Origin of the sequence: Faecalibacterium faecis, assembly GCF_040096475.1 — a bacterium.
Taxonomy (GTDB): Bacteria; Bacillota; Clostridia; order Oscillospirales; family Ruminococcaceae; genus Faecalibacterium; species Faecalibacterium taiwanense.
This window is the reverse complement of record NZ_JBBMEP010000008.1, coordinates 57,672-114,048: the sequence shown is the minus strand read 5'-3', so window position 1 is coordinate 114,048 and position 56,377 is coordinate 57,672. Positions and strand designations below refer to the sequence as shown.

Genomic DNA, 56,377 nt, shown 5'->3' with positions numbered 1-56,377 from the left:
CTCACTGAGGGCATGTACCAGAAGTACAGTCTGAAACGGGTGTTCTACTCCGCCTACATCCCGGTAACCGAGGACACCCGCCTGCCTGCGCTGGACACCAAACCCCCGCTTTTGCGGGAGCACCGGCTGTATCAGGCTGACTGGCTGCTGCGGTTTTACCAGTTCAAGGCAGACGAAATTCTGGATGAAGCCAATCAGAGCTTCAACCCCTACCTCGACCCAAAATGCAACTGGGCCGTGCAGCACTACGGGCTTTTTCCGGTAGATGTGAACCGCGCGCCCTTTGAAATGTTGCTGCGTGTGCCGGGCATCGGCCCCAAAAGCGCCCGGCGCATCTGGCACGCGCGCAAGCTTTCCAGCCTTGGGTTGGACGAGCTGAAGCGCATGGGCGTGGTGCTCAAGCGGGCACAGTATTTCATCACCTGCAAGGGTTTTGCGGGTGCGCACCCGGGCCGTGGCACCGCCGGGCGGGAGCGCATCACGCAGGCGCTCATCGACCCCAACGTGTTCGGCGGCAGCTGCGAACAGCTCAGTCTGTTCACGCCGCCTGCGGTGGACGATCTGATCACGCAGGGCGTGGCACCGCGCGCAGCTATGCGTATGGTGCGGGAGGAGGCGGTGCAATGTCTGGCGAAGGCGCTGTAAATGTTCAAGTTCAGAAAGCCCGCAGGCTCCACGATGCGGATGTGGTGTACCTCTACGACAGCAGCTTTGAAGGCTTTCTGTGCTGCGTGTTCGAGAGCTTTGCCCAGCACGAGATCCCCTTTGCGGTGTGGACACCCCAGCAGGAAACTTCCACCCTGTACCCGGTCAAGGACATCCCCACCGACCACGCCAAGGCTCAGCGGGTGTTTGCCAGCTTTGGCAGAAAGCTTGGCCCCGAGACAGAGTATCTCGTCAGCCGGGATTTCCTCTCCGGGCGGGAGGACAAGGAGCTGCTGCTCATCCGCTTTCTGCATCTGGCCTTCGCCCTCGGCCCCGGCACCGTGAAGCGCACCGGCCACCCGGACGTGGCCCCGCTGTATGAGATGAAGAAAAGCCTTGACTGGGAAGTGGACAAGTTTCAGGGCTTTGTGCGGTTTGAGGAGCACGACGGGATGCTGGGCGCCGTCATCCACCCCAAAAACTACATCCTGCCGCTGCTGCGGCCTCACTTTTGCGGACGGTTCCCGGAAGAGAACTTTATGATCTACGATGCGGTGCATCAGGCTGTGCTGCTGCAGGAGGACCACAAGGCCCAGCTGCTGGAGCTGGCTGCACCGCTGGAGCTGCCGCCGCCCAGCGAGCGGGAGCAGCAGTTTCAGGCATTGTGGAAGCAGTTCTACCAGACGCTGGAGATCAAGGCCCGCCACAACGAAAAATGCCGCATGACCCACTGCCCCAAGCGCTTTTGGGCCGATATGGTGGAGATGAAAGATGAATTTTAACAAAAACGTTGCATCTGCGGCGTTGCAACCCCCAAAACCTATGGTATACTATAAGAGATATCCGGCAGGCCTTCTGCCGAACACTCCCGCACTGCTGCGGGGCAACACAAAAGGAGTATTGTAGCGTTATGGTTCGCATTACTATGGAAGACGGCGGCATCATCGATATCGAGCTGAACGAAGAAGCCGCTCCTATCACCTGTGAGAATTTCAAGAAGCTGGTCAGCGAGGGCTTTTACAACGGCCTGACCTTCCACCGCGTGATCCCCGGCTTTATGATCCAGGGCGGCTGCCCGCTGGGCAACGGCACCGGCGGCCCCGGCTGGAACATCAAGGGCGAGTTTGCTGCAAACGGCGTGAACAATCCGCTCAAGCACACCCGCGGCGTGATCAGCATGGCACGCGCCATGAACCCCAACAGCGCCGGCAGCCAGTTCTTCATCATGCATCAGGATGCACCTCATCTGGACGGCCAGTACGCTGCCTTTGGCAAGGTGGTTGCAGGCATGGATGTTGTGGATAAGATCGCAGCTGTCCGCACCGACTGGAACGATAAGCCCACCACCCCGGTCAAGATGAAGACCGTGGAGCTCATTGGGGGCTGATTTTTAAACCTAAAAAATCCCGACACCTTGCGGTGCCGGGATTTTTTGTTTTTGTTGATGCTTGTTTTTAGCAGCCTTCCTTTTCGGCCAGCTTGCGGCCCATGAGCACGCCCATGACCGAAGCCATCATCAGACCGCGGGTCCAGCCGGAGGAGTCGCCCAGACAGTGCAGGCCCTTGATGTTGGTGTCAAGGTTCTCGTCCATCTTCACCTTGTTGGAGTAGAACTTCAGCTCCGGGCTGTACAGCAGGGTCTCGTTAGCGGCAAAGCCGGGCACCACCATATCCAGCATCTTGATGAACTCAATGATGTTGGTCATGGCGCGGTAGGGCATGGCGGCGGTAATGTCGCCTGCCACGGCATCCTTCAGGGTGGGCTTCACGTTGGACTGGGCCAGCTCCTTCTGCCAGGTGCGCTTGCCGTCCAGAATGTCGCCGTAGCGCTGCACCATGATGTGGCCTGCGCCCAGCATGTTGGTCAGCTCGCCCACCTTCTGTGCGTAGGCAATGGGCTGGTTGAACGGCTCGGTAAAGTTGTGGGAGACCAGAATCGCAAGGTTGGTGTTCTCGCTCTTTTTCTCCTTGAAACTGTGGCCGTTGACCACGGCAAGGTCGTTGTCGTAGTTTTCCTGCGCCACAAAGCCGCCGGGGTTCTGGCAGAAGGTGCGCACCTTGTTCTTCCAGGGCTTGGGGTAGCCAATGAGCTTGGACTCATACAGCACCTTGTTCACCTTTTCCATGACCTCGTTGCGGCACTCCACGCGCACACCGATGTCCACGGTGCCGGGCTTATGGGCGATGTGGTGCTCGGCGCAGATCTTTTCCAGCCAGTCTGCGCCGCGGCGGCCGGTGCCAATGACCACGGTATCCGCATACACAGGCCGGACCTGATCGCCGTCCTTCAGCAGCACGCCCTTGCACTCCTCATTCTCAAGGATGATGTTCTCGCACTCAGTATTGAACAGCATCTCCACGCCGTTGTCGGCCAGATAGTTCTGGATGGCAAGGTACAGCTGCTGTGCCTTCTCTGTGCCCAGATGGCGGATCGGGCAGTCCACCAGCTTCAGGCCGGCATGGATGGCGTTCTTGCGGATCTCCTTGATCTCCTCGCCGGTGTAGATGCCCTCCACATGGGGGTCTGCGCCGAACTCAAGATAGATCTTGTCGGTGTAGTCGATAAGCTCCTGTGCAAACTCCTCTCCGATCAGGGCGGGCAGGTCGCCGCCCACCTCATAGGAGAGGCTCAGCTTGCCATCCGAGAAGGCACCTGCACCGGAAAAGCCGGTGGTGATGGCGCAGGTGGGGCGGCAGTTGACGCAGTGGCCCACTTCGGCTTTGGGGCAGTGGCGCTTTTCCACGGGCTTGCCCTTTTCCACCAGCAGCATCTTCTTTTTGCTGCCGTGGCGCAGCAGCTCCACAGCGGTAAAAATGCCAGCCGGGCCGGCACCGACAATAATCAGATCATACTTTTCCATTTCTCTTTTATCCTTTGCTGTTTTGATTGCGAACTCCTTCCGTCAAACCCTTCGGGTTTGCCAGCTCCCTCATTGAGGGAGCCTTTGGCATTCCGGCAAACTTCCGCGGAAACGGAAAATCTCCGGTTTGGCCAGAGGCCCCATCCCAGAGGGGGCTGTCTGCGAAGCAGACTGGAGGAGTTTCCTTATTTCTCGTTCTCCTGTTCCACAGTGGCGCTCTCATCTACCTCGTCCAGTTCCACGGCAGTGGCCTCGGCATCGGTGCGGGTCACATCCGGGGCGACCACGCCGTCACCGTTCAGGTCTTCACCGGTCAGGGACTCCAGCATGGACTGAGTCTCCGGGTGCAGCTTGGCAAAACGGCGCACGGCCAGCACCGTGTACAGGGCGCTGAGCAGGTTGATGGAACCCTCCACGATCAGGATGATGCCAATGGCCATGACCAGCGTTTCCATGGTGCCGAAGGGGTTCAGGATCATGATAACGCCCAGCACCACGCTGAGCACCGGCAGCAGCAGAAAGCTCTTCCAGCTGGAATAGCCGCAGCGGCGCAGGTCCAGTGCGTTCTGCACACGACTGATGCTGTCAAAGATCACGAACAGGCCGAACACGACGGGCAGGATACTCACCACGATGTCGCTGCGCAGGATCAGGAACGCACCCAATGCCAGACAGATGATGCCGGAGATCAGGGTGAGCTGGCTCTGGAACACACCGCGTTCCACCACAAAATAGCGGATGAGCTGCACCGCCGCGCAGGCCAGCACCACAGCGCCCAGCGCATAGCACACGATGTTCAGGGCCGTGGTGGGCTTCATGAGCAGAAAAACGCCCAGACCCAGATACAGCGCACTCATGAGCACCAGATTCCATTTGAGCTTTTTTACCATAGAGATCACGTTCCTTTCCTTTGCAGGGACAGTTTTTCACGCCCCTCATTCGGCAGGGGAATACATGGGGGCAATGATGTTTTTGTTGATGCGGGCGTAGAAGCCAAGGCTCAGCAGGACACTGACGATCTCAGCGATGAGGAAGGCCCACCAGACATTGTTGACATTGCCGGTCTGTGCCAGCAGCCATGCGGCCGGCAGCAGCACGAACAGCTGACGGCAGACCGAAACGATCAGGCTGAACACACCGTTGCCCAGTGCCTGAAACACCGAGCTGAGCACGATGCTGGCACCCGCCAGCAGGAAATGCAGGCAGATGATGCGCATGGCCGGGATGCCAATGGCCAGCATGGCATCACTGGCCGCAAAGATGCCCAGCACCTTATCCGGCGCGAACTGGAAGATGCAGAAACCAATGAGCATGATGCACTCGGCATAGCAGACTGCCAGCTTGATGGTTTTTTTCACGCGGTCCGGTCTGCGGGCACCGTAGTTGTAGCTGATGATGGGCACCATGCCGTTGTTCAAGCCAAAGATGGGCATGAACACGAAGCTCTGCAGCTTGAAGTACACACCGAACACCGCCACCGCCGTGGCCGAGAAGCTCATGAGGATCAGGTTCATGCCAAAGGTCATCAGGCTGCCCACGCACTGCATGGCAATGCTGGGCAGGCCCACCGTGTAGATGCGGCCAATGGCCTTGGCACTGGGGCGGAAGCCCTTGAAGCTGATCTGGATATCTGGGTTTTTGTTCAGGTTGAAGAACAGGGTCATGCCTGCGCCGCAGAACTGGCCGATGACCGTTGCCACAGCTGCGCCGGTGGTACCACTGAGGGCCTCACCGCAGTAGCCAAAGATGAAAATGGGGTCCAGAATGATGTTCACCACGGCACCCACCAGCTGACTGATCATGCTCAGGTAGGTGCGGCCGGTAGCGGCCAGCAGCTTTTCGCCCATGGTCTGGGTGAAAAGGCCCAGACTGAAGATGCAGCACACCGAAAGATACTGGATGCCCTGCTGCGCAATAGCCGCATCACTGGTCTGTGCATAAAAATAGGGCTTCATGCAGGTAAGGCCAATGACGAGGAACACCACGAAGCTGCACAGCGAAAGAAAGATGCCGTTTTTCGCCGTGGCATTGGCGCGGCTCTGGTTCTTTTCGCCCAGACTTTTGGACAGCATGGCGTTCACGCCTACGCCGGTGCCCACGCCCACAGCGATCATCACATTCTGCAGCGAGAAGGCGAGGGACACAGCGGTGAGGGCGCTTTCACTCACATGGGACACGAACACCGAGTCCACCACGTTGTAAAGCGCCTGCACCAGCATGGAGATCATCATGGGCACGCTCAGCTTGACCAGCAGAGGGTTGATCTCCATGGTGCCCATAATGTTTTCCCGCGTTTGGGCGGGAGAGGTTTGGGGTTGCTTTGTTTCCACGTTTGCTCCTTTTGATGTTGAGGTTACAGGGAATATGGCAAGGCCGCTGCCAAATAACTCCTTCCGTCATCGCTGCGCGATGCCACCGCTCCCCTTTTTGTCACTTGCGTGACATCTTCCCCCGGCCGGGGGAAGTCTTTCTCAATGAGGGAGGCATTGGCAAAATCAGGAACTCCATCATACTGCCAAAGGCTCCCTCTTCGAGGGAGCTGGCACGGCGGGAGCCGTGACTGAAGGAGTAAAACAGTCGCCGTTGCCCGAAACGTGGGCAGGGTGCAAAAGCACCCTACCCACGAATCATCGTTGTTTTATTTTGAAGTGCCCGGGCGGTCAGCCAAGGTTCTTCTCCTTGGCGGCGGCTGCGTCCAGGATCATCTTCACGCAGGTCTCGCGGCCCAGAGCAGCGTTGATGGCCAGATCATAGTTGTGGGCATCACCCCAGCGGTTCTGGGTGTAGTAGTTGTAGTAGGCAGAACGGTTGCGGTCGGTCTTTTCCACCTCGTCCTTGATGCCCTTTTCGTCCTTGGCCTTGACCAGAGGATTGGTCTTTGCGTATTCCAGCCGCCACTCCTTGGGGGCGTACACGAACACGCGCAGCACATCCTTGCGCTCACGCAGCACATAGTCGCCGCAGCGGCCCAGGATCACGCAGGGGCCTTCCTCGGCCAGCTGCTTGATGATGCGGCTCTGAAGAATGAACACCTGATCGCCCAGCGGCAGCTCATTGCCCATGGTGTACAGACTGTACAGCAGGCTGTGAGTATGCCGTTTTTCACTGGCGGCAACAGCTTCTTCCGAAAGACCGGAGTGCTTTGCTGCCATGGTAATCAGCTCTTTGTCGTAAAGCTTGATGCCCAGCGCATTTGCCACATCTTCAGCGATGTAGCGGCCGCCCGTGCAGTATTCACGTCCCAAAGTGATGATCGTCTTTGCCATAATGTGTTCCTCCTATGTCTTGATCTATAGCCCAAAGGCTTTGGGTCGGGCCGGTCATTCCGCCGGCTTTTCCTGTGCCTGGGAAACAGGTTGCTCCGGCGTGGGGCGCGGCTTTGGCAGCCGCACCTCCGCCACGCGCATGGCACCGGTCTGGTCCACTGCATACACGCTGCAGCGGCAGCCTGCGGCCACGATCTTTTCCGGGAAGCGGATGCCGCCCTCCGGCGTGCGCTCCATCCGGCAGAAGCTGCGGTGGGCGGTGGTGGCGTGGGCCACACCGTCGTGGCACGCACAGGCCACCCAGCCGGAAAAGCCTTCCGGCAGCGGGTCCTTCACGCCGCGCTGCTCAAAATAATAAACGTCTGCCGTCTCGCCGGGCACCAGCTCGCAGCGCATCCGCAGCGGACGGTTGGCGGCAACATCGCGGGGTTTTGCCCGCAGGGCGATGGCGCGCCCGGTAAAGTAACGCATAAAGTCCACCAGTGCCATGGTGCAGTTCACTGCGCCGTTGGAATCTGCGGTGGGGTCGTTCAGCAGCACATAATCTGCCATTACGGCATCGTCGTGGCCAAAGCCGCGCAGGCCCATCCAGACCCGCACCGGGTCCCGCTGGCCGCGGATGCGCCGCTCCACCTGCACTGCCACACAGCAGTCATCGTGGATCTGGGCACGCAGGTCGGCAAGGTCCATCCATGCCTGCCAGCAGGGGTAGCCGCAGCAGCCGGCGGCAGCAGCCGCAAAGGCCGCATTGGCGGTGGTGCTGTGGGCCATGTCCTCCATCACATAGGCCACTTCTTCGGGCAGGACATCCTCGCCCCAGCAGTTCATCAGTGCCGCCATGACCAGCGGCAGATCCATGGTGCGGCCAAAGCTGGGATCGTGGGCGGAAAGGCAGTATTCCGGCAGATAGAGCTGCCGGTTCAGCGGGTGGCCGTTGTGCTTTTCCCACGCCAGCGGCCGCACTGCCGCGGCCAGCAGGCGCACTGCGGGCGAGACCTTGTCATCGTTGGTGGAAAGGTTCACCTGCAGCTGCACGCCGGTGCCGCCGCCGGGCGTTGCCACGGTCACGGTATCGCCCATGAGGAAGATCATGCCGTCGTCACTCTGGGAATTGCAGCTGCAGCGGGGGTAGCCCGGCGCCCACTTGCCAAAGCTCATCCAGCCGGTCCAGTTTCCTCCGGCATATACCCGGCAGCGCACCTCCACCATGGTGTTGTGGGGCGCAAAGGCGTTCCAGCTGACATTCAGGTTGCAGAAGGCCGGCATGGCAAATTCCGGCGTGGTGTAGCTGCCGTATTGCAGGCAGCGGCCCGCCACGCTGTCCAGCACCAGTGCACCGCCGTCCAGTGCCACATTGTCCAGCTGCCCGCGGGAGAAGGTCTCGGTGCCCTGCAAAACCAGATTATTCCGTTGTTCCATGGAGCACCCCTCCTTTGCGGAAGTTCAAATTTACTCTTCGGTGTCGTCGGTTCTTTCGCCGTAATCCTCTTGGAGAGCGGCTTCCAGCTCGGCATCCTTCATTTTGCGGATGCTCTCCTCAATGTGGAACACCTTTTCAATATCGCCGTAGATGATCTGGCAGGATACTTCGGTCACGAACCAGAAGCCGAAGATCAGCATGAGCAGCAGGCCCAGCGGCATGCACAGGATCACCACGCCCCAGAACAGGATCTGCACGATGGCCGCCGCCAGTGCGTGGGGCAGGAACGCGATCATGCAGTTGATGCTGTTTTTCACGGTCAGGCTGAAGGGCTGATCCAGCAGCACCACCTGCGGCCACATGTAGGCGAACAGCATCTGGAAGATGAGCAGGTTCAGCACCGTGGCCACCCACAGCGGCACGCCCACATTGGTGCCCTTGCTCAGCATATTGAAGCAGAAATACACAAGGAAGATCTGCGCCGTGACCACCACACAGTAGAAGATGCCCGGCGCAATGCTGGCCTTGAAGTTGCGCTTGAAGGCACGGCGATAGGTCACCCACCAGTAACCGGCTTCGTCACGCAGGGCACGCAGCACGGTATCGTACATGCCGGCCAGCGCAGGCCCGGCCAGAATGCCGCCTACCACCGCGCTTGCCAGCATGACAGGCAGGCTGTTTGCCAGAAAGCCGATGTACACCAGACAGATCACCGGCAGAAAGCCGATGCAGGCCAGCAGGTTTGCAAGGAACATGCCGTTCATATCACGGCCCACAAGCTCAAAAAAACGGCCCACGCCGGTCTTGCGGGGAGCATCCTTTTCAACGCCCTTACCGGCCTTGAAGTCATTTGCGGAAGGAAATAAACCCATGTTCGTATGGTACCTCTCTCTTCATCCATTGGGCCGGCAGAAAGCATTTCGTGCAGAAAGTGCCATTGTGCTGGCTTTACAACTATAAATATACCCGCATTTTGTCAATTTTGCAAGACCGCAGATCCTCCGATTTGTAAAAAAAGTGTTATTTCTCCCCTTTTTACAAAAAGTGTGATACAATGACAATGGCATATTTTGCCGGAGGGAGGAAAACGCAATGAGCATTTTTCGCACGATTGCGATGTTTATTTACTTATTTGGTTATATGATCGTCCATTATGGCGTGCTGCGCCGGGCGGAACGCGCTCTGGCTGCAGGCGACATGCAGCTGGTGGAAGAGCTTGTCAACAAGCATATCCCGCACTGGAGCCGGGGCATTTTAAAGGTGACCGGCGTTTCCCTGAGCGTGGAGGGCCTTGAGAATATCCCCAAAGATACGGCCTGCGTGTTCGTGGGCAACCACCGCAGCTACTACGACATCCCGCTTTTGCTGGCCAGTCTGGATAAGCCCCACGGCATCCTTGCCAAGGAAGAACTGGAAAAGATCCCGCTGCTGAACCGCTGGATGAAGCTGCTGGGCTGCGTGTTCGTGCAGCGCGACGACCTGCGGGCATCCGTGCGCGCCCTGAACGATGCCACTGCCATTGTGGAGAGCGGCAAGAGCTTCGTCATTTTCCCGGAGGGCACCCGCTACAAGGGAGAAGAGGGCGGTGCCGGTGAGTTCAAGGCCGGTGCATTCCGCATTGCCGTCAAGACCGGCGCACCGGTGATTCCGGTGGCCATTACCGGTGCACGTGCCCTGTTTGAGAACAATGGCAACCTGTGCCATCCGGGCAGCGTGCATATCAAGGTGCTGCCGCCCATCCGGACTGCAGGCATGAGCAAGGCCGAGCAGAAGCAGCTGCCGGACGCTGTGCGTCAGGCCATTCTGGCACAGCTGTAAATCAGAACTTGGAGGGAACTGCCCCATGGCAAGCTACCGTTACGAACGCGATATCGACCCCAAAGACCTCCAGCCCCGCAAACAGCGCCAGTACACCCGCAAGGAACGCTGGGCCAACTGGTGGGATTATAACCTCAAGTGGGTCATCATCATCGGCATCATCGTGGTGTTTTTCGGCTACAACTTCATCGGGCAGTATTTCTTTACCGTCCATGCAGACTATAACGTGGCCGTGGTGGCCCCCCACTACCTGCCGGAAGCCACCCAGACCGCCCTGCAGGACGCCCTTGCCGCCTACGGCGAAGACCGGAACGGTGACGGCAAGGTGGTGGTAAAGCTGAACCTCTACACCATGGACTTTGGCAACGAGGACTCGGACGCCTACCTTGACATGGCAGGCACCACCAAGCTTTCCACCGACATTCAGGGCGCGCTGAGTTCCATCTTCATCCTGTACGACCCAGCCGGGTTCCAGCAGACCACCGGCACCCTGCGCTACCTCGACGGCAGCCTGCCGCAGTCCGACGCAGACAGTGACTGGTGGAACATGGTCTACCGCTGGACCGACTGCCCGGTGCTGGCGGGCCTTGATCTGGGCGATTACGCTTCTGATGCTGTGCAGAGCGAAAGCGGCTCCAGTCAGGAGCTGCTCAGCCGGTACTACATCGGCATCCGCGGTGCATGGAACAAAGATACCGCCGACCTGCTGGCTGGCGGTGAGGCGCTCTGGAGTGCCCTGACCGCCGGGGCTGTTTCCACCGCCGGGGCCGAGGGGTGAGCCATGCGGTTCCGGATAACGCGCGGCGGGCCCGCCGCACAGCTCCGCTTTGACCGGACGGCAAAACCGGTGGTAAAGCCACAGCCGGAAAATCCGGTCTCCCTTGCGGCGGCGCTGGACAATCCCTACGGGAGATATTACGGCAAAGCCCGCAGCAGGGAAGAACTGCTGAAAAACAGATAATATTCAAATAAAACTCCCCCAGTCGCCTTCGGCGACAGCCCCCTCGGGGATGGGGCCTTTGGCAGAACCGGAAACTTTTCCGCTTTGTCAAAGGCTCCCTCTTTGAGGGAGCTGGCAAACCCGCAAGGGTTTGACTGAGGGAGTTCGTTTTCTATTTTGTTCTTTTTACACATATCTGATTTGAAATATTCTCCCCTTTGAAACGCCGGAGGTTTTGTTGTTTCTCCGTCCCAGTTATGGTATACTTACTGGGTATCTATTATCTTGATGGTATTTATCATACATGCAAAAGGATGTGAACCCATGGACGCACTGGAACAGGCACGCGCCGAGATCGACACGGTGGATGCCCAGCTGGCTGCGCTGTTTGAGCGGCGGATGGCTGCTGTGCTGCAGGTGGCCGAATACAAAAGAGCCCATGGCCTGCCCGTTTACGATGCCGCCCGCGAGACGGCAGTGCTGGAAAAGGCTGCGGCCCGCATTCAGGACCCGGCCCTGCGGCCCTACTATAAAGACCACGTGCAGAACCTGATGGACGTGGCAAAGCAGTACGAAGCCGTGGTGCTGGGCCAAAACCGCGCCGCCTATCAGGGCGTGGAGGGCGCTTTTGCCCACATTGCCCTCCGGGCGCTGTTCCCCCACGCCGAGGCTGTGAGCTACCCCACCTGGGACGAGGTGTTTGACGCGGTGGAACGCGGCGATGCTGCCCGGGGCGTCGTTCCCTTTGAGAACAGCCATGCGGGCGATGTTTCCGCCGTGCTGGATCTGTGCTATAACCATCCGGCGCTGTGGGTGGTGGATGTGTACGATCTGCCCATCTCCCAGAATCTTCTGGTGCTGCCGGGCACAAAACTCGACCAGATCAAAAGCGTCTACAGCCACCAGCAGGCCATCGCCCAGAGCGAGACCTTTTTAAGGCAGTTCGGCCTGCCCGCCACCGCCATGGCCAACACCGCCATGGCCGCAAAGTTCGTGGCCGAAAGCGGCGACTCCTCCAAAGCGGCCATTGCAAGCGTGGAGACGGCGGCACTGTACGGGCTGGAGGTGCTGGTGCCCAGCATCAACACCGACGGCGACAACACCACCCGCTTTATCGTGCTCAGCCGCGAAAAGCCTACCGGCGGCAACCGGTTCTCGCTGCTGTTCACGGTGGACAACAAACCCGGCAAGCTGGGCGAGGTGATCCAGATCATCGGTGCCAGCGGCTTCAATATGGAGTCCATCAAGAGCCGGCCCATGCCTCATGTGCCGTTTGAATATTATTTTTACGTGGAGCTGGTGGGCGACCCCACCGCCGACGAGACCGCCGCGCTGCTGCGTGAGCTTGACCGCACCTGCCGTACCGTGCGGCTGTTAGGAGTGTATACCAAATGAGTGAATTTATCGGAACCAAGCTGACCATGAATCTGGGCGAGCGCAGCTATGACATCATCGTCAAGAGCGGCTCGCTGGAAAACCTGTACCAGTTCGCCCGGCTGGACCGCCGTGTGGCCGTTGTGACCGACAGCGGTGTGCCCGCACAGTACGCCCAGATGGTGGCCGACCAGTGCAAGGATGCCCACATCATCACGGTGCCGCAGGGCGAAGCCAGCAAGAGCTTTAAAATTCTGGAATCCGTCCTCAAGCAGATGCTGGAGTTCGGCATGGGCCGCGGCGATCTGGTGATCGCCGTGGGCGGCGGCGTGGTGGGCGATCTGGCCGGTTTTGCCGCTTCCATCTACATGCGGGGCATCGACTTCATCAACTGCCCCACCACCACCCTTTCCATGATTGATTCCTCCATCGGCGGCAAGACCGCCGTGGATCTGGGCGATACCAAAAACATCGTGGGCGCTTTCTGGCAGCCCAAGCTCGTCATCGTGGATCCGGACACCCTTGCCACCCTGCCCCGCCGCCACTTCATCAACGGTCTGGCAGAAGCCGTCAAGGCAAGCCTGCTGGCAGACCCCGAGCTGTTCGCGATCTTTGAAAATGGCGACGTGGATGCCCAGATCGGCGAGATTATCTGCCGCAGCCTGCGGTTCAAGAAGAACATCGTGGAGCAGGACGAGACTGAGCAGGGCATGCGCAAGGCGCTCAACTTCGGCCACACCATCGGCCACGGCATCGAGGCCGTCAAGGGCATCAAGGGCCGCCGCACCGTGGGCCTTTACCACGGCGAGTGCGTGGCGCTGGGCATGCTGCCCATGATCGAATCCAAGGCACTGCAGAAGCGGGTGCGCGCGGTGTACCGCCGCCTCGGCCTGCCCACCCGCACTACTTACGATAAGGAAAAGGTGCTGGCTGAAATGCTGCACGACAAAAAGGCACAGAGCGGCCAGATCACCATTATCAAGGTGCCGGGTCTGGGCTGCTGGCGCGCCGAGACCATCCCGGTGGAGGGCCTGCGTCCCCTGCTGGGCATTGAGGAGTAAGCCATGAAAAATACATTCGGCAGCGACCTTTCGCTGACCATTTTCGGCGAGAGCCACGGCCGCGCCATCGGCGCGGTGTTGGACGGCATGGCCGCAGGCCTGCCGGTGGACGAGGCATTTCTTGCCGCCTGCATGGACAAGCGCCGCGCCCGGGGCGACGGCCTGTCCACTCCCCGGGTGGAGGCAGATGCCGTGCAGCTGCTGTCCGGCGTGGTGAACGGCCGCACCACCGGCACCGCCATTGCTCTGATGATCGAAAATACCAACACCCGCAGCGGCGATTACGCCAAGACCGCAGACCTTCTGCGCCCCGGCCATGCAGACTACACCGCCTACGCCAAGTACCACGGCTTTCAGGATGCGCGCGGCGGCGGGCACTTCTCCGGCCGGGTGACGGCCGCCCTTGTGGCGGGCGGTGCCATTGTGCTGAGCGCACTGCGCCGTGCGGGCATCGACATCACCACCCATATCGCAGAGTGCGCTGGCATTGCGGACACCCGCTTTGCACAGGATGATGCCGCACAGCTGGCTGCGCAGGTGGAAGCCCTTGCCAGCAAGCCCGAGGGCTTTGCGGTGCTGGATGAAACCGTAGAAGAACCCATGAAAGCCGCCATCCGTGCCGCCGGTGCGGAGGGCGACAGCGTGGGCGGGATGCTGGAAACCGCCATCCTCGGCCTGCCGGCAGGCATCGGTGAGCCCTATTTTGACAGCGTGGAAAGCGAGATCGCACATCTGGCGTTCTCCGTCCCCGCCGTCAAGGGCATCGAGTTCGGCACCGGCTTCGGCTTTGCCGGAATGCGCGGCTCCGAAGCAAACGACGCCTTCCGCATGACACCGGAGGGTGCGGTGGTGACCGCCACCAACCACAATGCGGGCATCAACGGCGGCATCGCCAACGGGATGCCGGTGGTGTTCCGCACCGTGGTCAAACCCACACCCAGCATCTACAAGCAGCAGGATACAGTAGACTATCTTGCCAAAAAGGACGCACAGCTGTCCATTCAGGGCCGTCACGACCCCTGCATCGTGCCCAGAGCCGCCATCGTGCAGACCTGCGCCGCCGCACTGGCTGTGGGCGACCTGCTCACGGCACGCTACGGCGAGGCTTGGATGACCCACCCCACCAGCTTCCGGAAGGAGGACGAGTAAAATGGAATACGGACTCATCGGCGCAAAACTCGGCCACTCCTACTCCAAGATCATCCACGAGATGCTCTGCGGCTACCACTACGACCTGTGCCCTCTGCCCACCGAGGAAGAGGCCCGGGCCTTTCTGGCAAAGCGGCAGTTCAAGGCCATCAATGTGACCATCCCCTATAAAAAGCTGGTGATGGAATACTGCTCCTACATCGACCCGCGGGCCAAGTCCATCGGGGCGGTGAACACGGTGGTGAACAAAAACGGCCTGCTCTACGGCTATAACACCGATTATATGGGCTTTGCCCACCTGTGCGACGCCCACGGCGTGAGCTTTGCAGGCAAAACGGTGGTTATTCTGGGCACCGGCGGCACCCACAACACCACCAGCGCTGTGGCCCGGGACAAGGGCGCGGCAAAGGTGCTCACCGTCAGCCGCCATCCGGACCCGGAAAAGGGCGAACTGAGCTATGCAGAGGCCGTTTCCAGCGGGGCGCAGATCGTGATCAACACCACCCCGGCGGGCATGTACCCCAATGTAGGCGTGTGCAATCTGGACGTTGCCGCCATGCCGGACCTCGAGGCTGTAGTGGATGTGGTGTACAACCCCGACAAGACCGAGCTCATCCTCCGCGCCGAGGAAGCGGGCGTGCCGGTGGCTGTGGGCGGCCTTGAAATGCTGGTGGCGCAGGCGGTGTATGCCGCAGAATATTTTCTGGACCGCAAGTTTGAGGATGCGCCGGTTGAAATTCGGCGCATCACTGCCGCACTGCGCCGGGATATGCTGAACATTGCCCTGATCGGGATGCCCTCTTCCGGCAAGACCACCCTCGGCAGGATGCTGGCAAAGAGCCTTGGCCGTACCTTTGTGGATCTGGATGAGGAGATCGTAAAGACCGATGGCCGCAGCATCCCGGATATCTTTGCAGCCGAGGGCGAGGACGGCTTCCGCACAAAGGAAACTGCCGAAACACAGCGCTTTGGCAAAGAGGGCCGACAGCTCATTTCCTGCGGCGGCGGCATTGTAAAAAAGCCGGAGAATCTGCGTGCTCTGCACCAGAACGGCATCATTCTGTTCATCGACCGGCCGGTGGATGCGCTGGCCGTGGGCGGCGGCAGGCCGCTTTCTTCCAGCATGGACGCACTGCGCCAGATGGAAGCACAGCGCCGTCCGCTGTATCTGGCAGCGGCAGATGCCGTCATTCCCAACAACGGCACGCTGGACGACGCCCTGCATGCCGCCATGGAGGCACTGGATGAAATTTTTGATTCTTAACGGCCCGAACCTCAACATCATGCGCTGGTCGGAGCCGGGCGTACCCGGTGAGCTGGATTATAATGCCATCATGGACTATGTGCAGGCAGGCTGCGAACAGCTGGGCATTGAGACCGACTGCTGCCAGTCCAACCACGAGGGCGACCTCGTGGACGAAATTCAGGCCGCAGCGGGCCGGGTGGACGGCATCGTGCTGAACCCTGGTGCCTACGCCCACTACAGCGTGGCCATTCTGGATGCGCTGCGCCTGTGCGGCGTACCCGCCGTGGAAGTGATGCTGCACGCCCCGGACGAGCGGGAGCCCTTCCGCAAGACGGACGTGGTGTCCTTTGGCTGTCAGGGCCACTTCATCGGCGAAGGCCCGCAGGGCTACCTGCACGCCTGCATCTATCTGGCCCAGTTGCTGCGCACCGACGGCTCCAGCAAGGCGCATATCGTGATGTAAAAACAACCCTCTCAGTCGCCTGCGGCGACAGCTCCCCCGAGGGGGGGAGCTTTTCTGCCCCGGGCACGCCATAAAACCTCCCCCCTCGGGGGAGGTGGCATCGCGTAGCGATGACGGAGAGGGTTTTATAAAACAGGAAAGGAACAAACTCCCATGATCATCTCCACCAAAAAAGGGACTCCGAAGGACGAACTGGAAAAGATCGTTGACAAATTCGAGAAGCAGGGTCTGGACGTGACCCTGATCACCGGCAAGGACTACAACGTGTTCGGTCTGGTGGGCGACACCACCAAGATCGACGAACGGGATGTGCTGGCAAACCCGTGGATCGACAACGTCACCCGCGTGTCCGCGCCCTATAAGCGTGCAAACCGCCTGTTCCACCCGGCAGATTCCGTGATCGACTGCGGCGGCGTGAAGATCGGCGGCAAGGAAAAGATCGCCGTCATGGCAGGCCCCTGCAGCATCGAGGGCGCAGAGCAGGCTCTGCGCATTGCACAGGGCGTGAAGGCCGGCGGTGCCACCCTGTTCCGCGGCGGTGCCTACAAGCCCCGCACCTCTCCCTACTCCTTCCAGGGCCTTGAGACCGAGGGCATTCTGGATATGGTAAAGGCCCGCGAGGCCACCGGCATGCCCATCGTCTCCGAGCTGATGAGCGAGGACCGTATCCCGGAGTTTGAGGAGTACGTGGACGTGGTGCAGATCGGTGCCCGCAACATGCAGAACTTCCAGCTGCTCAAGGCCGTTGGCAAGATGCACAAGCCCGTGCTGCTCAAGCGCGGCCTGTGCAACACCATTGAGGAGTGGATCATGAGCGCCGAGTACATCATGGCCGGCGGCAACGAGCAGGTCATTCTGTGCGAGCGCGGCATCCGTACCTTCGAGAAGTACACCCGCAACACCCTCGATCTCTCTGCAGTGCCCATCATCCACGAAAAGACCCACCTGCCCATCATCGTGGACCCCAGCCACGCCACCGGCAAGGCCAATCTGGTGGAGCCCATGATGATCGCTGCCGTGGCCGCCGGTGCCGACGGTCTGGAAGTGGAGGTCCACTACGACCCTCAGCACGCATGGAGCGACGGCGCACAGTGCCTGACCCCGGATTCCTTCGCACAGGCCATGGCAAAGTGCCGTCAGGTGGCATGGGCCATTGGCCGGGATATGTAACGGCCTATGCTGGTAACGATTCAGAACGCGCGTTCCGTGGGCGGCACCATCACTGCCCCACCCAGCAAGAGCATGGCCCACCGTGCTGTGCTCTGCGCGGCACTGGCCGAGGGCCGCAGCCATATCACGAACCTCGAATTCAGCAAGGACATCTCTGCCACGCTGGGCGCAGCGGCACAGCTGTGCGCCCGTGTGCGCACCGGCGCAGACGATGCTGTGGTGGAAGGGCTGGGGCATTTTGTGCCCCTTGCCGCGCCGGTGGACTGCTGCGAGAGCGGCAGCACCCTGCGCTTTCTCATCCCCATCGCCAGCCTGACCGGACAGGCAGTTTCCTTCACCGGCCGCGGGCGGCTGATGGAGCGGCCTCAGTCGGTGTATGAAGCTCTGTACCGGGAGCAGGGCCTGCGGTTTGAGCAGAGCGCTGCCGGGCTGACCGTGGAAGGGGCACTGGCCCCCGGCGAATACCGCCTTGCAGGCAATGTATCCAGCCAGTTCATCAGTGGGCTGCTGTTTGCTCTGCCGCTGCTTTCCGGCAACAGCACGCTGCACCTCATCCCGCCGGTGGAGAGCCGCAGCTACATCGATATGACCCGCTCTGTGCAGGCAGCCTTCGGTGTGCAGAGCCATTGGCTGGACGAAAACACTCTTGCCATCCCGGGCGGGCAGCACTATCACCCCTGCGATTATACCGTAGAGGGCGATTACAGTCAGGCCGCGTTCCCGGCGGTGCTGGGGGCCGCGTGCGGCGGCGTGACCATCACCGGCCTTGCCCCGGAAACGCTGCAGGGCGATGCCGCCATTCTGGATATCCTGCGCCGCTGCGGCGCGGTGTTTACCCGCACGGCAGAGGGCATCTCTTTTGAAAAGGCCCCCCTGCACGGGGTGGACATCGACCTTGCGGACTGCCCGGACCTTGGCCCTGTGCTCATGGTGCTGGGCCTGCTGTGCGAAGGCACTACAGTCATCCGCAACGCAGAGCGTTTACGCCTGAAGGAGAGTGACCGCATCGCTGCCATGGAGGCCGAGCTGCGTGCCTGCGGCGGCGTGCTGGAAAGCGAGGGCGGCACCATTACGGTGCACGGCTGCGCGAACAGGCTGCACGCTCCGGCAGGTGTTCTGCATGGGCACAATGACCACCGTGTGGTCATGAGCCTTGCGGTGCTGGCCCTGAGTACGGGCATCCCCCTGACCGTGGACGATGCCGAAGCCATTACAAAAAGCTGGCCGAATTTCTTTGAAGCCATCAAGCCCTTGGGCGCGGAGGTGGAATATGCTTGATAAAACAAAACGTTATCTCGTGGTGGGCCTTGGCCTGCTGGGCGGCAAATACGCGCTGGAACTGACGAAAGCCGGTTTCCATGTGGACGGCATCAACCGCAGCGAAGGGCATTTGCAGTACGCGCTAGAGCACGGCTATATCGCCAGCGGCAAGACCCACGATTTTGAGGACCTTGTGAGCAGCGCCGACCACATCATCTTTGGTCTGTACCCCACGGCCCTCATCGAGTGGTTCCGCACCTACGGCCATCTGCTTAAGCCCGGCTGCATCTTTACGGATGTTTCCGGCGTAAAGACCGGCCTTGTGGAGCCGGTGCAGGCCATGTGCCCGGCGGGCGTGGAGTTCATTGCCAGCCACCCGATGGCAGGCCGTGAGACTTCCAGCGTGGAGCACGCCGCCGAGGTGAACTTTGCCCCGGCCAACTTCATCATCACTCCCACGGAAAAGAACACGCCCGAAGCCATTCAGTGGGCAAAGGACCTGGCCGAAGTGCTGGGCTTCCACCACATCTGCACCCTGACGGTGCAGGAGCACGACAAGATGATCGGCTATGTGAGCCAGCTGTGCCACGCCATCGCCGTGAGCCTGATGTGCGCCAACGATAACTCTTCACTGTGCGAGTACACCGGCGACTCCTTCCGTGACCTGACCCGCATTGCACGCATCAACGATAAAATGTGGGCCGAGCTGTTTTTGTGGAATAAGGAAAACCTCATCAGCGAGATCGACCAGTTCGATGCCGCTCTGCAGGAAATGCGCTCTGCTCTTGTGGCCGACGACCGGGATAAGCTGGAAGAGATGTTCCGTCTTTCCACCCAGCGCCGCGCGGCGTTCGACAAAAAACTGCCCGAATAAACCGGAGGTGCTCCCATGCCCAAGCAGGAAGGCCAGAAATCCAAGCTTTTGACCCTTTTGCGTATTCTGGAACAAAAGACCGACGAAGAACACCTGCTCAATGTACCGCAGCTGGTAGAGCTGCTGGAACAGCAGGACATTCTTGCCGAGCGCAAAAGCATCTACAGCGATATCGACACCCTGCGCAGTCTGGGGTATGACATCCAGCTGCGGCGCGGGCGCGGCGGCGGCTACTGGCTGGCCAGCCGCACCTTTGAGCTTTCTGAGCTGAAGCTGCTGGTGGATGCCGTACAGGCCAGCAAGGTTGTGTCGGCACGCACCAGCAGTAAACTCATCCATAAACTGGAAGCCCTCTGCTCCGACTACGAGGGCACCCAGCTGCAGCGTCAGGTGTACGTGGATGGCCGCCCCAAAAGCGACAGCCACACCCTGCTTTACAGCATCGATGCGCTGCACAGCGCCATCAATGCGGGCAGAATGGTGCGGTTCCGCTACAAGGACGGCGGCACCCGCACCGTCAGCCCGTGGCAGCTGGCATGGGAAAACGGCTGCTACTACCTTATCGCTTATCAGGACGAGAAAGAGCCTGCGGGCATCCGCAACTACCGCGTGGACCGCATGTCTTCCGTGACGGTGCTGGGCGATGCCCGCCGGGGCAAGGCCGAGTTCCGCCAGTTTGACCTGCCCGCCTATCTGCGCAAGCACTTCAACATGTTCGGCGGGCCGGAGTACCGGGTCACCCTGCGCTGCACCGCCGACCTAGAAAGCGCCATGCGCGACCGCTTTGGCAAAGCACCGGTCTTTGTTCCGGAAGAAGACGGCACCCACTTCCACTTTGATGTGCCGGTATGCGTCAGCCCCCAGTTCTACGGCTGGGTGTGCGGCTTTGGCGGCAAGGTGGAAGTAACGGCTCCCGCCGAGGTGCGCAAGGGGATACACGATATGGTGCAGGCCCTTGCGAAGCAGCACGATTAAAATGGCCTCCGCTTCGCTCTGGCTATCATCAGATGAAATGATATTTATAATCAGGTTCCGGAAAAATCTGCGGATTTTTCCGGAACCTTTTTTCACAGGGAAGGCCCGGACCGGGAGATGCAGCGTTTCCGGCAGGAAATAATTTCACGGCACCGTCCTGCCCTGTGGAGCCAGAGCGCCAGATGCTGCTTTCCGGTACGACTCCATCCGTGAAAAATGCAAACCCCGGCAGGCCGCAGCCTGCCGGGGTTTGCTGTTCCTATAAATAATTCTTCCGCTGAGCATGGCCAGAGCGAAGCGGAGGCCATTCTGAATCTCTCACTCCTCAAATTCCAGATCGCTGGGCAAAATCAGGTCCAGCTCGGCGGCAGGTTCTGCCACAAGGCGGCGGCTCTGGTGGAAGATGGCCTTTTCCAGCGTGTTGCGGGCAAGACGGCCGTTGCCGGCGGTGCGGCTGTCCAGCGCCTGACGGCGCTTGTAGTAGCCCAAAAGCGGGAAGGTACAGCCCTCGGCAAGGCGGTAGCCCTTGCCCTTTGCCAGCACGTTGGTGATGTCCAGCAGCTCGTCTGCCGTGTAGTCCGGGAACTCGATCTTGTTGGGGAAGCGGCTGGCAAGACCGCTGTTGGCGGTAAGGAACACCTCCATCTCCCGGGTGTAGCCCGCCAGAACGACCACCAGTTCGTCCCGGTGATCCTCCATGCCCTTCACAAGGGTGTCGATGGCTTCGAGACCAAAGCTGTCCTGTTCGCCGCGGTAGAGGCTGTAGGCTTCGTCGATGAACAGCACGCCTCCCAGCGCACTCTCGATGACGCTGTTGGTCAGCGGGGCGGTGTGGCCGGTGTAGCGGCCCACAAGGTCGGCGCGGGTCACTTCCACCAGCTGGCCGCCCTTCAGCGCGCCGATGGCCTTGAGGTACTTTGCCACCAGCCGGGCAATGGTGGTCTTGCCGGTGCCCGGGTTGCCGGTGAAGATCATGTGCATGGAAAGGCTGGCGGTCTTGAAGCCTGCCGCCGCGCGGCGCTGCTGCACCTGCAGGTTATCCGCCAGACCGAACACATACTCCTTGACCGCCCCAAGGCCCACAAGACCGTCAAGCTCTGCGCGGACCGCTTCTGCGGCCCCCGTGTACTCGGCAGGCAGCAGGGCAGACAGCTCCTGCTCGGGCTGGTCGTTCAGGCTGAACCACACGCCCTCCGGCTTTGCGGTCAGGGTGACGGTGCCGGTAAGCTTTGCATCAGTCTGCAGGCAGTATTCGCTCAGGGCGCGGAACATTTTATCGCAGCATTCCGCAAGGCCCGCCGCACCCTTTTCCTTAGAGCACTGGGCGGCTACATAGTCCCGCACATCGGCCCCGGCAGAGAGGGTCAGGCCAAGGCGTGCGCTCACCTTCTGGGCCAGCGCATTCAGCTGCTGCGCCGCCAGCGCTGCAAGGTCCCCGCGGGCAAAGGCGCTGGTGGCGCACACATCGCCCACCGCCGCCACAAAGGGCGCACCGAACTTATCTGCCAGCGCGTCCCGGCCCTTGCGGGAAAAGAAGATGAGGTACTTGCCGCAGGGCGTGATACTGCTCACCGCGCCCGGTGCCAGCGCCGTGCCTGCATCCACAAGGATGCCCTCCTTGTTCACCAGATACCGGCTGGAAAGCGGTGCGCTGCCCTTCACAGCAAGGTCTGCAAGGGTCTTGAGGAAGGCCGCATGGCAGCTCTCGTAATGCTCAAAGATCACGATCTCCCCGGGGGCGTGCAGGGCCGCATACAGATCCTGCAAAAACAGCCTTTCCGCACCGGAATTGGGGTAGAGGGCAAGGTCCACCACCGCGGTTTTGTCGCTCTGCAAAAGGCCCCGCGCCGCCATGATGCGGGCGGTCTCTGCCAGCGCAAAGTGCCGCCCCGTACCGGCTCCGCCGCACAGCAGGATCACATTGCGTGCTGCCGGGCGCTCGGTGCCCAGCACAAAGGGCCGGCGCATGGCACGCACCACGCTGTCCACAAAGGCATCCTGCCCGAGAACGGTCTTTTTCACCTCGGCGGCAAGGCCCTCAAAGCTGCCAAGGTGCTCTGCGGTCACATCGGCAGTGCCCTTGGCAAGCAGGCCGTCCGCTTCCATATCCCGCAGCATCTGGCGGCTGTCCTCCAGAGCAGACTGCACCGCAGTGTCCTGCGTTTTCAGCTGGGCGTTCTGTTTTTTGAGCAGGGCATCCAGCTGCTTCTGGTTTTCCAGCAGAGCCGCATTCAGATCCGGCACTTCAGGCGCTTTGGCCTTTGGCGTTTTGCTTTCCGGCTGAGCCGTGCCGCCAAAGCGCGGCTTTCCCCCTGCGCCGAACACACCGTTCATAAGGTTTTCCCAATCGTCGGTATATGCCATGGTTTGCCCTCCGTTTTTGTCGTTTTCTTCCAGTATAGTGTACCCGGACAGCTTTTGCAATTCCCTCTTGCAAAAAAGACCGCCGGTGTTTACACTTATATCTGATAGGAAATCTGCAAGAAGGAATGAAGAAACTATGACCGTCAAAACGCCCGCCGAACTGAAAACGCTGTACGAGAGCATCTCCTTTGACCTTCAAACCACCTACACCGGCCCGCTGGGGCAGGAATATGCTGTTTCCGGTACCCATCTGCGCCTGTGGGCACCCACGGCGCAGAGGGTGGAGGTCAGCCTTTACCGCAAAGGCAGCGGCGGTGAGCCCATAGGCACTCTGCCGCTGGAGCGGGGGCAGCAGGGGGTGTGGAGCATCTATCTGCCCGGCGACCAGCACGGACGATACTATACCTATACGGTCACAGTGGATGGCATTTCGCGCCAGACCGGCGACCCTTACGCCCGCGCTGCCGGTGTGAACGGCACCCGCAGCATGATCGTAGATCTTGCCCGCACCGCCCCCTCCGGGTGGGAGCGGGATGTGCGTCCGGTCATCCCGCCGGAGCAGCGCGCGGTGTGGGAGGTGAGCGTGCGCGACTTCTCGCAGGACGCTGCCAGCGGCGTGCGCCCGGCATGGCGGGGCAAGTTCATGGCCTTTACCCAGCAGGGCACCACCCTGCACGGGGACGGCATCCACCCCACCTGCCTGAACTACCTCCGGCGTCTGGGCGTGAAGTATGTGCAGCTGATGCCCATTTTTGACTTTGGCAGCGTGGACGAGGCAAAGCCGCTGCTGCGGCAGTACAACTGGGGCTATGACCCCACCAACTACAATGTGCCCGAAGGCAGCTATTCCACCGACCCCACCCGCGGCGAGGTGCGCATCCGGGAGTGCAGGGAAATGATCGCAGCCCTGCACGCGGCGGGCATCGGTGTGGTGATGGATGTGGTGTATAACCACATGTACCGCAATGAGAACCCGCTGAACGACACCGTGCCCTGCTACTTTTTCCGCCAGAACGAGGACGGCAGCTTTTCCAACGGCAGCGGCTGCGGCAACGAATTTGCCAGCGAGCGGCCCATGGCCCGGCGGTATATGATCGATTCCATCCTCTACTGGGCGCAGGAATACCACATCGACGGCTTCCGGTTCGACCTGATGGGTCTGTACGACGTGGAGACCATCAACGCGGTGCGCGCCGCGCTGGATACGCTGCCCGGCGGGCGGGATATCCTGATGTACGGCGAGCCGTGGCAGGGCGGCGACAGCCAGCTGCACCGGTACGAGGCCAACAAGGCGAATCTTGCCATGCTGAACGATCGCATCGGCATCTTCTGCGACGACACCCGCGACACCATCAAGGGCGGCTGCTTCAACGCCCGGGAGCCGGGCTATGTGGAGGGCAGGCCCGGCAGCTTCTGGGACATCGGCGGCGCGGTGGCGGCATGGTGCCGCAGCGACCGTCTGCCGCCCCACGCGCCCAGCCAGATCGTGAGCTATGTTTCCGCCCACGACAACTTCACCCTGTGGGACAAGCTGCTGCTGGTGCGGTACGAAAAGCCGGAGTTCACGGCGGCAGACAGCACAGCCCTTGCCCAGAACCGGCTGGCGGCGGGCATTTACCTGACCAGCTTCGGACTGCCTTTCCTGCAGGCGGGCGAGGAGTTTGCCCGCACCAAAAAAGGGAAGTGCAACAGCTACCGCTCTTCGCCTGCGCTGAACCGGCTGGACTGGGAGCGGGCCGAAAAATACCATGCACTGGTGGACTACTACCGCGGCCTGCTGGCGCTGCGGGCAAGGTTTCCGCGGCTTTCCAGCACCGACCCCCACGCGCCGGATGCCCTGTACTTTTTCTCACTGGAGCAGCCGCTGGTGGGCTGGCAGCTGCCCGCCCAGTGGGGCGACGGCGCAGCATGGCAGGCGCTGTGCGTGTTCTATAACCCCACCGAGATCAGCAAGGTCGTGCCGCTGCCGGTTGGGCGCTGGCAGATGCTGAGCGACGGCATCTCGTCCAGCCTGTGGCGCGGCCCGGCAAGAGTGTATGAGCACGAGGCCGTGCTGATGCCTTACAGTGCCACCATCTTTGGACAGATATAAAAACAGGAGCGGATGGAAAACTCTCATCCGCTCCTGTTTTCTATTTTGCTCAGCTGTTGGAAGCCGTCTTTTCGCCCAGTGTCACATTGACCGTCTGCATCTGGCCGTCGCGTGCAATGGTGATGGAAAGCGTATCGCCTGCTGCGTGCTTCTGCATCAGGGTGCCAAGGTCGTCCTTGGAGGCGATCTCGGTGCCGTCCACGCTCACGATGCGGTCACCGGCCTGCAGGCCTGCCTTTTCGGCAGGGCCGCCCTTGACCACCTCCACAACGTAAACGCCGTAGGCATTCACGCCCAGTTGAGAAGCAGTCTGTGCGTCGGTCACGGCCAGATAGGTGATGCCCAAATAAGGCCGTCCGGTCACATAGCCGTTCTCCAGCAGTTCCTGTGCCACCTTGATGGCATCGTTGATGGGGATGGCAAAGCCCAAACCTTCTGCATCGCTGGAAGAGGATTTTGCGTTCACAATGCCGACCAGCTCACCGTTCATATTGAACAGGCCGCCGCCGGAGTTGCCGGGGCTGACCGAAGCATCCATCTGGATCAGGGACATGGTGTTCACAGAGCTGCTGCCCTGAATGGTGACGCTGCGGTTCAAAGCGCTGATCATGCCGCCGGTCACGGTGCCGCCCAGCTCACCCAGCGGGTTGCCCACAGCCATCACGCTCTGGCCCACCTTCAGGCTGTCGCTGTTGCCCACGGTGGCGGGGGTCAGGCCGTCAGCATCGATCTTGATGACCGCGATATCGCTGGTGGTATCTTCGCCCACGAGGGTGGCGGTGTAGTCCTTGTCACCAATGGTAACGGTGATGGTGGAAGCGCCGTCCACCACATGTGCACAGGTGAGGATGTAGCCGTCCGAGCTGATGATCACGCCGCTGCCGGCACCGCTCTCCACCTGATTCTGGCCGTACCACGACCACTGAGAGTAGACCACCTGCTCCGTAGTGATGACCACCACGCTGGGGCTGACCAGATCAGCCACCTGTTCAGTGGTCAGGCTGCTGCCGCTGCTGGATGCTGCGGTGATGGAACTATCCGAACCGGATGCACTGTCGGCCGTAGAGGAAGGTGCCACCTGCTGAATGACCACCTTGCCGCTGCCGCCAAACTTTGCCCCCACAAAGCCGCCCGCAAAGCCCATGGCTGCAGCCAGCACCAGCGCCACGGCGCTGCGTGCAACGCGCTTGCCATTGAACTTTTTCTTCTTTTTAGGGGGCTGCGCGTCCTGCGGCTGTACCGGATGTACCGGCGGCGTTGCACCGCCTGCGCCGTTGTCTGTCTGCGGGGCGGTGTAAGCGGTCTCCGGTTCCGGCTGCGGGTCGTTGTACTGGTTGGCGGTGTTCATGCCGCTGCTGCCCACATTTGGATAACCGGTATCTCCGCTTTCGTTTTTATCCTGAGAGGAATAATCATATTCCCATTTGTTCTCATTGTCCATGCTGATACTTCCTTTCCGTAAGGGATACGTCCACAGGAGCCCTGTTCCTTTGAACTGCTCCTATTGTAACCGTCAATTGTGAAAATCAATCGCGCGCGCCGTGAAGAAACTGTGAAAAAAAGACGCACTTTCCGCCCTTGACAGAGGCCTTTGCGCTTGCTATTGTAAAAGCGTAAATTCAGGAGGAACACACCATGGAACTGCACCGCACAGACGAAGGCTTTGCCCTCTATAAGGAAAAAACACAGATCGGCTTCTGCGCGCTCACGCCCGCCGCAAAGGGGGCTGCCATCACCGCGTTTGGCATCGAACCGCAGTGGCGGCGCAAAGGCTACGGCTCCTATCTATTAAAAGAAACTTTGCGCGCCTACGCCGGATACGACCGCGAAACGGCTACCGTATTTACCGCCCCGCTGCCCGCCGATGCCGCAGAGCTTGCGTTCTGGGCAAAGTTCGGCTTTGCGGCAGAAGGCAGGCAGCTGGTGCGCCGCCGCACGCCGGACCTGACCGCCGTCAAGTTCGTGCAGGACTTTCTGGCCGCGCGGCTGGCACAGCCGCGCCTTTGCATCGATGCTACCTGCGGCAACGGCGGCGACACGGCCTTTCTGTGCGGCATCACCGCGCCGGAAGGAAAGGTAATCGGCTTTGACGTGCAGGAAGCTGCCATTGCATCCACCCGGAAGCATCTGGAGCAGCTGGGCGTGCCTGCCGCCCGGTATGAGCTGCACTGCCAAAGCCACGCAGACCTTTTACAGGTTGTGCAGCCCGGCACGGCAGATGCGGTGATGTTCAACTTTGGCTGGCTGCCCGGGGCCGACCACGCAGTGTTCTCCACCGCGCAGAGCAGCATCCCCGCCCTGCAGGCGGCTTTGGAAGCCGTGCGCCCCGGCGGCGTGGTGAGCGCCATCCTCTACAGCGGGCAGGTCATCGGCACGGATGAAAAGCAGACGGTGCTGGAATATCTCCGGGCACTTCCGCTCAAAAGTTTTACCGTTCTGGTGTGTGATTTTGCCAACTGGGCCGAAACCGCCCCTCTGCCCTGCATCATCCTGAAAAAATAACGAAAACACTTGCATTATGGAGCGTTTTCGGATAAAATAGGGTACGTATGTGTAAAAATATACTCCTTCCGTCATCGCTGCGCGATGCCACCTCCCTCTGAGAGGGAGGCTTTGGCAGGGCGAGAAGCTTTTCCTTTTCGCCAGAGGCTCCCTCATTGAGGGAGCTGTCACGGCATCAGCCGTGACTGAAGGAGTTCCATCCATTTCAGGAGAAATACTAGTTTATGACAAATCGTGAAGAAATCGAGCGCCGCCGGACGTTTGCGATCATCAGCCATCCCGACGCCGGTAAGACCACTCTGACCGAAAAGCTGCTGCTGTACGGCGGAGCCATCAATCAGGCAGGCTCCGTCAAGGGCAAGCAGAGCGCAAAGCACGCCGTGTCCGACTGGATGGACATTGAGAAGCAGCGCGGTATTTCCGTCACCTCTTCTGTCCTGCAGTTCAACTACGCGGGCAAGTGCGTGAACATTCTGGACACCCCGGGCCATCAGGACTTCTCGGAGGACACCTACCGCACCCTGATGGCGGCAGACTCTGCCGTCATGGTCATCGATGCCGCAAAGGGCGTTGAGGCCCAGACCATCAAGCTGTTCAAAGTGTGCACCCTGCGCCACATCCCCATCTTCACCTTCATCAACAAGATGGACCGCGAAGCCCGCGACCCCTTTGAGCTGATGGAGAACATTGAGGAGATTTTGGGCATCAAGACCTACCCCATGAACTGGCCCATCGGCTGCGGCAAGGAGTTCAAGGGCGTGTTCGACCGCAACACCCGCAAGGTGCTGGCATTTTCCAGCGACGGCCGCGCCAACGGCGTGAAGAAGGTGGATGAGACCGAGGCCGAGCTGGGCGATCCCGCACTGGACGAGCTGCTCACCCCGTATCTGCACCAGCAGCTGGTGGATGAAATCGAGCTGTTGGACGGCGCTGCCGAGGAATTTGACCTCGACAAAGTGCTGCGCGGCGAGCTGAGCCCTGTGTTCTTTGGTTCCGCTCTGACCAACTTCGGCGTGGAGCCCTTTCTGGAGAACTTCCTGCGGCTCACCCCCACCCCGCTGGCCCGCGTGGACAGCCTGACCGGCGAGACCGTGGACCCCTGCCGCGACGAGTTCTCTGCCTTCATCTTTAAAATTCAGGCCAACATGAACAAGGCCCACCGCGACCGCATCGCCTTTATGCGCATCTGCTCCGGCAAGTTCGAGCGCGGCATGGAGGCCTTCCATGTGCAGGAGGGCAAGAACATCAAGCTGGCCACCGGCACCCAGCTGATGGCGCAGGACCGCGCCATCGTGGACGAGGCCTACGCCGGCGACATCATCGGCCTGTTCGACCCGGGCATCTTCTCCATCGGCGACACGTTGTGCACCGGCAAAAAGAAGGTCCAGTTCGCAGGCATCCCCACCTTCTCGCCGGAGCACTTTGCCCGCATTGAGCAGAAGGACACCATGAAGCGCAAGCAGTTCGTGAAGGGCATGGAGCAGATCGCGCAGGAGGGTGCCATCCAGATCTTCCGCGAAGTGGGCGGCGGCATGGAAGAAGTGGTGGTCGGCGTGGTTGGCGTGCTGCAGCTGGAAGTGCTGGAGTACCGCCTGAACACCGAGTACAACGTGGAGATCCGGATGCAGCAGCTGCCCTTTGAACAGCTGCGCTGGGTGCAGAACGACCCCGACACCTACAACCTGCGGGATCTGGACCTGACCAGCGACACCAAGGCTGTGGAGGATATGAAGGGCAACCGCCTGCTGCTGTTCACCTCCGACTGGGCGGTGCGCTGGGCTGAGACCCACAACGAAACGCTGAAACTGAGCGAGTTCGGCAATATCTGAGTTGAAAGAGGGCTGCGGTGCGGGAATATCCCGCAGCTGCGGTTCTTTTTTCATAAAACGCAAAAAATACAACGAAGAATGCCAGCTACGGAATGCGCTGCTCCCATTGCGGGGAACACTGCTGGCATGGAGGGAAAATATATGCAAAACATCAATATTGGCAAAAGCGGCATTCAGGTGCCGTTTCTCGGCATGGGCACCTGGGCCATCGGCGGCGGCTCCTGGTGGGGCGACAACGACGACGCCCTTTCAGTCAAGGCCATCCAGACTGCTGTGGAGCAGGGCATCCAGTGGATCGACACCGCTCCCATCTACGGCCTGTACCACAGCGAGACCGTGGTGGGCGAAGCCATGAAGCACATCGACCGCGACAAGGTGGTGCTTTCCACCAAGTGCGGTCTGGAGTGGCGGCATGAAACACCGGTGCTGCACAAGGTCGTGGACGGCACCACCGTTTACCGCGACCTGTCTGCCCAGAGCATCATCGAGGATGTGGAGGACAGCCTGCGCCGCCTGCACACCGATCATCTGGATGTGCTGTACACCCACTGGCAGACCCCCGATTTCGGCATCTACCCGCTGGAAGAGACGGTGGAAGCCATGATGAAGCTGAAGGAGCAGGGCAAGATCCGTGCCATCGGTGCATCCAACGTCACTGCAGACATCATCCGCGGCTACTGCAAGTACGGCCAGCTGGATGTCATTCAGGAAAAGTACAGTCTGCTCACCCGCCGTGTGGAAAAGCAGCTGCTGCCTACCTGCAAGGAGCTGGGCGTATCCGTGCAGGCATACTCTCCGCTGGAGCAGGGCCTGCTGACCGGCAAGGTGACTATGGAAACCACCTATCCCGAGGGCAGCACCCGCAACTCGAACCCCAGCTTCCAGCCCGCCCGCCGGGCACAAGCGCTGGACATGCTGGCAAAGTGGGGCGACCTGACCGAGAAATACGACTGCTCTCTGGCACAGCTGGTGATCGCCCTGACCGCCCGCATGATCCCCGGCCTGCATGTGCTGTGCGGTGCCCGCACTCCGCAGCAGGTAATGGACAACGCCGGTGCGCTGAACATCAAACTGGACGGTGCCGATGCCGTCCGCATGAAGTGGGACGTGGATGCCATTTCCTGATGGTTTGACCATCGGAACAGCCTCCGCTTCGCTCTGGCCGTATTTAGAGGAATTATTCTTTTATGTTTGGGTCCTGAAAAGCCTGCGGGCTTTTCAGGACCCTTTTTTCGCGCAAAAGATCGAAACCGGCAGATGATGCCGTTTTTCTTTATGACTCTTTCTGTGAAAATGCAATGCCGGACAGCCCGCAGGCCGTCCGGCATTGCTCTTATAAAAATAAAAATTCCGCTGTTTATGGCCAGCGCAAAGCGGAGGCCATTTAAAATCGTCAGCTGTTCTCCTTCCAGAACAAACCGCCGGAGGTCTGGAACAGCATCCACGGGTTCACGCTCTTGCTGCCAAGCTTGAAGTCCATGGTCAGCTCCTCGCCCAGCACGCCTACAGCCTGCCCCTTTTCCACCGTCTGCCCGGCAGAGACGGAAAGAGTCTGCAGCCCGTACAGGTAGCTGCGCATCCCGCAGCCATGGTCGATGACCACCGTGTTGCCGGTAAGGGCCAGCTCTGCGGCCAGCACCACCACGCCGTTTGCAGGGGCGCGGCAGGGCTCGCCGGGGATGGTATAAAGCTTTGTGGAGTTGGAACGGCTGCCCTGCCTTCCGTTCACCACCCTGACCTGACCGTAATCCACAAGGGTGGTGTAGCTTTCCACCGGGTTCACAAAGCCGCCCTGCCACATTTTTTCCCGCGCGGGCGCTTCGTACAGGCCCCAGACTGCATTGCGGAACTGGGTGTTTGCCGCATCCGATGCATCCGGTTCCGGCTCCACGTCCACCGTGCCAAAATCCTTGGGCAGCACGATGATGCTGCGGGTGATGGTCTCGCCATTCACGGTAATGTTCACCTCATGCCCGCCGGAGGAAGCGTTGTATGCCGCCGGGATATAGGCCCGCCAGCCATCGGCTGCACGCACGCACTGCACATTGCCAAGGTCGGTCTCCACAGTGGGTGCTGCATCGCCGGTCATGCCGGAGATGCGCAGGCCCACAATACCGCCCTGCTCCACCCGCTCGGCGGAAAGCTCCACCTCCGCGCTGGCCTGCAGGGTGAACCGGAAGGCATAACGATACCAGCCGGTGGGCTTTGCGGGCTTTTCCAGCCCCAGATTTTTGCGCACTGAGCCGGTGCTGCCGCCCTCAAATTGGGTGGCCATGCCGCCCTCCGGCACCCGCCAGACCGATAGCTCTGCCTTATATTCGCCGTTGGTCGGGAACAAAAAGCTTTGATAATCGCTCACACTGCCCACAAATACAATGCTGCCATAGGCGTTCTGGATGGTGAGGGTGGTGTAGCTGGCCCAGTCCGGCAGGGTGATGGCCGGGTGGGCCGTGTACAGCGTGCCCAGCTTCTGCACCGTGAGGGTGGCGGGGCTGGCAAACACCTTATCGAGCTTTCCGCCGATGAGCGGCACCTGCCAGCACCAGCCGTTGGGTTCCAGCGCTTCGGTGCCAAACTGCGCGGTGCTGTCCGGGCAGCCGCCCTCGGTGGTAAAGGCATAGCTCACGCCCATCACCGCGCCCAGAAAGATGCCTACGCCCAGCACCACACCCACGAGCCAGAGCAGAAAACGCTTCATGATACACTCCTTCTATGTAGCAAAAAGGGCGCACCGGCACAGCCTTTTGCAGACTGCCGGTGCGCCCGAAGGTTTACGGTTCGTGTTTTTATTCTGCAGCATCCTCTGCAGGGGCAGCCTCTTCGGCAGCAGCCTCCGGCTCCACCGTTGCAGCATCGTCCTCGCCGAACAGCAGACGCTCGTACTCGTCCAGCTCCTTCTCACGGCGGTGCAGGTAAACAGCAACAGCAGCAAGGGCACCGGCAACAGCGGCCAGAACAGTGATCACAGCGACCAGACAAGATTTCTTCATAGGTTCAATACACTCCTTTTTTCGTTGAAACGATGTTTCAGCTTTCATTCCAGTGCTTGTTGGCTTTTATTATACCCGTTCCTGTCAAAAATTACAACCATTCAGGTCAAAAAGGCCAAAATTTCATACCATAAGCTTCTTATATGACTTAAACGCACCGGGCAGGGTATACTCGGCCTGCAGGGCTTCCCGGCTTGCCCAGACGCAGCCTGCCGGAGCATCTTGGGCGGGCACATGCAGCAGGATGCCGTTCATATGCCACTCGATGTGGCTGAAGATGTGCTTTGCAGCGGGCAGCGCTTCCGGCGCGGCGGTGCCGGTATCCAGCCCCATGGCCTGCAGGCGGGCAAGGACCTCTCCGGCTGCAAGGGCTTCACCCTCCCACAGTACCGGCTGCCACAGCCCGGCAAGCAGGCCCTTTTGGGGCCGCTGCTGCAAAAGGAAGCCTGCCGGGCTTTCCAGCAGGGCCAGCGTCACAGGCTGCAGTCTGCGGGGCTTGGGCGCTGCTTTGCGGGGCAGCTCCAATGCAGTGCCCGCAGCACGGGCGGCGCACAGGTGGGCAAGCGGGCATTTTTCGCACAGGGGCGCACCGTTCGGCACGCAGACCAGCGCTCCCAGCTCCATAAGGGCCTGATTGTAGTCGCCGGGCGCATCCGGCGGCTGGTGCTCCATCACGCGGGCGGTGAACGCTTTTTTCACTGCCGGTTCCGTGACGGCAGCGGGGTCGTTGTACAAACGGGAGAACACCCGCAGCACATTGCCGTCCACGGCGGGCACCGGGATGCCGAAGCTGATGGACGCAACGGCTCCCGCCGTGTAGTCCCCGATGCCGGGCAGGGCGCGCAGGGCATCATAGTCGGCGGGCAGCTGTCCGCCGTACTGCTCGCAGACGATGCGTGCAGCCTTTTGCAGGTTGCGCACCCGGCTGTAGTAGCCAAGACCCTCCCAGAGTTTGTGCAGCTTTTCCTCTTCGCAGGCGGCAAGGGCCGGAATGTCCGGCAGGGCGGCGAGAAAGCGTTCGTAGTAGGGCAGTGCCGCCGAGACCCGGGTCTGCTGCAGCATGATCTCGCTGAGCCACACATGGTAGGGGCTGGGGTCGGTGCGGAAGGGCAGGATGCGGTGGTTTTTGTAAAACCAGTCCAGCAGGGCAGAGGAAATGTTTTCCACTTGTTTTGTGCTCCTTATCAAAAAACGGGCCGCCGCAAGGTGCAGCAGCCCGGTAAAAGTATGCGCGCTTATCAGAAGCCGTATGCAGTGCGGGGGAAGGGCAGCACATCACGGATGTTCTGGATGCCCGTGAGGTACATGATCATGCGCTCGAAGCCCAAGCCGTAGCCGGCGTGCTCCACGCCGCCGAACTTGCGCAGGTTCAGGTACCAGTCGTAGTTGGTCTTGTCCATGCCCAGCTCGTCCATGCGGGCCACCAGCTTGTCGTAGTTCTCTTCACGCTGGCTGCCGCCGATCAGCTCGCCGATGCCGGGCACCAGCATATCTGCGGCTGCCACGGTCTTGCCGTCCGGGTTCTGCTTCATGTAGAAGCTCTTGATCTCCTTCGGGTAGTCGGTGACGAACACAGGCTTCTTGAACACCACCTCGGTCAGGTAGCGCTCGTGCTCGGTCTGGATGTCCACGCCCCACTCCACAGGGAACTGGAACTTCTTGTTGTTCTTCTTCAGGATCTCGATGGCCTCGGTGTAGCTGATGCGGCCAAACTCGCTGTTTGCCACCAGCTCCAGACGCTCGATGAGGCCCTTGTCGATGAACTGGTTGAAGAAGGCCATTTCATCCGGGCAGTTGTCCAGCACGTAGCGGATGACGTACTTGGTCATGGCCTCGGCAGTGTCCATGTAGCCGTTCAGGTCGCAGAAGGCCATCTCCGGCTCGATCATCCAGAACTCGGCGGCGTGACGGGTGGTAAAGCTCTTCTCGGCGCGGAAGGTGGGGCCGAAGGTGTACACCTTGCCGAATGCCATGGCCATGGCTTCGGCTTCCAGCTGGCCGGAAACGGTCAGATTGACCGGCTTCTCGAAAAAGTCCTGGGTGTAATCCACGGTGCCGTCCTCGTTCTTGGGCACATTCTCCAGATCCAGCGTGGTGACGCGGAACATCTCGCCTGCGCCCTCACAGTCGGAAGATGTGAGCAGCGGAGAGTGAGAGTAAACGAAGCCGTTCTCCTGGAAGAACTTGTGGATGGCATAGGCAGCGGCGCTACGCACGCGGAAAGCGGCGTTGAAGGTGTTGGTGCGGGGGCGCAGGGTGGGCATGGTGCGCAGATATTCCATGCTCATCTTCTTTTTCTGCAGCGGATACTCGTCCGCCGGGCAGTCGCCCAGGATCTCCACACTGTCGGCATTCAGCTCAAAGGGCTGCTTTGCCTGCGGGGTGAGCACCAGCTTGCCCTTGACGCGCAGGCTGCTGTACAGACCGGTGTGGATCACCTCATCGTAGTTTGCCAGCTTGCCTGCTTCCAGCACGACCTGCAGGGTCTTGAAGCAGCCGCCGTCCGACAGGGCGATGAAGCCGATGTTCTTGGAGTCGCGGATGTTCTTTGCCCAGCCGCAGACGGTGATCTCGGTGCCGTCGGCGGGGGTGTTTTTGAACAGCGAAACGATCTCAGTGCGTTCCATAGTGTTTGTTCTCCCTTTCGATATAAAATGAAAAAGACAGCTTTGTTCTCCCTGAAAGTTCAGGGCGAACAAGCTGTCTTGTAATGTCCGCGGTGCCACCTGAATTACCGGAAGTGTCCGGTCGCTCACGCGCTCAATAAAAGCGCTGCCCCTGTAACGCAGGGCCTGCGGCGCACCTACTAATGGCAGCTGCCATGTTCAGTTTGCTGCTCCCGGGTGTTCGTTCACGCGGCGTGCGGGCGCGACTCTCAGCTGTGCCGCACTCTCTGGGCCGGACGGCCCGCGCTACTTTTCCCGATCTTTGCATTTTACCTTTAAAAAATAGCACTTTGGCGGCGTTTTGTCAAGCACCGCCCAGCAATGCGGCAGCAAGGCCCTTTGCCGCCAGCTGCCCGGCATAAAGAGCCTCGTTCAGGTTATTGCCGTGCCCGCCGATCTCAATGAGCAGGCTGCCGGTGGTCAGATCCTGATTGTAGAACCGGTAGCTGAACAGCACCGGCCGGGTAAAACCGGGGTACATTCCTTCCATGCTGCGCTCCCACGCAGCGGCAAAGCGCAGATTCTGCCGCCAGCCCGGCAGCTGAACGGTGGTGCCGTTGTCGCACCCGCAGATGATCATGACCTGTGCGGCCTGCCGCCCGTCCACCGTGCACACCGGGGCATAGCGGCTGCCGCTTTCCGTCTCGATGGCATCCCGGTGGACATCCAGCACCACCTTGATGCTGGGATACCGGGCCAGATACTGCTGCACCACGGCCCGGCTGTTGGCATAGCTTCCGGTGTAGCTGGGGTAGTCGTTCAGGGTCTCGTCGTGCAGGGTGTTGATGCCTGCCGCATTGAGGGTATCGGCCACCACACGGCCCACCGCGCACATGTTCACGCTGCAGTCGGTGCTGCGGGCACCATCGCCGGGGGCAAACCACAGCCCGGCCGAAAGGCGGTAGTCCTCGGTGGCGTGAGTGTGCATCACCAGCACCTGCGGGTCGGGACTGTTCGGCTCAATGGCAAAGGGCAGCGGATTCTCGATCTCCGCCGCAATGTCTGCCGCCGTCTGCCGGGTATTGTTTTTGATGCTGCCCGCCCCGCAGGGAATGTACTTTTCGCCGCTGCCCTGCGGATAATTTTTTTCAATGACAGTACCCGCATCCGCCGGGCGGGCTTCCTCGCCCAGCAGCGGCACAAGGTAGTCCTCAATGTTCCCGGTCAGCGCCTGCACGGCCTGCGGCAGAGAGGATGCCGCCGCTTCCGGTGTGCTGTCCGGTGCGGCTTCCACCTGCACAGATGATGCGGGCTGCTCCTGTGCGGACTGCCGCCCCAGCCAGAAAAGAGTTTCGGTCATGGGCAGCGGTGCAGTAATGGCCGCAGCCAGCATCAGTGCCGCCGTGCGGGCAAAGATACACAGTGCGGCAAACAGAGCAGCCGCTTCCAGAAATGGCACGATATGCCCCTGCGCCCGGGCGGGCGGCAGTGCTTTGCTGCGCATAAAATAACCTCCCTTCCGGCCCACCGGTGTTACCCCGCCAGCCAGAACAGCTGCGCCACGCTGAGCCTTGGCTGCAAGGCCCGGTTGATGGCACCGGCCAGAAGAGCCGAGCCGTGGGCGATCACGCTGTCCAGCGCCCGGGGCGTGACCACAAGATCTGCTCCTTCGTCCGAATCCATCAAGGTGGGGATGCCCGCCGCGATCACCGGCACGCCCAGCGCTGCCGCGTCCAGATGCTTTGCATGATCCGCCTGCGCCGGGTACAGCCCGGTGTCGGAGAACTGCACGCTGCGGCCCAGCCGCGCACCCTCGGCACTGCAAAGGCTGTCCACGCAGATCAGGGCCGCCGGCCGCACCGCTTCCACCATGGCCCCGGCCAGCTGGCGCAGAGTCAGCCCGGTGGAGGCCGACACCCCCGGCGCAATGGCGGCCACCGGCCGGATGCCTTTTACCGGCAGCGTGTGCTGCGGCCCCATGGTGACTAAAATCTTCTGCGCCGTGCGCGGGCCGAGGGCATCCGCCGTGACACGCCGGTTCCCGATGCCCAGCACCAACACCGGCCCTTCCGGCGGCAGCAGGGCGCGCAGTTCTGCCGCACAGGTCTCGATCACCGCAGCGTCCCGCTCGTCCAGCACGCTGACACTGGGCATTTCCAGCGTGACATACCGTCCGCGGGGCTTCGCCAGCCCTTCGCGCGCGATCTCCACCCGCGTTATTGTGACCCCGCCGCGCTTTGCTGTGGCAAGCCTTACCCCGGCAGGCAGCGCCCCCTGTGCTGCACCAAACATCTCGTCTGCCATATCGGTAAAACGCATTTTTCTGCTCCTCCTGCCTGTTTTGGGGCCAAATGCCCCCTCTGCATGCAGAAAGTATGGAAAAAATAAAACTTTTCTAAACAAAAATCAAAAAAACGCTTGCGCTGGTACGCGAAATATGGTATCATAGGGTGCGCTGTTATAGGTAGCCAAGGAGGTGGAACGAATGCCTAACATCAAATCTCAGAAGGACCGCGTCGTGCAGGCTGCTGCAGAGCAGGCTCACAACAAGGCCATTAAGACCAACCTGAAAACAGTCGTCAAGAAGGCAGACGCTGCCATCGATGCGAATGCCGCTGACAAGGACGCAACCGTCCTGGCTGCTGTTTCCGCGATCGACAAGGCTCGCGCTAAGGGTGTCATCAAAAAGAACACCGCCAGCCGCAAGATCAGCCGTATGGCAAAGCGTGCTAACAAGAACGCTTGATCGCTTTCTGATTGACGAACAAAACCTCTGTACCGGGTTCCCGGCACAGGGGTTTTTGTTTTGCCCGCTTTTCAGGGCACGGCAGCAGGCCGCTCAAAATCGCACAGGGTGGCAAAATCGAACCCCGGTGCCTGCTCCAGAAGCTGCTCCGGCGGCAGGCCGTCGGGCGGCTCGGCCAGCAGCGCCCACGCAGCCCATGCCGTGGGCACCGCCGCCGCAAGGGCCAGCCCCGGCAGCGCCAGTGCCGGGCATGTATGGAACGCACTGCCCGGCGGCAGGGCTGCCACCGCGCACAAGGCCTGTGCAGCCCAAAGCTCCCACAAAAGGGTCGTCCAGCGGTGCTTCATCCGCATCACCTCCTGTTTTGCACAGTTTACCGCAGTGCGGTGGAAAAACAGGGCGAAGGGTGGCGGACAAAGTGACAATGTTCTGGTGTATTTCTTCTTCAGTTCTGGTCGTGACTTTTGCCCACCCAGCTGCACACCACGCCGCACACAAGGCTGGTGGTAACACCGGCCGCAGCGGCGGTCAGCCCGCCGGTGAGGATGCCCACAGCACCTTCTTCCTGCAGCGCGGTGCGCACGCCCTTTGCCAGCAGATGGCCGAAACCCAGCAGAGGAACCGTGGCCCCGCACCCGGCAAACTCGGCCAGCGGGGCATACCACCCAATGGCCGAAAGCACCACGCCCGCCACCACATATCCGGTCAGGATGCGGGCCGGGGTCAGGCCGGTCAGGTCGATGAGCAGCTGTCCCGCCACGCAGATGGCCCCGCCCACACAGAAAGCCCAGAAATAGTTCATCTTACTTCTCCTTTTCCGGCGCACGCAGCTCCACCAGATGCGCCACCGCCGGGATGGTCTCCTTCTGCAAAAAGGTGGTCTGGCTCATCAGGGCCCCGGTGGCTGTGAACAGCACCCGCTTCTGGCTGCCCCGGCGCAGGCGCGGCAGGATGTGCCCGCACAGCACCGCCGCGCAGCAGCCCGGGCCGGAGCCGCCGCTCTTTACGCTCTGCTCGTTTGCGTCGAACAGGATGCACCCGCAGTCCACATGGTTTTTGATCAGCAAGCCTTCTGCGGCCAGCAGCTCCCGCAGCAGCTGACTGCCCACCTGCCCAAGGTCGCCGGTATAGATGCAGTCGAACTCCTGCGGTTCGGTGCCGGTATCCTTAAAATAGTGCAGCAGGGTGGAAGCCGCTGCCGGGGCCATGGCAGCCCCCATATTGTTGATGTCCTTTACCTGATAATCCTGCACACGGCCAAAGGTGGCAGCGGCAATGCCAACGCCTTCGCCCTGCGGCTGCAAAAGGCAGCATCCAGCAGCGGTGGCAGTCCACTGGGCCGTGGGCGTGCGCACCGCGCCGTAGCTCATCGGCGTGCGGAACTGCCGCTCTGCCGCGCAGAAGTGGCTGGAAGCCATGGCCAGCAGATTGCGCGCAGCACCGCCCTCGCACAGAGCAGCGCCCAGCGCAAGGCCCTCGGCCATGGTGCTGCAGGCCCCGAACAGCCCGGCAAAGGGCACGCCCAGCTCCCGCATGGCATAGCTGGATGCTGTGCACTGGGCCTGCAGATCCCCGGCAAGGGCCAGCTGCACCTTTTCCTGCGGAAGCGCCGCCTTTTGCAGGCACAGCCGCGCGGCGCGCAGCTGCAGGTATTTTTCCGCAGCTTCCCAGCTGGACTGGCCAAAGCGGTTGTCTGCGCTCAGCTCGTCGAACTCTGCCGCCAGCGGGCCTTCGCTCTCTTTTTTGCCGCCCACCGCTGCACCCGCAGCGATCACCGGCAGTGTCTGGAACAGCAGGGTATCCCCGCACCGGACCGTCATAGGCAAAATTTCTCCTTCGTGGAAAATAGATGAAAAACGTTCCATAAAATGTTGTATAATAACATCATGCTGCAATCTTATGGCACACTTGCCCGTGTTTATGACAGCACAGGCACACCCGCCATGCCCAGCACCCACAGCACCGCGCCGTACACCACCGCCGCCAGCGTGCCGTACACGATCACCGGCCCGGCAATGGTGAACATCTTGGCCCCGGTACCCAGCACCCGACCCTCGGCCTTGAACTCGATGGCCGCGCTGACCACCGCATTGGCAAAGCCTGTGATGGGCACCAGTGACCCGGCCCCGGCCTTTGCGGCCAGCTTCTGGTACCAGCCCAGCGTGGTAAGCACCGCTGAGAGCACGATCAGGCTGCAGCTGGTCAGGGTGCCGGCAAGGTCGTCTTCCACGCCCATGGCAAGATAGCTCTGGCGCAGCACTTCGCCCAGCAGGCAGATGCCGCCGCCCACGCCAAAAGCCCACAGGCAGTCCAGCCCCAAGGGCGAGTGCGGCCCGATGCGCCGCACCCGGCGCGCATATTCCTGTGCTGTCATTTTCATATTGTTTCCCCTCCGGGCATAGCTTGCCCATAGGAAGCAAACTCTATGCACATCCACCGGAAAGAAGGTATTCCAGATGAATCCGTCTGTCCATCCTCATCACCGCCGCCATCTGCGGCCCGCCGTGCGGCGCGTGCTCACCGTTACCGTCGTGGCCTGCATTGCCGTGGGCGGGGCCTCGTTCGTGCTGCACAGCCGTTCCGCTGTGCCTGCCGCCTCGGCAACTTCCACGTCCAGCGCCTCGGCAGCATCAGAGGCAGAAAGCAGTCTGCTGACCGCCCGGCAGGCACAGGCCATTCTGGATGATCCCCGCATGGTGCTGGTGAACCACACGAACAAAATGCCGGACGATCATACCTTTACCACCAAGGCGTGCGGCTCGGCCACCGCTGTGAACAAGACCCTGCAGACCGAAGCCGCCGATGCGTTCCTCGCCATGCAGGCCGCCGCCTCAAAGGACGGCGTGACCATCTGGATGCAGAGCGGCTACCGCAGTGTGGACTACCAGAAGAACCTCTACGACCAAAAGACCCAGTATTTCCGCAATAAGGGCCTGAGCGAAGCCGAAGCGAAAAAGCAGGCGGCAAATATCGTGAACCCGCCGGGCTACTCGGAGCACAACTGCGGCCTTGCTGCCGACCTGAACAGCCCGGAGCACACCGACCTGACCGAGGGCTTTGAAAACACCGAGGCCTTCCGCTGGCTGAGCGCCCATGCCGTGGAATACGGCTTCATCCTGCGGTACCCCAAAAACGCAGAAGCCGTTACCGAGATCACCTACGAGCCGTGGCACTGGCGCTATGTGGGACCGGAAAATGCGGCCCTGATCCAGCAGAGCGGCCTGTGCTTTGAGGATGCCGTTGCCGTGCTGCAGAAGCTTGCTGCAGGGGAAAAGATCACCGGTTAAAAATCCGTAAAACCGAGGGGCTTTTCGTTGCATTTTGCACACAGTTATGGTAAGATAACAATAGTCTGCCCTGATGCAGGACCGCTTTGGGCAGCTGCAAAAATGTTTTGAACAAAAGAAGGAATATTTTATGATAAATCGCACAAAAATCTTTACAATTGCTCTCACCGGCGCGCTGGCTGCTGTCGCTCTTACCGGCTGCGGCGGTTCCGCCAGCTCTTCGGCCGCTCCCTCCTCCGTTTCCACCGCTGCTGCGGAATCTCCCGCTTCCAGTGCCGCCACATCCGCTGTTGTGGACAATGCTGCCGAGAACGGCTCTGATGCACTGGACGGTGTTTTCAATGCTCTGCTGGAAGCCGACCCCATCTCCAACCAGTTCGAGATCGCAGCCATGAACATTGAGTACGATTTCGGCCTGAAGGCTGAGGACGTGGTGAGCTACAAGGGCGTGAAGAGCAACGACAACGGCGATGCCGGTCTGGTGCTGGTGCTCGAAGCTGCCGACGGCAAGGCCGAGGACGTAGCCAACCAGCTGGCTTCCTACCAGCAGGATCAGGTGGCCTTCTACGGCAACTACGCCGAGTTTGCTCAGGCGCAGGATAACGTGGAGAACGCTGTCATCGCCTTCAAGGGCAACACCATTGTCATGGTGATCGCATCCAACGAGTGCACTGCCGATCTGGACAGCGCCGTGGACAGCGCACTGGCAGACTGAATCTGGATCCACCCAAGGCCGGTGCCATTTGCGGCATCGGCTTTTTTCGGCTAAAAGGAGGCTGACGCTTTGGTTTTCAGCACCATCATCTTTCTGTTTCGGTTTCTGCCCATCACGCTGGCGCTGTATTACCTTGCGCCCGCAAAGCTCAAGAACACCGTGCTGTTCCTCTGCAGTCTGGTGTTCTACTGCTGGGGCGAGGTACGGTTTTTCCCGGTCATGGTGGCCCTCATCCTCATCAACTACATCAGCGGCCTGTGCATCGAGCACTTCGACCAAAAGCCGGCCCTGCGCAGGACATTTCTGCTGGTGGCCCTCATTGGCAGCCTTGGGATGCTGTTCTACTTCAAATACGCAAACTTTGTGCTGCGCAGCGCAAACGCCCTGCTGGGCACCGCCTTTGCCGAGATCCAGGGCATTGGCACTCTGCCGCTGGGCATCAGCTTTTACACCTTCCAGACCCTTTCCTACTCCATCGATGTTTACCGCCGGGATGTAAAGGCAGAGCGTAATATCATCGACTTTGGTGCCTATGTGGTCATGTTCCCTCAGCTGATCGCCGGCCCCATCGTGAAATACCGCGATGTCTCGAACCAGCTGCACGTATACCGGCACCGCTACAGCCTGCAGCAGATCGAAGAGGGCATGACCCTGTTCACCTTTGGCCTTGCCAAAAAGGTGCTGCTGGCGGATGCCATCGGTGCTTTGTGGACAGACATCATCGGCGTTGCGGACAGCCCTTCCACCACCTTTGTGGGCCTTGCCAATGCATCCACCCCGCTGGTGTGGCTGGGCATCATCGCCTACAGCCTGCAGCTCTACTTTGACTTTTCCGGCTACTCCATGATGGGCATTGGCATGGGCAAGATGCTGGGCTTCGACTTCCCCGCAAACTTCAACTACCCTTATATCTCCGCATCCATCACCGAGTTCTGGCGGCGCTGGCACATGACCCTTTCCGGCTGGTTCCGGGAGTATGTGTATATCCCTCTCGGCGGCAACCGCAAGGGCCTGAAGCGCCAGATCTTCAACCTGTTCGTGGTGGAGCTGCTCACCGGCATCTGGCACGGCGCGAACTGGAACTTTATCTGCTGGGGCCTGTACTACTTTGTGCTGCTGGCTGTAGAAAAGCTGTTCCTGCTGCCCCACCTGCAAAAGGGCAGAGTGTGGCCCCACATCTACACCCTGTTCCTCGTGGTGGTGGGCTGGGCCATGTTCGTGGGCAACGATACGGGCGTAAGCTTCGGTCTGCTGTTCCACAAGCTGTTCGTTCCTTCCGGCGGTGTTTCGCCGCTGTACTTCCTGCGCAACTACGGTGTGCTGCTGGTGGTCAGCATCCTCTGCTGCACCCCGTTCATTGAAAAGATTTGGAACCTGCTCAAAAAGAATGCCGTCACCCGCTGTGCCGCCATTCTGGCGCTGCTGGTGGTCTCCACCGCCTATGTGGTGGGCAGCACCAACAGCCCGTTCCTCTATTTCAACTTTTAAGGAGGCGTGAAGATGGACAAGCATTCCAAAAAATCTTCCTCGCTCCTGCACTACCCGGTGCTGGTGGTGTTCAGCCTGTTCTTTCTTGGTCTGTTCGCACTGGACCTTATTACACCGGACCGCGCCTACAGCGAGATGGAAAACACCACCCTTTCCCAGCGCCCGGCGCTGACCCAGCTTTCCGCCAAGGGGCTGAACAGCTACTTTACCGCCTACACAAAGTACGTGAAGGATCAGGTGTTCGGCCGCGATGAGTGGATCAGCCTGCAGAGCGTAGTGGAGACCACCCTGCTGCAGAAGGAGCAGAACGGCGGCATCCTGCTGGGCAAAGAGCACATGATGTTCCCCCGCACCTTCGGCCTGCTGGACAGCGAGAACCGCACCCTGCCCAAGAACACCGCCGCCGTGGAAGCACTGTGCCAGCGCCACCCGGGTAAGGTGGATGTACTGCTGGCCCCGGCAGCATCGGTCATTTACCCGGAAAACGTGCCTGCAAACGCGCCGCTGCTGGACGAGGATGCCTATCTCGACCAGCTTTCCGCCGCCGTACAGGCCGCCGGAGGGCGCTTTGTGGATGTGCGGCAGACCCTTGCCGAACACAAGGACGAATATATCTACTACCGCACCGACCATCACTGGACGAGCCTTGGCGCTTATTACGCCTACCAGCAGCTGTGCGGTACGCTGAGCCTGACCCCCTTCGACCCCGCCGCGCACACGGCTCTGACCGCCGAAAATTTCTACGGCACCCACTACTCCAAGGCCCGCACATGGAATGCCGTGCCGGATACTATCACCTACTACGACCTGCCGAACAGCCTGACCATCTATAATGTCACCGCTGCAGGCCAGCCCGCAGACGGCCAGACCACCGGCCTGTACGACACGGACAAGCTGAACGTGTACGATAAGTACGCCATGTTCCTGCATGGCAACAACGGCCTGAGCCGCATTGAGGGCGACGGCACCGGGCGCATTCTGGTCATCAAGGACAGCTACGCCAACTGCTTTGCACCGTATCTGACGGCAAACTACGCCCAGATCGATGTGGTGGACTTCCGCAACTACAACTACGGTCTGGATCAGCTGATCGCGGATAACGATTATGACCAGATCCTGGTGCTCTACAGTTTTGACAGCTTCAAGAGCGACCCGTACCTCTACCGTGCCGGTGTGGCCGGGTAAACATGGCAGCGCCTTTTCCGCAAAGGAAAGGGCGCTGTTGTTTTATGTCAAATTATTGCAGTCTTTTTTCACAAATTTTTCTAGTTCTTTTCGGAAGTCTCTCCAGTTTTTGCGCACTCTGCCCATTCACCCCTTGCAAAAAATCAACGGGTGTTGTACAATGGCGATATAGAGCAGTTGTTCTTCATCGATGGTTCGATCTGGTGTGAACAGTGCATAGAATGTGCTGATACGATCTTTGATTCAAAGGAGTGTTATTATGGAAAACAAGATCATGATGCCTGCTTCCTACAACGTTCTTTCCTGCGAAGAGATGACCTACACCGAGGGCGGTGCTACCTTTACGGAAGCTCTGCTGAACTGGATTCCGCCCATTGGCTGGTACATGGGTGTTACCGCCATGCGCAACTACCGCAAGAGCCACCCCAACGACTGGCTGGATACCGGTCTGGATGCTCTGAGCCGCGATATGGATTCCAGTGCGCAGAACATGCTGCGTGATCTGGGACGCATCGTCTGGGTCACCGCGACCAGCGCTACCGGCGTTGGTTTTCTGGTCAATGCTGCCATCGTCCTGCTCTGACCCTGCTCATAAGATCCGTCCGGAGAGACCAAAGACCCCTTTACCCGCGGCCTTTTCCGCCAGAGAGGGCCGCGGGCTTTTCATCAAGCAGAAATAAGAAATCGGCTGCCTGAGCACTGTATACCGTCTGAACGGTCTTTTGCCTGCAGAGAACAGCACTGCTTTCCTTTTCCTGCAAGCAACTACTCGCGTCATGCGGCGGCGCGCCCTGCTTTATGAGAACGATCTCCAAGCGCATATCCCGGTTTATTTTTGGGTTTTAAACAGTGCGATCTTGCACTGTCTGGATAGCTTTGATTCAAAGGAGTGTTATTATGGAAAACAAAATCATGATGCCTGCTTCCTACAACGTTCTTTCCTGCGAAGAAATGACCTACACCGAAGGCGGTGCTACCGTCGGTCAGGCTGTCGCTGCATGGCTGTGGCCCGGCTACGCTACGGTTATCGGCATCAACACCTGCCGTGAAGCACGCAAGAAGGATCACGACAACTGGGCATCCAACGTCTGGAGCGATATCAAAGCCGACTGCAAGGGCAATGTGACCAACACCTTCTACCATGCCGGCATGATCTTCTGGAATGCTGCATCGACCATCAGCAGCTTTGGCCTTTCTGCCGTTATGTCTCTGGGCATCATCTACTTCTAATTTTCAGGAGTACACCAAAGGGCTTTTTGCGGCGGCTCTTCAACGGAAGAGCCGCCGCTTTTTTTATCAAACCTAAAAAAGGAGTTTTGCTTTATGACGAACGCCATTACTTATCCTGCTGCATACAATGTTTTGTCCTGCGAAGAAATGACCTACACCGAGGGCGGCGTAGGTGTTGTGGAAGCCGCCATGGCATGGTTCCCGCTGTACGGCTGGTACAAGGCTGTTTCTGCCATCCACGATTACCGCAAGGCAAATATCAACTCCAACTGGGTGGAAAACGGCATGAACGCTCTGGTTGCCCATGCTGAAAAAAGCCCCACGAACACCATCCATGACATCGGCTGCAGCTTCTGGTTCATTGGTTCCTGCGCAACCATCATCGGCCTTGTGCCCAACGCCCTGTTGATCTTCGGCAACTAAGTCCCGGTCTCTGTTCTGAAAAAGCAAAAGCGGCGGCACCTCCCGTTTGGGAAGTGCCGCCGCTTTTTATGTTATGCGGTTTTCAGTCTCAGTTGTTGAACATGTCCTTCAGCTTTTTGAAGAAGCCCTTGCGCTTTTCGTAGTTTTCTTCTTTCAGGGTGCCCTCGAACTTCTTCAGGGCCTCCCGCTGGGTCTTGTTCAGCTTCTTGGGGATCTCCACCTCGCACTTGACGTACATATCACCGCGGCCGCGGCCATTCAGGTACTGGATGCCCTTGCCGCGCAGGCGGAAGGTGGTGCCGCTCTGGGTGCCCTCGGGCACGGTGTACTCCACCTTGCCGTCAATGGAGGGCACCTGCACGGTGTCGCCCAGCACGGCCTGACTGTAAGTGATGGGCACGGTGACCCACACATCGTAGCCGTCGCGCTGGAACACCTCGCTGGGGCGCACCGTGACCATGACGATCACATCACCGGAGGGACCGCCGTTTGCACCGGCATCGCCCATGCCGCGCAGTGCAAAGCTCTGGTCGTCGTCGATGCCCATGGGGATGGACACCTCCAGCGTCTTTTTAGCAGCCACCTTGCCGCTGCCATGGCAGACCTTGCAGGGATTCTTGACCAGCTTGCCCTTGCCGCCACAGCGGGAGCAGGGCTGCTGGGTCTGCATCACGCCAAAGGGGGTGCGCTGCTGACGGATCACGAAGCCGCGGCCGCCGCAGTCCGGGCAGGTCTCGGGGCTGGAACCGGCAGCACAGCCGCTGCCGTGGCACTCGGTGCACTCCTGCTGGCGGGTGATGGTGATGTTCTTCTTGCAGCCGTGCACGGCCTCGTCAAAGCTCAGGGTGATGCGCACGCGGATATCCTGACCCTTGCGCGGTGCGTTGGGGTTCGCCTGACGGGACGAACCGCCAAAGCCGCCGAAGCCGCCGCCAAAGATATCGCCGAAAATGTCGCCCAGATCCACGCCGTCGCCGCCAAAACCGCCAAAGCCGCCCGCACCGGGGCCGCCGCCGTTCTGTGCTGCATAGGCAGGGTCAACACCTGCAAAGCCGTACTGGTCGTACAGCTGGCGCTTCTTCGGGTCCGAAAGCACCTCGTTTGCTTCGTTTACTTCCTTGAACTTTTCCTCGGCGTTCTTATCGCCGGGGTTATAGTCCGGGTGGTATTTCATTGCAAGCTTGCGGTATGCCTTTTTGATCTCGGCATCGGTCGCAGTCTTGGATACCCCCAGCACTTCGTAGTAATCACGCTTTTCCTGTGCCATATCCACTCACCTCTCCGGGAACGTTTGATCCGGGAAACGCCCCGGTTGGTTCCTCGCTCTATAACCAGCAAGAGCCGCTCCGGCAAAACCGGAGCGGCTTTTGCTATTCCACGCGTGCGTCCGCCGGTTTGGCCGGGCACACACTGCTGTGTTTTTTATCAGACTTCCTTGAAGTCGGCATCCACAACGCCGTCATCACCCGGCTTCTGCTGGTTGTTTGCACCTGCGTCGGGGCCGGGCTGTGCACCGGCGGCCTGCTGTGCGGCAGCGGCTGCCTGATACATCTTCTCGAACACCTGGCTCAGGGCTTCCTGCTTTGCCTTGATGTCGTCCACGTTGCCGGACTGAACAGCGGTCTTCAGGTCGGCCAGCTTGCTCTCGGCCTCGCTCTTCACGTCGGCGGGCAGCTTGTCGCCGTTCTCCTTCAGCATCTTCTCGGTCTGGAACACCATCTGGTCGGCACCGTTGCGGATATCGACCTCTTCACGCTTCTTCTTATCGTCGGCAGCAAACTGCTCAGCTTCCTTCACAGCCTTGTCGATGTCCTCCTTGGACATGTTGGTAGAAGCGGTAATGGTGATGTTCTGCTCCTTGCCGGTGCCCAGATCCTTTGCGCTGACCTTCACGATGCCGTTTGCATCGATATCGAAGGTAACTTCGATCTGAGGCACACCACGGGGAGCCGGAGCGATGCCGTCCAGATGGAAGACACCCAGGCTCTTGTTGTCGCGTGCGAACTCACGCTCGCCCTGCAGAACGTTGACCTCAACAGAGGGCTGGTTGTCTGCAGCGGTGGAGAACACCTGACTCTTGTGGGTGGGGATGGTGGTATTGCGGTCGATGATCTTGGTGCACACGCCGCCCAGAGTTTCAATGCCCAGGCTCAGCGGGGTGACATCCAGCAGCAGCAGGCCCTTCACATCGCCCTGCAGCACGCCGCCCTGAATAGCAGCGCCCACAGCCACGCACTCATCGGGGTTGATGCCCTTGAAGGGCTCGCAGTTCAGTTCCTTCTTGACTGCATCGTAGACAGCGGGGATACGGGTGGAACCACCGACCATCAGAACCTTCTTCAGGTCAGAGGGACGCAGGCCTGCATCCTGCAGAGCCTTGCGGACGGGGCCCATGGTGCGATCGACCAGATCAGCGGTCAGCTCATTGAACTTTGCGCGGGTCAGGGTCATATCCAAGTGCTTGGGGCCGGTAGCATCGGCAGTGATGAAGGGCAGGTTGATCTGGCTGCTCATTGCGCTGGACAGCTCGATCTTTGCCTTCTCGGCAGCTTCCTTCAAACGCTGCGCAGCCATCTTGTCCTTGCGCAGGTCGATGCCGTTCTCGGTCTGGAAGGCATCTGCCATCCAGTTGATGATGCGCTCATCGAAGTCATCGCCGCCCAGATGGGTATCACCGTTGGTGGCCAGGACCTCGGTAACGCCGTCGCCCATCTCGATGATGGACACATCGAAGGTACCGCCGCCCAGATCGTAGACCATGATCTTCTGGTCTTCTTCCTTATCGATGCCATATGCCAGAGAAGCGGCAGTAGGCTCGTTGATGATACGCTTGACGTTCAGGCCTGCAATGGTGCCTGCGTCCTTGGTAGCCTGACGCTGGCTGTCGTTGAAGTATGCAGGAACGGTAATGACAGCCTCGGTAACAGGCTCGCCCAGATAAGCCTCGGCATCAGCCTTCAGCTTCTGCAGGATCATAGCGCTGACCTGCTGGGGAGTGTACTCCTTGCCGTTCAGGGTCACCTTGTGGTCGGTGCCCATGAAGCGCTTGATGGAAGCAACGGTGTTCTCAGGGTTGGTGATGGCCTGACGCTTTGCGACCTGACCCACCAGACGATCGCCGGTCTTGGTAAAGCCGACCACAGACGGGGTGGTGCGTGCACCCTCAGAGTTTGCGATAACAACGGGCTCGCCGCCCTCCATGACAGCCACGCAGCTGTTGGTAGTACCAAGGTCGATACCAATGATCTTACTCATAATGAAAACTCCTCTCGAAAGAACAAATCTTATTGTTTATGTGATGCTCAAATGTTTGTAAGCGGATGTTATATTCAAAACCCTTTCGGGTTTCTGCTTTGTTATTCGGCCACTACAACGGTCGCATGGCGGACGATCTTATCGCCCAGCTTGTAGCCCTTCTGGTAGACCGTGATGACGGTGCCGCTCTCCTGTCCGTCCGGGGCGGGGATCTGCTGCACTGCATTCATGAAGTTGGGATCAAAGGGCTTGCCCAGCGCCTCGATCTCCTCCACATGGAGGGCATCCAGCGCCTTGGCGGCCTTGTCCAGCGTCATGGTCACGCCCTTTTTGTAGTTCTCGTCGGTGGTGGGGGCGTTGGCTGCCATCTCCAGCGTATCCAGAATGGGAATGATCTGGTTCACCGCAAAGGAAATGCCATCGTTGAACTTCTGGTCGGCTTCGCGGGTGGAGCGCTTGCGGTAGTTCTCGTACTCCGCTGCCATGCGCAGCAGCTGGTCTTTGGCCTGTGCAGCGTTGGCTTCGGCCGCGTCCAGCTTTGCCTTTACGGCTTCCAGCTCGCGGGCCTTCTTGTTGAACCAGCCGCCATCCTTCTTCTTGTCATCCTTCGGGTCGGCAGCTTCGGCAGCAGGTTCCTGTTCGGGTGCTGCCTGCTGGGCCTTTTCCTCGGGAGCCGTTTCGGGCTGCTCCGCTTCCTGAGCCGGAGCCGTCTTTTTTGCTTCTTCGCTCATTCCAGATCCTCCTTATAGATCACAGTCCGCCGGGGTACGGCAGCCTGTGGGGTGTCTTTTCGTTTGCCGCTCATGCCCTCGCCCAGCTGGTCTGCAAAGTAATGCAGCAGCGGCATCAGCTTCTGGAAGGGCATCCGGGTGGGGCCGATCAATGCAATGGAGCCCCACAGGCCTCCGCCCACCAGATACCGGTCGCTCACGATGCACAGACCCGGGATCTGCGGTTCCAGATCCTCGCCCAGCAGCACGCTCTCACTGCGTTCTGCCGGAGGTGCGATCAGGCCAGCGGCCTGCTCCTCGTCGTTCAGCAGTGTGAGGATGTCGCCCACCTTGCCGTCCAGCTGGGGCCAGTCCAGCAGATACTGCTCGCCGCCCAGAAATACGTGGGGCTTGACGGAATCCTGCAGGATGGCAGCCGCTGCACTGATAACGGGCACCAGCTCCGGGTCGATCTGGCTGCACAGCTCTGCCAGCAGCCGGGTGGAAAGATCCACCGGCGCTACAAAGGTAAGGTTGCGGTTCAGCAGTGCGGCAAGTGCTGCCGCATTCTCGCGGGAAAGACCGGTGCGCACCCGTGCCACACGGGTACGAACGTAACCGGCCGTGGTAACGGCCAGCACAGCCGCTGCGCTGCGGCCCACCTGAACCACTTCATAGTGGGCGATGCACAGGTCTTCGGCGCACGGGGTGCTGATGGCGGCGGTGCAGCCGCTGATGGCGGCCAGCGCCTTGGCGGCACCTGCGGCCAGCTTTTCCGGCTCATGGTCGAGGCTTGCGAACACCGCATCCACCCGGGCGCGGCTCACACGATCCAGCGGCTGATCGTCGGTCAGCAGATTATCAAGGTAGTAACGGTAGCCCTTGGCACTGGGCACACGGCCCGCGCTGGTGTGGGGCTGCTCCAGCAGGCCCAGCTTTGTCAGCGCCGCCATCTCATTGCGAAGCGTTGCGCTGGAAACTGCCATGTCAAAGTAGTTTGCCAGCACGCTGCTGCCAACGGGCTCGCCTTCGAGACCATACAGCGCCACGATCGCCTGCAAGACTCGCTGCTTGCGTGCATCCATCGTCATAGCGCCTGCCTCCTTTTTGCGTTCGCTTTGTTTGTTTAGCACTCCTTGTTCCTGAGTGCTAAGACCATTATAGCCAATTTTCCGGTGCTGTCAAGCCCCTTGGAAAAATGTTTTAAAAGATTCATAATTCTGTCATAAACGAAGAAAGCGCCCTCCTTATTATAAGGAAAGCGCTCCGGCATGTTCTTTACTCTTCCATCTGCCTTGCCAGAAATGCCGCTGCCACATTCACGGCCTTGAGCTGGGCGGCATCCGGCGTGGCCGTGCGGTCTTCGGTCAGCAGGGCCACCACGCCGGTCACATCGCCCGCCGCAATGATGGGTGCGGCACACAGCACTGCTCGGGGCGAGCCTTCGCAGGGCAGGATGCACTTTTCGGCAATGCCCTCGCTCTGGTACAGCCTGCGGCCATCCATCAGCTTTTCCAGCGGCTGGCTGATGCTGCGGTCGGCCAGCTCCCGCCGGCCGGAGCCGCTCACCGTAAGGATGCGGTCGCGGTCGGCCACCAGTGCGGTCAGCGCAAAGCTTTTGCTGAGCACCTCGGTATACTGGGCCGCTACTGTGTTCATCTCGCCAATGGGCGAATACTTTTTAAAGATCACCTCGCCGTCGCCCGTGGTGAAGATCTCCAGCGGGTCGCCGCGGCGGATGCGCTGGGTGCGGCGGATCTCCTTTGGGATCACCACCCGGCCCAGCTCGTCGATGCGGCGCACGATTCCTGTTGCTTTCATGTTTTTGCTCCTCCGTTTCCTTAAAAATGCCTGCAGCACTAGTATCTGTCAGACCGGGCCATTTATACCTGCTGCCCCCGCGCAAAAAGACCTGCACGGAAAGCTGCCTCTTCGTTGCGTTTCCGGCAGGGTTCTGCTACAATGATACAAAAAGCCGTTTTCATAAGCACAGCACCCCGCTTATGAAGACAGATCCTAAAATTCTACTGAGAAAGGCAGGTGTCCGGATGCCGAACATCCTCATTCTGGGCGGCGGTGCCGCCGGTCTTGCAGCCGCGCTGGCGGCGGCACAAAGTGCCCCCGCTGCACAGGTCATTGTGCTGGAGCGCAACCCGAAGCCGGGCAAAAAGCTGCTTGCCACCGGCAATGGCCGCTGCAATCTGGATAACACCGGCATTGCACCGGAGCTGTATTTCACTGCCGACCCGGCAGCACTTCGTCCGCTGCTGGATGCCGTAAATACCGCCGACCCGCTGCGCTGGTTCCGTGCGCTGGGGCTTTACACCCGCACCGACGAGGCGGGCCGGGTGTATCCGTACTCCAATCAGGCGGCGGACGTACTGGCCCTGCTGGAGCATCACCTTGCGCAGCACCATGTGCAGCTGCGCACCGGCTGCACCGTGCGCACCCTGAGCCAGGGCCGCAGCGGCTACGCCGTGCAGTTCGAGACGGCAGAGGGCTCTGCCGAAATGCTGCGCGCCGATGCCGTCATCTGCGCCATGGGCGGCGAAGCAGGGCCGCAGTTCGGCACCGACGGCTTTGGCACCCGGTTCGCCGCCCAGTGCGGCGGCAGGGTGGAGCCGCTGTACCCCTGCCTGACCGCCCTGCAGTGCGCAAAGCCCCGCAAAGCGCTGGCTGGCATCCGTGCCAAGGCAGCAGCATCCCTGTTGGACGGTGCCCGTGTGCTTGCCTGCGAGAACGGCGAGGTACAGTTCACCGATTACGGCCTTTCCGGCATCTGCATCATGCAGCTGTCCGGCCTGTTGGCCCCGGGCCGCGGCCCCAAGGCTCCTGCTGTGGAGCTGGACCTCTTCCCGGCAGTGGACGAAACCGCACTTGCCAGCCTGTTTGCGGCCCACGCCGCCCAGACGGCAGGGGGCAGCGCCGCTGACTTCTGGCTGGGCCTGCTGAACCAGAAGCTGGGCCGTACTGTGTGGTCTGCCGCCGGGCTGCAGGACAGCGACGCGCCTGCCGTGCTCACCGCCGCACAGTGGCAGAAGCTGGCCCACACCGCCAAGCACTGGCGCTTTGAGGGGCTGACCCCCTGCAGCTGGAAGCAGGCCCAGACCACCGGCGGCGGGCTGGCCCTGCGGGAGGTGGATCAGCACTTCCAGTTCAAGGGCTGTCCGGGCCTTTACTTTGTGGGCGAAACGCTGGACTGCGCAGGCAGCTGCGGCGGTTTTAACCTGCACTGGGCGTTCGGCTCCGGCCTTGTGGCCGGGCGCAGCGCTGCAGGCCGTGCTCTGCCAAAAGCCTCCGCGCCCGCAAAGAGCAGGAAAAAGCCGCACAGGTAAAAATGAGCTTTAAATTTTCAACAAATGCTTGACATCTTGTGCAGATCGCATTATCATAAAGACAATAAAAGTTTGTTCAGAGGATCGAGCAGAACAAGCAAGGGGAGAGTCGAAAGGCCCTTTTGTTTGTCCTGCTCTTTTTCTTTTATTCGGCAAACGGAGCGATCAGGAGGTTTTTATGCTGGATGTAGCAATTATCGGCTGCGGCATCATTGGTGCGGCAGCCGCCTATGAGCTGTCCCATTACCCGCTGCAGACCGCCATTTTCGAGGCTGAAAATGACGTGGCCGACTGCACCACCAAGGCCAACAGTGCCATTCTGCACGCTGGCTACGACCCCGAACCGGGCACCCGGATGGCGCGGCTCAACGTGGAGGGGTCCGCACTGGCCAAGGAGATCTGCGCCCGGCTGGATGTGCCGTACCTGCAGTGCGGCAGTCTGGTGCTGGCCCTCAGCCCGGAAGAGCTGCCCCACCTGCAGAAACTGTATGAGAACGGCATCGCCAACGGCGTGCCGGGCATCCGGCTGCTTTCCGCAGAGGAAACGCTTGCCATGGAACCGAATCTGGCCCCCACTGTCGTTGGCGCGCTGTATGCGCCCAGCGCCGCCATCGTCAGCCCGTGGGAGTTTGCGCTGGCAATGGCAGAAGTGGCTGTGCGCAACGGCGTGGAGCTGCACCGCAGCTGCCATGTGACCCGCATCGAAAAGACCGCCGGCGGCTGGGCGCTGACCACCCCCTCCGGAATTGTGGAAACGCGCTATATCATCAATGCGGCAGGCATCTCGGCGCAGGCCGTGCACGATATGGCCGCACCCCACAAATTTACCATCCAGCCCACCCGGGGCGAATACTACCTGCTGGATAAATCCGAGGGCAGCCGTGTGCATCACGTCATCTTCCAGTGCCCCAACGAAAACGGCAAGGGCGTTCTGGTGGCCCCCACCGTCCACGGCAACCTGATCGTCGGCCCGAACGCCGACCCCGTGGAAGGGGACGATACCGCCTGCACCGCCGCCGGGCTGGCCTTCGTCAGCGCCGCAGCGCGCCGCAGCGTGCCGAACATTCGCTTCAGCGAGTCCATCCGCAATTTTGCGGGTGTCCGTGCCAATGTGGACACGGGCGACTTCGTTATCGGCGAAGCGGAAGGCGCACCCGGCTTCATCGATCTGGCGGGCATGAAATCGCCCGGCCTTTCCAGTGCACCGGCCGTTGCCAGAGAAGCCGTCAAAATTCTGGAAGCTCACGGCGATCTGCCCGCCCCCAAGGCGGATTACAGGGATGGCCGCACCCGGGTGCGCTTCAAGGAGCTTCCGCCCGAAGAAAAAGCCCGGCTCATTGCAAAGGAACCCGCCTATGGCCGCGTGATCTGCCGCTGCGAGACGATCACCGAGGGCGAAATTCTGGACGCTCTGCACGAAGAGATCCCTGCCACCACCATTGACGGTGTCAAGCGCCGCTGCGGTGCCGGTATGGGCCGCTGTCAGGGCGGCTTTTGCGGGCCGCGGGTGCTGGAGCTGATCAGCAAAACGCTGGGCATCCGTCCGCTGGACGTGCTGCAGGATAAGGCCGGCACCAACGTCTTACTGTGCGAAACCAAGCAGGAGGGAGAGCACCATGATTGATCTGGTCATCGTCGGCGGCGGCCCTGCAGGCCTTGCCGCAGCTTACAGCGCATGGCAGCATGGTCTGCGCGATATCCTTATCTTAGAGCGCGACAACGAGCTGGGCGGCATCCTGAACCAGTGCATCCACAACGGCTTCGGCCTGCACCGCTTTGGCGAGCAGCTCACCGGCCCGGAATACGCAGGCCGCTGCATTGAACTGCTGCGCTCCACCGGTGTCCGGGTGGAGCTGGGCACGATGGTGCTGGACGTCACCCCGGACAAAAAGATCCACTGCGTCAGCCGGGAAAAGGGCTATCAGATTTTGGAAGCCAGAAGCATCATCCTCTGCATGGGCTGCCGGGAGCGCACCCGCGGTGCCATTGGCATTCCGGGCAGCCGCCCTGCCGGTATCTACACCGCCGGTGCGGCCCAGCGCTATGTCAACATGGAGGGCTATCTGGTAGGCAAGCGGGTGCTCATCCTCGGCAGCGGCGACATCGGCCTGATCATGGCCCGCCGCATGACGCTGGAAGGTGCCAAAGTACTGGCCTGCGTGGAGGTCATGCCGTATTCCGGCGGCCTGACCCGCAACATCGTGCAGTGCCTGCAGGACTTCGACATCCCCCTGTATCTGTCCCATACCATCGTGGATATTCAGGGCAAGGCCCGCGTGGAAAAGGCCACCGTTGCCAAGGTGGACGAAAACCGCCGCCCCATCCCGGGCACCGAGATGGAATTTGATGTGGACACCATCCTGCTCAGCGTTGGCCTGATCCCGGAAAATGAGCTGACCCGGCAGGCGGGCATCCCCATGGACCCCCACACCAAGGGCGCAGTGGTCTACGAGAATATGGAGACCGGCATCCCCGGCGTGTTCGCCTGCGGCAACGTGGTGCACGTGCATGATCTGGTGGACTTCGTTTCGGGCGAAAGCGACCTGGCCGGTGCTTCTGCGGCGGCCTATGTTTTGAAGGGCGAAGCCTCCGATACGGTTGTGCTTGACCTTGTCCCGGGCAATGGCGTGGGCTACACCGTGCCGCAGCGGGTGCGCCCCGCTGATGTGGACAGGAGCGTAAACATTTCCTTCCGCGTGCGGCAGAACTACGGCCCCAGCCAGATCACCGTGACCTGCGGCGGCAGGCAGCTGGCCCGGTTCAAGCGCCAGCGCATGGCTCCCGGCGAGATGGAACACATCGCACTGCCCAAAGTCCTGCTGGAAAAAGCAGACGGCCCGCTGACCGTTGCGGTAGAGGAGGTTATTGCAGAATGAGCAGCATCAAAGAAGTCATTTGCATCTGCTGTCCCTGCGGCTGCCACTTGCAGGTAGACCCGGAAAATGATTATAATGTAACTGGAAACGCCTGCCCCAACGGTGCCGCCTACGGCAGGGAAGAGCTGACCCATCCCACCCGCATCATCACCAGCACCGTGCGGGTGGAGGGTGGGCTGTACCCGCGCTGCCCGGTAAAGACTGCGCAGGCCGTGCCCAAAG

The 56,377-nt window shown here is 60.4% G+C and carries 54 protein-coding genes and 1 other annotated feature (2 of these 55 only partly in view); of the genes, 31 read left to right on the top strand and 23 right to left on the bottom strand.

Features of this window, described 5'->3' with window-relative positions:
- The 3 genes from WMO17_RS05910 to WMO17_RS05900 form a co-directional block, all read left to right on the top strand.
- Window positions 1-645 carry the final stretch of a putative DNA modification/repair radical SAM protein gene (locus WMO17_RS05910; RefSeq protein WP_349137647.1) on the top strand. Its footprint begins 714 nt before the window's first position, so the window shows 645 of its 1,359 coding nt (coding positions 715-1,359); the start codon falls outside the window, past its left edge; it ends in the stop codon at window positions 643-645.
- Window positions 624-1,427, top strand: coding sequence for a TIGR03915 family putative DNA repair protein (locus WMO17_RS05905; RefSeq protein ID WP_349137646.1), 804 nt, complete (start codon window positions 624-626; stop codon window positions 1,425-1,427). Before WMO17_RS05910 ends, WMO17_RS05905 begins: the two co-directional genes overlap by 22 nt.
- Window positions 1,428-1,555: 128 nt before the next feature.
- Entirely contained in the window at window positions 1,556-2,032 is a 477-nt protein-coding gene (locus tag WMO17_RS05900) for a peptidylprolyl isomerase (RefSeq protein WP_349137645.1), read from the top strand.
- Between the two features lie 67 nt (window positions 2,033-2,099).
- On the opposite strand, the gene WMO17_RS05895 is transcribed toward WMO17_RS05900, so the two are convergent.
- The 6 genes from WMO17_RS05895 to WMO17_RS05870 form a co-directional block, all read right to left on the bottom strand.
- Window positions 2,100-3,506: an NAD(P)/FAD-dependent oxidoreductase gene (locus tag WMO17_RS05895; protein ID WP_005943497.1), complete on the bottom strand. Its 1,407-nt coding sequence runs from the start codon at window positions 3,504-3,506 to the stop codon at window positions 2,100-2,102.
- Window positions 3,507-3,691: 185 nt separating this feature from the next.
- A complete protein-coding gene (locus WMO17_RS05890; protein WP_349137644.1) occupies window positions 3,692-4,396 on the bottom strand; it encodes an HdeD family acid-resistance protein in 705 nt (234 codons plus the stop codon).
- A 45-nt stretch (window positions 4,397-4,441) separates the two neighbouring features.
- Window positions 4,442-5,785, bottom strand: a complete 1,344-nt coding sequence (locus WMO17_RS05885) for an MATE family efflux transporter (protein WP_349137643.1) — start codon at window positions 5,783-5,785, stop codon at window positions 4,442-4,444.
- Window positions 5,786-6,166: 381 nt separating this feature from the next.
- Window positions 6,167-6,772, bottom strand: coding sequence for a cytidylate kinase-like family protein (locus tag WMO17_RS05880; protein ID WP_097774644.1), 606 nt, complete (start codon window positions 6,770-6,772; stop codon window positions 6,167-6,169).
- Window positions 6,773-6,826: 54 nt separating this feature from the next.
- Window positions 6,827-8,191, bottom strand: a complete 1,365-nt coding sequence (locus WMO17_RS05875) for a hypothetical protein (protein WP_338427705.1) — start codon at window positions 8,189-8,191, stop codon at window positions 6,827-6,829.
- A gap of 30 nt (window positions 8,192-8,221) precedes the next feature.
- Window positions 8,222-9,064 (bottom strand): DUF624 domain-containing protein, encoded by an 843-nt coding sequence (locus tag WMO17_RS05870; RefSeq protein ID WP_097781200.1) that lies wholly within the window; start codon window positions 9,062-9,064, stop codon window positions 8,222-8,224.
- Window positions 9,065-9,284: 220 nt separating this feature from the next.
- Between WMO17_RS05870 and WMO17_RS05865 the strand changes: the two genes are divergently transcribed.
- The 12 genes from WMO17_RS05865 to WMO17_RS05810 all read left to right on the top strand — a co-directional run bounded on the left by WMO17_RS05865 (window position 9,285) and on the right by WMO17_RS05810 (window position 20,522).
- Window positions 9,285-10,010 carry a lysophospholipid acyltransferase family protein gene (locus WMO17_RS05865; RefSeq protein WP_349137642.1) on the top strand — a complete coding sequence of 242 codons (726 nt, stop codon included), beginning with the start codon at window positions 9,285-9,287 and terminating at the stop codon, window positions 10,008-10,010.
- Window positions 10,011-10,035: 25 nt separating this feature from the next.
- The gene (locus tag WMO17_RS05860) at window positions 10,036-10,788 is read left to right on the top strand and encodes a hypothetical protein (RefSeq protein WP_349137641.1); all 753 of its coding nucleotides are present in this window, start codon (window positions 10,036-10,038) and stop codon (window positions 10,786-10,788) included.
- A gap of 3 nt (window positions 10,789-10,791) precedes the next feature.
- Window positions 10,792-10,971 carry a hypothetical protein gene (locus tag WMO17_RS05855; RefSeq protein WP_349137640.1) on the top strand — a complete coding sequence of 60 codons (180 nt, stop codon included), beginning with the start codon at window positions 10,792-10,794 and terminating at the stop codon, window positions 10,969-10,971.
- A 303-nt stretch (window positions 10,972-11,274) separates the two neighbouring features.
- Window positions 11,275-12,345 (top strand): bifunctional chorismate mutase/prephenate dehydratase, encoded by a 1,071-nt coding sequence (locus WMO17_RS05850; RefSeq protein ID WP_120020030.1) that lies wholly within the window; start codon window positions 11,275-11,277, stop codon window positions 12,343-12,345.
- Window positions 12,342-13,385 carry a 3-dehydroquinate synthase gene (aroB, locus tag WMO17_RS05845; protein WP_097774639.1) on the top strand — a complete coding sequence of 348 codons (1,044 nt, stop codon included), beginning with the start codon at window positions 12,342-12,344 and terminating at the stop codon, window positions 13,383-13,385. The genes WMO17_RS05850 and aroB overlap by 4 nt, the downstream gene beginning before the upstream one ends.
- Before the next feature lie 3 nt (window positions 13,386-13,388).
- On the top strand, window positions 13,389-14,534 hold the full coding sequence (aroC, locus tag WMO17_RS05840; protein WP_349137639.1) for a chorismate synthase: 1,146 nt from the start codon (window positions 13,389-13,391) through the stop codon (window positions 14,532-14,534).
- A 1-nt stretch (window position 14,535) separates the two neighbouring features.
- A complete protein-coding gene (locus WMO17_RS05835; RefSeq protein ID WP_349137638.1) occupies window positions 14,536-15,798 on the top strand; it encodes a shikimate kinase in 1,263 nt (420 codons plus the stop codon).
- On the top strand, window positions 15,779-16,243 hold the full coding sequence (locus tag WMO17_RS05830) for a type II 3-dehydroquinate dehydratase (RefSeq protein WP_097774636.1): 465 nt from the start codon (window positions 15,779-15,781) through the stop codon (window positions 16,241-16,243). The genes WMO17_RS05835 and WMO17_RS05830 overlap by 20 nt, the downstream gene beginning before the upstream one ends.
- 153 nt (window positions 16,244-16,396) lie before the next feature.
- Window positions 16,397-17,413, top strand: coding sequence for a 3-deoxy-7-phosphoheptulonate synthase (gene aroF / locus WMO17_RS05825; RefSeq protein WP_097781196.1), 1,017 nt, complete (start codon window positions 16,397-16,399; stop codon window positions 17,411-17,413).
- 6 nt (window positions 17,414-17,419) lie between these two features.
- Window positions 17,420-18,691, top strand: coding sequence for a 3-phosphoshikimate 1-carboxyvinyltransferase (gene aroA / locus WMO17_RS05820; protein ID WP_349137637.1), 1,272 nt, complete (start codon window positions 17,420-17,422; stop codon window positions 18,689-18,691).
- Complete coding sequence (locus tag WMO17_RS05815; protein ID WP_349137636.1) at window positions 18,684-19,547, top strand: prephenate dehydrogenase; 864 nt, start codon at window positions 18,684-18,686, stop codon at window positions 19,545-19,547. The genes aroA and WMO17_RS05815 overlap by 8 nt, the downstream gene beginning before the upstream one ends.
- 15 nt (window positions 19,548-19,562) lie before the next feature.
- Window positions 19,563-20,522 carry a helix-turn-helix transcriptional regulator gene (locus WMO17_RS05810; protein WP_349137635.1) on the top strand — a complete coding sequence of 320 codons (960 nt, stop codon included), beginning with the start codon at window positions 19,563-19,565 and terminating at the stop codon, window positions 20,520-20,522.
- Between the two features lie 318 nt (window positions 20,523-20,840).
- On the opposite strand, the gene WMO17_RS05805 is transcribed toward WMO17_RS05810, so the two are convergent.
- Window positions 20,841-22,886: an AAA family ATPase gene (locus WMO17_RS05805; RefSeq protein WP_349137634.1), complete on the bottom strand. Its 2,046-nt coding sequence runs from the start codon at window positions 22,884-22,886 to the stop codon at window positions 20,841-20,843.
- 136 nt (window positions 22,887-23,022) lie between these two features.
- Here WMO17_RS05805 and pulA point away from each other — a divergent pair, with 136 nt between their 5' ends.
- Window positions 23,023-24,978 (top strand): type I pullulanase, encoded by a 1,956-nt coding sequence (pulA, locus tag WMO17_RS05800; protein ID WP_349137633.1) that lies wholly within the window; start codon window positions 23,023-23,025, stop codon window positions 24,976-24,978.
- 49 nt (window positions 24,979-25,027) lie between these two features.
- Here pulA and WMO17_RS05795 read toward each other — a convergent pair whose 3' ends face one another.
- Window positions 25,028-26,419, bottom strand: coding sequence for a S1C family serine protease (locus tag WMO17_RS05795; protein WP_154256085.1), 1,392 nt, complete (start codon window positions 26,417-26,419; stop codon window positions 25,028-25,030).
- A gap of 194 nt (window positions 26,420-26,613) precedes the next feature.
- Here WMO17_RS05795 and mnmM point away from each other — a divergent pair, with 194 nt between their 5' ends.
- The 3 genes from mnmM (at window position 26,614) to WMO17_RS05780 (ending at window position 30,434) form a co-directional block, all read left to right on the top strand.
- On the top strand, window positions 26,614-27,480 hold the full coding sequence (gene mnmM, locus WMO17_RS05790; protein ID WP_349137632.1) for a tRNA 5-(aminomethyl)-2-thiouridylate-methyltransferase MnmM: 867 nt from the start codon (window positions 26,614-26,616) through the stop codon (window positions 27,478-27,480).
- A 224-nt stretch (window positions 27,481-27,704) separates the two neighbouring features.
- Window positions 27,705-29,309, top strand: coding sequence for a peptide chain release factor 3 (locus WMO17_RS05785; protein WP_005943533.1), 1,605 nt, complete (start codon window positions 27,705-27,707; stop codon window positions 29,307-29,309).
- Between the two features lie 141 nt (window positions 29,310-29,450).
- Window positions 29,451-30,434, top strand: a complete 984-nt coding sequence (locus WMO17_RS05780; RefSeq protein WP_349137631.1) for an aldo/keto reductase — start codon at window positions 29,451-29,453, stop codon at window positions 30,432-30,434.
- A gap of 268 nt (window positions 30,435-30,702) precedes the next feature.
- On the opposite strand, the gene WMO17_RS05775 is transcribed toward WMO17_RS05780, so the two are convergent.
- From WMO17_RS05775 to gpr, 6 genes are all read right to left on the bottom strand, one after another.
- A complete protein-coding gene (locus tag WMO17_RS05775; RefSeq protein WP_154260553.1) occupies window positions 30,703-32,007 on the bottom strand; it encodes a murein hydrolase activator EnvC family protein in 1,305 nt (434 codons plus the stop codon).
- 88 nt (window positions 32,008-32,095) lie between these two features.
- The gene (locus WMO17_RS05770; RefSeq protein WP_044953882.1) at window positions 32,096-32,299 is read right to left on the bottom strand and encodes a hypothetical protein; all 204 of its coding nucleotides are present in this window, start codon (window positions 32,297-32,299) and stop codon (window positions 32,096-32,098) included.
- A gap of 123 nt (window positions 32,300-32,422) precedes the next feature.
- Window positions 32,423-33,466 carry an A/G-specific adenine glycosylase gene (locus WMO17_RS05765; RefSeq protein WP_097774626.1) on the bottom strand — a complete coding sequence of 348 codons (1,044 nt, stop codon included), beginning with the start codon at window positions 33,464-33,466 and terminating at the stop codon, window positions 32,423-32,425.
- Between the two features lie 71 nt (window positions 33,467-33,537).
- Window positions 33,538-34,926 carry an asparagine--tRNA ligase gene (gene asnS / locus WMO17_RS05760; RefSeq protein WP_332375825.1) on the bottom strand — a complete coding sequence of 463 codons (1,389 nt, stop codon included), beginning with the start codon at window positions 34,924-34,926 and terminating at the stop codon, window positions 33,538-33,540.
- A gap of 57 nt (window positions 34,927-34,983) precedes the next feature.
- Window positions 34,984-35,237 (bottom strand) — a binding site (T-box leader).
- Window positions 35,238-35,269: 32 nt separating this feature from the next.
- Window positions 35,270-36,409 carry a stage II sporulation protein P gene (gene spoIIP, locus WMO17_RS05755; RefSeq protein WP_349137630.1) on the bottom strand — a complete coding sequence of 380 codons (1,140 nt, stop codon included), beginning with the start codon at window positions 36,407-36,409 and terminating at the stop codon, window positions 35,270-35,272.
- A 29-nt stretch (window positions 36,410-36,438) separates the two neighbouring features.
- A complete protein-coding gene (gene gpr / locus WMO17_RS05750; protein WP_005943552.1) occupies window positions 36,439-37,224 on the bottom strand; it encodes a GPR endopeptidase in 786 nt (261 codons plus the stop codon).
- 166 nt (window positions 37,225-37,390) lie between these two features.
- On the opposite strand from gpr, the gene rpsT reads away from it, so the two are divergent.
- The gene (rpsT, locus tag WMO17_RS05745; RefSeq protein WP_005943554.1) at window positions 37,391-37,651 is read left to right on the top strand and encodes a 30S ribosomal protein S20; all 261 of its coding nucleotides are present in this window, start codon (window positions 37,391-37,393) and stop codon (window positions 37,649-37,651) included.
- 71 nt (window positions 37,652-37,722) lie between these two features.
- Here the strand turns inward: rpsT and WMO17_RS05740 are convergent, their stop codons facing one another.
- The 4 genes from WMO17_RS05740 to WMO17_RS05725 form a co-directional block, all read right to left on the bottom strand.
- A complete protein-coding gene (locus tag WMO17_RS05740; RefSeq protein ID WP_118527663.1) occupies window positions 37,723-37,998 on the bottom strand; it encodes a peptidoglycan synthetase in 276 nt (91 codons plus the stop codon).
- A gap of 98 nt (window positions 37,999-38,096) precedes the next feature.
- Window positions 38,097-38,453 (bottom strand): SpoVA/SpoVAEb family sporulation membrane protein, encoded by a 357-nt coding sequence (locus tag WMO17_RS05735; RefSeq protein WP_005943559.1) that lies wholly within the window; start codon window positions 38,451-38,453, stop codon window positions 38,097-38,099.
- A gap of 1 nt (window position 38,454) precedes the next feature.
- On the bottom strand, window positions 38,455-39,471 hold the full coding sequence (locus WMO17_RS05730) for a stage V sporulation protein AD (protein WP_349137629.1): 1,017 nt from the start codon (window positions 39,469-39,471) through the stop codon (window positions 38,455-38,457).
- Window positions 39,472-39,569: 98 nt separating this feature from the next.
- Complete coding sequence (locus tag WMO17_RS05725; RefSeq protein WP_337678641.1) at window positions 39,570-40,031, bottom strand: SpoVA/SpoVAEb family sporulation membrane protein; 462 nt, start codon at window positions 40,029-40,031, stop codon at window positions 39,570-39,572.
- Between the two features lie 76 nt (window positions 40,032-40,107).
- On the opposite strand from WMO17_RS05725, the gene WMO17_RS05720 reads away from it, so the two are divergent.
- The 7 genes from WMO17_RS05720 to WMO17_RS05690 all read left to right on the top strand — a co-directional run bounded on the left by WMO17_RS05720 (window position 40,108) and on the right by WMO17_RS05690 (window position 45,979).
- Window positions 40,108-40,938, top strand: coding sequence for a M15 family metallopeptidase (locus WMO17_RS05720; RefSeq protein WP_349137628.1), 831 nt, complete (start codon window positions 40,108-40,110; stop codon window positions 40,936-40,938).
- A gap of 130 nt (window positions 40,939-41,068) precedes the next feature.
- Window positions 41,069-41,653: a DUF4358 domain-containing protein gene (locus WMO17_RS05715; protein ID WP_349137627.1), complete on the top strand. Its 585-nt coding sequence runs from the start codon at window positions 41,069-41,071 to the stop codon at window positions 41,651-41,653.
- 69 nt (window positions 41,654-41,722) lie between these two features.
- Complete coding sequence (locus tag WMO17_RS05710; protein WP_005943568.1) at window positions 41,723-43,141, top strand: MBOAT family O-acyltransferase; 1,419 nt, start codon at window positions 41,723-41,725, stop codon at window positions 43,139-43,141.
- 12 nt (window positions 43,142-43,153) lie between these two features.
- Complete coding sequence (locus tag WMO17_RS05705) at window positions 43,154-44,326, top strand: DHHW family protein (protein WP_120080344.1); 1,173 nt, start codon at window positions 43,154-43,156, stop codon at window positions 44,324-44,326.
- Between the two features lie 259 nt (window positions 44,327-44,585).
- On the top strand, window positions 44,586-44,909 hold the full coding sequence (locus WMO17_RS05700) for a hypothetical protein (RefSeq protein ID WP_005943572.1): 324 nt from the start codon (window positions 44,586-44,588) through the stop codon (window positions 44,907-44,909).
- A 314-nt stretch (window positions 44,910-45,223) separates the two neighbouring features.
- A complete protein-coding gene (locus WMO17_RS05695) occupies window positions 45,224-45,556 on the top strand; it encodes a hypothetical protein (RefSeq protein WP_097781182.1) in 333 nt (110 codons plus the stop codon).
- Between the two features lie 93 nt (window positions 45,557-45,649).
- Window positions 45,650-45,979: a hypothetical protein gene (locus WMO17_RS05690; RefSeq protein ID WP_005943576.1), complete on the top strand. Its 330-nt coding sequence runs from the start codon at window positions 45,650-45,652 to the stop codon at window positions 45,977-45,979.
- A gap of 88 nt (window positions 45,980-46,067) precedes the next feature.
- Here WMO17_RS05690 and dnaJ read toward each other — a convergent pair whose 3' ends face one another.
- From dnaJ to WMO17_RS05665, 5 genes are all read right to left on the bottom strand, one after another.
- Window positions 46,068-47,246, bottom strand: a complete 1,179-nt coding sequence (gene dnaJ / locus WMO17_RS05685) for a molecular chaperone DnaJ (protein WP_120080346.1) — start codon at window positions 47,244-47,246, stop codon at window positions 46,068-46,070.
- Window positions 47,247-47,404: 158 nt separating this feature from the next.
- Window positions 47,405-49,234 (bottom strand): molecular chaperone DnaK, encoded by a 1,830-nt coding sequence (dnaK, locus tag WMO17_RS05680; protein ID WP_005943578.1) that lies wholly within the window; start codon window positions 49,232-49,234, stop codon window positions 47,405-47,407.
- A gap of 101 nt (window positions 49,235-49,335) precedes the next feature.
- On the bottom strand, window positions 49,336-49,965 hold the full coding sequence (locus WMO17_RS05675) for a nucleotide exchange factor GrpE (protein WP_005943579.1): 630 nt from the start codon (window positions 49,963-49,965) through the stop codon (window positions 49,336-49,338).
- Complete coding sequence (gene hrcA / locus WMO17_RS05670) at window positions 49,962-51,035, bottom strand: heat-inducible transcriptional repressor HrcA (RefSeq protein WP_120120417.1); 1,074 nt, start codon at window positions 51,033-51,035, stop codon at window positions 49,962-49,964. Before hrcA ends, WMO17_RS05675 begins: the two co-directional genes overlap by 4 nt.
- 187 nt (window positions 51,036-51,222) lie before the next feature.
- Entirely contained in the window at window positions 51,223-51,765 is a 543-nt protein-coding gene (locus WMO17_RS05665) for a stage V sporulation T C-terminal domain-containing protein (protein WP_349137626.1), read from the bottom strand.
- Between the two features lie 227 nt (window positions 51,766-51,992).
- Here WMO17_RS05665 and WMO17_RS05660 point away from each other — a divergent pair, with 227 nt between their 5' ends.
- The 4 genes from WMO17_RS05660 to WMO17_RS05645 form a co-directional block, all read left to right on the top strand.
- Complete coding sequence (locus WMO17_RS05660) at window positions 51,993-53,279, top strand: aminoacetone oxidase family FAD-binding enzyme (RefSeq protein WP_349137625.1); 1,287 nt, start codon at window positions 51,993-51,995, stop codon at window positions 53,277-53,279.
- Window positions 53,280-53,457: 178 nt separating this feature from the next.
- Entirely contained in the window at window positions 53,458-54,903 is a 1,446-nt protein-coding gene (locus WMO17_RS05655) for an NAD(P)/FAD-dependent oxidoreductase (RefSeq protein WP_349137624.1), read from the top strand.
- Window positions 54,896-56,155 carry an NAD(P)/FAD-dependent oxidoreductase gene (locus WMO17_RS05650; protein ID WP_097781179.1) on the top strand — a complete coding sequence of 420 codons (1,260 nt, stop codon included), beginning with the start codon at window positions 54,896-54,898 and terminating at the stop codon, window positions 56,153-56,155. Before WMO17_RS05655 ends, WMO17_RS05650 begins: the two co-directional genes overlap by 8 nt.
- Window positions 56,152-56,377: the 5' portion of a DUF1667 domain-containing protein gene (locus WMO17_RS05645; RefSeq protein WP_349137623.1), read on the top strand. It continues 128 nt past the right edge of the window; the window shows 226 of its 354 coding nt (coding positions 1-226); its start codon is at window positions 56,152-56,154; its stop codon lies off the right edge, out of view. The genes WMO17_RS05650 and WMO17_RS05645 overlap by 4 nt, the downstream gene beginning before the upstream one ends.

Coding starts and splice junctions, on each gene's coding strand:
- WMO17_RS05810 (WP_349137635.1), top strand. CDS start 19,563: ATGCCCAAGCAGGAAGGCCAGAAATCCAAGCTTTTGACCCTTTTGCGT.
- aroA (WP_349137637.1), top strand. CDS start 17,420: ATGCTGGTAACGATTCAGAACGCGCGTTCCGTGGGCGGCACCATCACT.
- WMO17_RS05720 (WP_349137628.1), top strand. CDS start 40,108: ATGAATCCGTCTGTCCATCCTCATCACCGCCGCCATCTGCGGCCCGCC.
- WMO17_RS05665 (WP_349137626.1), bottom strand. CDS start 51,765: ATGAAAGCAACAGGAATCGTGCGCCGCATCGACGAGCTGGGCCGGGTG.
- WMO17_RS05725 (WP_337678641.1), bottom strand. CDS start 40,031: ATGAAAATGACAGCACAGGAATATGCGCGCCGGGTGCGGCGCATCGGG.
- WMO17_RS05880 (WP_097774644.1), bottom strand. CDS start 6,772: ATGGCAAAGACGATCATCACTTTGGGACGTGAATACTGCACGGGCGGC.
- pulA (WP_349137633.1), top strand. CDS start 23,023: ATGACCGTCAAAACGCCCGCCGAACTGAAAACGCTGTACGAGAGCATC.
- gpr (WP_005943552.1), bottom strand. CDS start 37,224: ATGCGTTTTACCGATATGGCAGACGAGATGTTTGGTGCAGCACAGGGG.
- hrcA (WP_120120417.1), bottom strand. CDS start 51,035: ATGACGATGGATGCACGCAAGCAGCGAGTCTTGCAGGCGATCGTGGCG.
- WMO17_RS05705 (WP_120080344.1), top strand. CDS start 43,154: ATGGACAAGCATTCCAAAAAATCTTCCTCGCTCCTGCACTACCCGGTG.
- aroC (WP_349137639.1), top strand. CDS start 13,389: ATGAAAAATACATTCGGCAGCGACCTTTCGCTGACCATTTTCGGCGAG.
- WMO17_RS05695 (WP_097781182.1), top strand. CDS start 45,224: ATGGAAAACAAAATCATGATGCCTGCTTCCTACAACGTTCTTTCCTGC.
- WMO17_RS05775 (WP_154260553.1), bottom strand. CDS start 32,007: ATGAAGCGTTTTCTGCTCTGGCTCGTGGGTGTGGTGCTGGGCGTAGGC.
- aroB (WP_097774639.1), top strand. CDS start 12,342: ATGAGTGAATTTATCGGAACCAAGCTGACCATGAATCTGGGCGAGCGC.
- WMO17_RS05850 (WP_120020030.1), top strand. CDS start 11,275: ATGGACGCACTGGAACAGGCACGCGCCGAGATCGACACGGTGGATGCC.
- WMO17_RS05715 (WP_349137627.1), top strand. CDS start 41,069: ATGATAAATCGCACAAAAATCTTTACAATTGCTCTCACCGGCGCGCTG.
- WMO17_RS05690 (WP_005943576.1), top strand. CDS start 45,650: ATGACGAACGCCATTACTTATCCTGCTGCATACAATGTTTTGTCCTGC.
- mnmM (WP_349137632.1), top strand. CDS start 26,614: ATGGAACTGCACCGCACAGACGAAGGCTTTGCCCTCTATAAGGAAAAA.
- WMO17_RS05865 (WP_349137642.1), top strand. CDS start 9,285: ATGAGCATTTTTCGCACGATTGCGATGTTTATTTACTTATTTGGTTAT.
- WMO17_RS05890 (WP_349137644.1), bottom strand. CDS start 4,396: ATGGTAAAAAAGCTCAAATGGAATCTGGTGCTCATGAGTGCGCTGTAT.
- WMO17_RS05895 (WP_005943497.1), bottom strand. CDS start 3,506: ATGGAAAAGTATGATCTGATTATTGTCGGTGCCGGCCCGGCTGGCATT.
- WMO17_RS05660 (WP_349137625.1), top strand. CDS start 51,993: ATGCCGAACATCCTCATTCTGGGCGGCGGTGCCGCCGGTCTTGCAGCC.
- WMO17_RS05835 (WP_349137638.1), top strand. CDS start 14,536: ATGGAATACGGACTCATCGGCGCAAAACTCGGCCACTCCTACTCCAAG.
- WMO17_RS05655 (WP_349137624.1), top strand. CDS start 53,458: ATGCTGGATGTAGCAATTATCGGCTGCGGCATCATTGGTGCGGCAGCC.
- WMO17_RS05805 (WP_349137634.1), bottom strand. CDS start 22,886: ATGGCATATACCGACGATTGGGAAAACCTTATGAACGGTGTGTTCGGC.
- aroF (WP_097781196.1), top strand. CDS start 16,397: ATGATCATCTCCACCAAAAAAGGGACTCCGAAGGACGAACTGGAAAAG.
- WMO17_RS05770 (WP_044953882.1), bottom strand. CDS start 32,299: ATGAAGAAATCTTGTCTGGTCGCTGTGATCACTGTTCTGGCCGCTGTT.
- WMO17_RS05905 (WP_349137646.1), top strand. CDS start 624: ATGTCTGGCGAAGGCGCTGTAAATGTTCAAGTTCAGAAAGCCCGCAGG.
- WMO17_RS05860 (WP_349137641.1), top strand. CDS start 10,036: ATGGCAAGCTACCGTTACGAACGCGATATCGACCCCAAAGACCTCCAG.
- WMO17_RS05855 (WP_349137640.1), top strand. CDS start 10,792: ATGCGGTTCCGGATAACGCGCGGCGGGCCCGCCGCACAGCTCCGCTTT.
- WMO17_RS05795 (WP_154256085.1), bottom strand. CDS start 26,419: ATGGACAATGAGAACAAATGGGAATATGATTATTCCTCTCAGGATAAA.
- WMO17_RS05900 (WP_349137645.1), top strand. CDS start 1,556: ATGGTTCGCATTACTATGGAAGACGGCGGCATCATCGATATCGAGCTG.
- WMO17_RS05815 (WP_349137636.1), top strand. CDS start 18,684: ATGCTTGATAAAACAAAACGTTATCTCGTGGTGGGCCTTGGCCTGCTG.
- WMO17_RS05785 (WP_005943533.1), top strand. CDS start 27,705: ATGACAAATCGTGAAGAAATCGAGCGCCGCCGGACGTTTGCGATCATC.
- dnaK (WP_005943578.1), bottom strand. CDS start 49,234: ATGAGTAAGATCATTGGTATCGACCTTGGTACTACCAACAGCTGCGTG.
- WMO17_RS05885 (WP_349137643.1), bottom strand. CDS start 5,785: ATGGGCACCATGGAGATCAACCCTCTGCTGGTCAAGCTGAGCGTGCCC.
- WMO17_RS05700 (WP_005943572.1), top strand. CDS start 44,586: ATGGAAAACAAGATCATGATGCCTGCTTCCTACAACGTTCTTTCCTGC.
- dnaJ (WP_120080346.1), bottom strand. CDS start 47,246: ATGGCACAGGAAAAGCGTGATTACTACGAAGTGCTGGGGGTATCCAAG.
- WMO17_RS05830 (WP_097774636.1), top strand. CDS start 15,779: ATGAAATTTTTGATTCTTAACGGCCCGAACCTCAACATCATGCGCTGG.
- asnS (WP_332375825.1), bottom strand. CDS start 34,926: ATGGAACGCACTGAGATCGTTTCGCTGTTCAAAAACACCCCCGCCGAC.
- WMO17_RS05780 (WP_349137631.1), top strand. CDS start 29,451: ATGCAAAACATCAATATTGGCAAAAGCGGCATTCAGGTGCCGTTTCTC.
- WMO17_RS05730 (WP_349137629.1), bottom strand. CDS start 39,471: ATGACGGTCCGGTGCGGGGATACCCTGCTGTTCCAGACACTGCCGGTG.
- rpsT (WP_005943554.1), top strand. CDS start 37,391: ATGCCTAACATCAAATCTCAGAAGGACCGCGTCGTGCAGGCTGCTGCA.
- WMO17_RS05735 (WP_005943559.1), bottom strand. CDS start 38,453: ATGAACTATTTCTGGGCTTTCTGTGTGGGCGGGGCCATCTGCGTGGCG.
- WMO17_RS05675 (WP_005943579.1), bottom strand. CDS start 49,965: ATGAGCGAAGAAGCAAAAAAGACGGCTCCGGCTCAGGAAGCGGAGCAG.
- WMO17_RS05650 (WP_097781179.1), top strand. CDS start 54,896: ATGATTGATCTGGTCATCGTCGGCGGCGGCCCTGCAGGCCTTGCCGCA.
- WMO17_RS05875 (WP_338427705.1), bottom strand. CDS start 8,191: ATGGAACAACGGAATAATCTGGTTTTGCAGGGCACCGAGACCTTCTCC.
- spoIIP (WP_349137630.1), bottom strand. CDS start 36,409: ATGCGCAGCAAAGCACTGCCGCCCGCCCGGGCGCAGGGGCATATCGTG.
- WMO17_RS05870 (WP_097781200.1), bottom strand. CDS start 9,064: ATGGGTTTATTTCCTTCCGCAAATGACTTCAAGGCCGGTAAGGGCGTT.
- WMO17_RS05740 (WP_118527663.1), bottom strand. CDS start 37,998: ATGAAGCACCGCTGGACGACCCTTTTGTGGGAGCTTTGGGCTGCACAG.